The organism is Acaryochloris marina MBIC11017 (assembly GCF_000018105.1).
GTDB classification, from domain to species: domain Bacteria; phylum Cyanobacteriota; class Cyanobacteriia; order Thermosynechococcales; family Thermosynechococcaceae; genus Acaryochloris; species Acaryochloris marina.
On the sequence record NC_009927.1, the window covers coordinates 110865 to 168535 of the forward strand.

Genomic DNA, 57671 nt, shown 5'->3' on the forward strand with positions numbered 1-57671 from the left:
CCTGCCTCAATGTCGCGTTCGGTAGTGTGTAAGCTGTTGGTATCTACATCACCGCGCCAATAAGCTTCCAGAGCTTTCTTCACTTCCCGATGCATACCCATGCGGGTATAGGCCAGGGTCATGGTCTTTATGGTCATGCTTGTGTTGTCCTAAGAATTCATTTATTTATGAAGCGAAGGGTTTTAGTAACTTTGGGACCTATAACCCTATGGAGTTGCTTATAAAACTCAATCGACAAGGCTTCTAAGAAATCCAACGATCCAGAGTTTACGCATGAGCGGATTTGGGGAATGTCAAGTGAGGAGCACGCTCTGCTGACGTGCATTTACCTCTACCGAATCCACCCAGGCTTTCTACCAAGAATGGTCGTTCTTGGTAGAAAGCCACTTAATTTCTGGTCCCTTATCATCACCAAAGCTATGTAGTGATGCTCCAATGACAATGCAACCGTGACTTAATTAAAGCTAAATCATTCATCATCTATACCTCGCAGATGTTGTGAAAGTGAGTAATCACTCGGCGGGCGTTCTGACTCTGAGGACAAAGCCTCATCACAGCTGCGGGACAGCGCCGGATTTACACCGGACTTTCCCCGTTTCCTCTAACGACTGTTCCCCGTTAGAACCGAATTTATAAAATTGTTTCTGAATCCTACCACAAGAATCAAGTTCTAAGGTTGGATAATTATTGAGTCAAAAATACCATTTCTAAGTCTGCTTTAAAGGGTAGGTCATCCTCAAGATTTAGCCCTGTCAAAGTCTTTCAAGTTTGACAAACTGTCTTTTGACGCCCTTTCAAGATTTCATCAGAATGATCGCTTAAGCCTCTAGTAAAGAATAAAAATCTGCTTTGAAAGTCCATCAATGCTCTTTTACCTTTCAAACATCTCTTTGTTGGATCAGCATGGGTCTGACTATGTTGATAGGGACTAATCCTTACCACGCTGAGAGTGGCAATACTCGCAACACATACTTAGGTAAGCCAGAAGTTACTCACATGCCTGCACCCTTACCCACTGCCTTTGTATAGCTTCATAATGAAACAGATTGACCTGAAACAGTTATAACCAAATCCAAGTACAGTTCTTGATCGGTCTGTCGCAGCCATTTAATTGATTTGATTTGGCCATTGTAAGGGGACCGCACAATCCCCTTTGTATTCAGTTTGTTTTCTATTGTGTGGATCTCGGCTATCAACTTAGCTTTCTGCGTTGATTGATTGTGCCGAACTCTATTTTGTTGCTTAGCTTTTGTGAGCTTAGCAATCGCAAGGGTCAGCTTTCCTTTTGCTTCTTGATACTTCCCTTCCAATTTCCCAAGCTCAGTCTTCTCTGATAGCGGCAACACCCGGCGGGCGTAGTCAGTCCAGGGAGAGTCTGCATAGAAATTTGAGATCGCATCTCTTGCCTGCTCCACTCTTAATCGAGCTAGTTTCACTTCGACCTGCTCTACTGCAAAATCGGGGACAACTGTGAAAGTTTGGGTTTGCAAGTGCTGCAGCTGCTGCCGCAGACTCTCACGTTCTTGCACAAGACTGGTCCTGATTAGGGAACGCTCACTCACTATCTGCCCCTTTGTCACTACCTCATTCACCTTCACCTTAAGGTCATTTGGATGATCTAAGGTTAGCTGTAGTTTCAATCGCCAAGGCATCTGTCGTTGTTGAGGCGAGGGGCGGGGCGTAGTCGTCTTTGCCACCTCCGTTCTAGGCTCGATGTTCTCAACCTTGACCGGAGTCTGAGCACACCCGACCAGCAGCAACGCTATCGTAACCCCCGCTCTCGCTTCCATTTGGCAATCAACTTTCTGACCTTTACTAAAAATACAATTGCGGTGAGATAAAGAATGGATGCTATTCAACGGGTTATTGATCGCGCAGAGCGGCGCTGTAAAGAAAATAGCTCGCGTTTAACTAAAAAAAGAAAACTAGCGCTATCACTGTTACTTAAATCGGGCAAAGCACTCTCTGCTTATGAATTAGTGGAGACTTATAAAACTGCATTGGGTGACACCATGCCTGCCATGTCTATGTATCGAATTTTAGAGTTTTTAATGGCAGAGAACTTAGTGCATCGCCTTGATCTGATCAATAAGTATGTTGCTTGCGAACATATTAAGTGCGAGCACGCGCATGCTCAGACGCAATTTTTAATCTGCGGTCAGTGCCAAAAAGTTAAGGAAGTCACGATAAGCGCATCAATTATGGATGTGCTAAAGAAAAACACTAGCGATGCAGGCTTCCCCTTGCGAGCCCACAATTAGAAATGAACTGTATATGCGAGGATTGTATGTCAACAGGATAGAAAGCTTACAGTGTGTTGTCAGTGTCCCAGTTTGTCGTTGTGCATGTCGAGTTTGTTGCTGATTTAGTGCCGATGCCAACGGGTAGCTCCATCTGGTTGATCAACCACTGTAATCCCCGCTGCCGATAGTTGAGCGCGAATATCATCTGCAGTTATAAAGTCTCGCTGTTTTCGGGCTGTTTGTCGCTGCTGAATTAGATCAGTTATTACAGCCTCATCTAATTTGCCAGTTGCTTCATCCGTATCACTGTTGACTTTAGCTTCTAAACCCAATACCTGGGCCAGATACAATAATGTTTGCCACTGCTGCCAGAGCAGCTCCGGACTGGACTGGGACTTGCCTTCATGTACCAGACGGTTCCCCTCTCTCTGCAGCGCTTTGGCAAGTTCAAACAGCACTGCCAGAGCCCCCGATGTGTTCAGATCATCATCCATTGCGGATTGAAACCGTTTGGTCCATGGGTCTTCTGAACTGGGTTCCTGAGGTGAAGACTGGATGCTAGCAAATGGCGACGACAATGCTACTCGGTGACGGTTGCCAAAGAGAATTCCGGCTTTTAACGTCTGCCAACTATTGATCGAAGCCACGATCGCATCTTTTGTAAAATCAAGCGGTTTCCTATAGTGCCCCTGCAACACAAACAGTCGCACCGCCATTGGATCTACCGGCTCCGGATAGTCTGCCCAACCTCCATCTAGCAGGTCACGAATCGTGGTGAAATTGCCTAGGGATTTCGACATTTTTTCCCCATTCACCGTTACCATCCCATTGTGCAGCCAGTAGCGAGCGAGCGGCTGTCCGGTCAGCACTTCTGATTGAGCAATCTCGTTTTCATGGTGAGGAAACACTAGATCACCACCACCTCCATGAATGTCAATGGTTTCGCCCAATCGCGCCCGGATCATGGCCGAGCATTCGATGTGCCAACCGGGTCTTCCTAGTCCCCAGGGCGATTCCCAGGCAGGTTCACCAGGTTTTGCAGATTTCCACAAGGCAAAATCAAACGGATCGCGCTTCTTCTGGTCTTGAGTATCATCGGCAACTCGTCCTCCTGCACCTACCTTCAGTTGCTCAAGCTTACGACCAGAGAGCTTTCCATACTCCGAAAATTGCCGCACGCTATAGTAAACATCGCCATCGATCGCATAAGCGTAGCCTTGCTGTTCTAGTGCCTGGATCAATTGATGAATTGCAGGAATGTGCTCTGTCACACGGGGATAGTCATCAGCATCTAGAATATTGAGTCGGCGAATATCACGAAAATAGGCATTAATATAGCGATCGCTCACCTCCTGCATCGTTATGCCCTCTACTATGGCGCGATGGAGAATCTTGTCGTCAATATCTGTAAAATTCTGCACATAGCGCACTGTGTATCCACACCACTTTAAATAGCGCCGCAGCACATCCCAAGCCATGTACGAACGAGCATGCCCTAAATGACAATTGTCATATACCGTCACGCCACAGCAATACATCACCACTCGTTCTGGGTGAACGGAGATAAATGGCTCTTTTTGATTGGTGAGAGTGTTGTGAAGAGTAAGGTTCATGCAAAATACTTTTAACTAAAAACACTGATAGGGGCGCAATAGGGAATCTGGTCAGACCCAGTGCTATGAGAATGATTATCATCCATACTAACGGACCTATCTTCATTTCTTTAGTCATCACAACTGTATAGAACCTATTTGAAATCTTTTATGAAGTAACCAACTCTCTGAAGCCTTGCTGGGAAGGTGCGGAAAAATTTGGCTATGGCCTAAATTTAAGGCTCGTTGAAATTCTCGTTAAAGTGGCTGCAATCGCAGAAATCGAAATCATACAGGAGGAACATTTCAGGGGAGTGACATTAAGCCCTTAGATTACCTTGATCGCTCCTGACACTGATATCTGGTTTTGATCCAAGCCAAGAATTGCTATATTGAGAACATATTGGAACAAAGCTTTTCTCATAGTGAAAACAGCACTCGTCCTTACTAGCACTACCACAACAACTACCCACATAGGAGGGTTGTAAGGCGCTGCGCTGAAATTGGTCTTACTACTTTAGTTGCCCTCCAGACGAACTCTGGGGGGCAATGTTTTTTCACCACCTGTATTCAGAAGGTCAAAAGGAATGCCCATTTTGCTGACAATGTCTCTTGCAATGAACACTGCTACCGCCACCACTACTATCACGCCTGGAGGGACGTGACGATTGATTGCACATGCAACTCATCTGTCCCTCCAAGCATAGTTTGGAGGGTTTTTTATTACCTCATTACTCAGACAACAGGAGAGACTAAAATGGCGGACCACCGTGAACTTGCAAGGGATATGGACTTGTTTCACTTTGAAGAGCATAGTCCAGGAATGGTGTTTTGGCACCCACAGGGACTGCGGCTTTTTCGCAGCATTGAAGACTTCATGCGGCAAGTTTATCAAGGGCATGGATTTGAAGAAGTGCGATCGCCCATAGCACTTAATAGATCGCTATGGGAGCGCTCAAGGCATTGGGAAAAATTTCGTCAGGGAATGTTTGTTGTTGGCAGCGTAGAGGCAGATATAGACGATGAATCAGCCCTATCCGTCATCAGCCCTGACTATGCGTTGAAGCCCATGTCATGCCCTGCCCATATTGCTATTTATCAGTCCCGCAAGCGCAGCTATCGGGAAAATCCCATGCGATTGATGGAGTTTGGCATCTGTCATCGCAACGAACTGTCTGGCACATTATCGGGGTGTATGCGGCTGCGGCAATTTGTCCAGGATGATGCTCATATCTTCTGCCGAGCATCTGATGTGCAGCGTGAAATTAGCAATTTCCTCAATATGGTGCAGCAGGTTTATGTTGCTTTTGGCTATGACCAATTTTCCCTACAAATATCACTTAGACCAGAGCAACGGCTTGGCTCAGATCATCTCTGGGATCAGGCTGAGTCTGTGTTAGTTAAAGCGGTTCAATCTTTGGGGCATAGTTATAAATTAGCTCCAAATGAAGGGGCATTCTATGGCCCCAAGCTCGAAATTAGTTTGCAAGATCAGTTGGGGAGATCGTGGCAGTGTGGCACAATTCAAGTCGATTTCAATCTGCCTCAAGTGTTTGAGCTAGCTTTTGTAAATGAATTGGGAGAATTGGAGCGTCCCGTCATGCTGCACCAGGCGATTTTGGGGTCGCTAGAGCGCTGGATTGGCATTTTGTTAGAGCATCACAGCGGTGCCCTCCCCATTTGGGCTGCTCCTACACAAGTCGCAGTCGCCTCTATTTCTAATAAAGCATCTGCCTGGGCAGAAACAATTTTCTTTCGACTCAGGCAACTGGGGGCTAGGGTAGAACTTCACAACCAAAACCGCACAATCAGCAAGAAAATTCGTGGACTCTCTAAACGCAAAATTCCATTGATTGCCATTGTGGGTGAGCAGGAAGCCATGAGTCAAAGGTTAAATCTTCGGTGTTTAGGGGCTCTAAAACAACAAGAAATGAGCCTAGCTGAACTTGAGCAAAAGTTAGCTGATCTTTCTATGCCGTAGCGAGTTTTTTCCCAGAAGTTGAAGATGTACGCTCGCAGGCTAAATCTACGGCGGAGCAGACGGATGGGAGAACTTGGTGGGGGGCCAAGATGATCTGCTGCTGCTTACCTTCACCATTATCGGTGTTTTCATCACGTCGTTCAACACCTTCAAATAAGAAGCAATGAGTTGATGCCGCATCGACACCAAGCCAAGAATTGGCTGAAACAGCCAATTCTTGGTCACGAGAAGTATGACTTGCCCAATTGCCCAGCGTTTAAGTGGACAGACTCCCTACTAAACACTTTTCCCTTCAAAAAGAAAGTTCACTTGAATTTAATTTTGGGAAGGCTAAAGGTAGGACAGCAGTTCTGTACCTTTTTCCGAATGAAATCCTAGTCAAATTAAATAGCTTTTTCTATTAATCTCACAGCTTAAATCAGGTTCTTCCCTTTTCAATAAAACTGGAAGATTAAAAGGTTCCCACGATTCCCAATCAGGAGCTGCATGTGCCTCAGCCCAAGGACCAACTCCCCAAAATTCGGATTGGTGAGCTTCTTCTCCAGAAGGGATATCTTAATCCGACACAACTGAGACAAGCCTTAAACCTCCAACGTGGGAGTAAGCAGAAACTGGGAGAAGTTTTAATTCAGCAAGGTCTGATTAGTCAGGATCAACTCCAGCAAGGCCTAATCGAGCAACGATGGCGAAACTTGGTCACGTCAGTATTATTCTCGGTTAGTACGTTTGCGCCCAATCTACCGCAACTAACCTCTAGCGTAGAGACGCAAACAACCCTGGTGCAGAGCATGCGTAAACCTACCATAGAACTCATTGTTGATGACGACATTAAAAGGGTTCACGCCAAGAAAGGGTATGGAGGAATTTCTACCCAGTCAGGACCTTCTAATACCAGAACGTTGTTTGCTTCTGCCACTCCTCTCCCTCAAAAGCCGACTGTAGATGATCCCTTGAGAGGTTTTTGTCATCCATTGAATGGTGAGGGGTGGTTAAGCCAGGGAATTCGGGGCAGAACCCACCAAGGTCGGATGGAGTATGCCTATGATCTAGCAATAAAGATTGGCACTCCCATCTATGCCATGAGGGCTGGTAAAGTGCTCGCACTAAGGGATAAATACCCTGATACGGGCGGTGGGAAAGAAAATGCAACTCGCTCTAATTTCATTTGGCTTGAGCATGAAGATGGATATCGGTCTATCTATGTCCACCTGCAGCAAGGCTTTAAGTCAAAAGTGAATCTCAAAGCCGGAGATTTTGTCGAAAAAGGTCAACTCATTGGTTACAGTGGGAACTCCGGTTGGAGTACCGGCCCTCACTTACATATTGAAGTGCAGAAACCGAGTCCTAGAAAACGGTTTACGAACTCAGTCCCTTTCGCTATTTCAGGTACCTGTAAAGATACCCCAATCGCTGACCAATAGCTTAAATTACCTCTGTCTCTGCCGGAGGCTTATTATGGTTCACCCCTCAAGGGGGCAGGGGAATAACCCCCAAGGGGCAACTCTCTAACATCAACATAAAGGCAGGTTCAGCTGCTCCAAGCGAGCATTTTCTAGCTCCTGATTGCGAATATATCCTTGAACCACCGCTTCATCCAAACCCACTACCGAAACATAGTAACCTCGCGCCCAAAAGCTCTCTCCTGAATAAGTTCGTCACTGAAACTCTAATTCGTCGATTCGTTGGAGAAGAATATAAACTTCTTTACCCGGATGTAAAACGATGGCTTGCTGTCCTTGGAACCAAAGATCTTGAACAATAAAGTATCTGCCACGTCGTCCCAGAATCTGATAAACCTTATATCTTTCCGGTTCAGCAATGACAATCTGCTCACCAACTTGAATCATTGGAAATTCTTTTGGGGGAACAGCGCCCATCGGTAAATTCATTACCCAGTTGTGCCAACACCTCCAGCTTTCTCGAACTCCAAAAGGCACAGTTATATAGTCTTCATGCTCCCCTGTATCCTTGGCTAGTCGCCTTATAAATTCGTTGAACTCAGGAAGCGCATGCAACTCTAAAGGCATGAAGTGTTTATCTGTGGGGATACGGAACACATACCAATCCCCTGACTTCCGGTGGTCATTGATCTCTTGCCAATAGAGGTCTGTGAATACAGGAGCATCGCTTCCAGGATTCCGGTATTCAGTGCAGAATTGTTCTGCAAGTTCTTGGGTAATGAAGCTGTTCTTCTTATCTCTCATGAGAGAGTGTTGAGCAACTTCCCTGGCGTCCATGTCAATGAGTCTTATTAGTTGAGCCTCATGCGTTTCGGCTATCTGACTATAGTTGATTTGCTCATGAACACCCGGCTCTAAAAGCGGAACCTCATACGGTTCATTCAACGATGGATCATAGCAAGGATCGTTGTTATCAAACTGGGGCTCAATCTCTTCCTGGCTTAATCGACAATTGATTCGGTGTTGATGAAGCACCATCTCCCATACCGTTAAACGACCAGATGGAATGGCTGAATCATAAGCCGATGAATACATAGCATTGTGTTGATTTTGCATATGCTCGATCACTGTCTCAATATCCCCTTGGGTCAGGGTTCCCTCAGCTTCAGTGGGTTCATCAATGTGGTGTAGCGCCGGATAATAACCAATCAATTGACCGTTATCGATCACGTTGAAGTTGATACCCATCCGGCTTGCTTCATTGATCCGATGAACCAACTCATTTATGTGATGGAGAATGCGATCTTCTGCATTCTCCATGGCTTGGCGTAACCCCTCATCCATTGGCATCCGATAGAGCTGGTTCTGGTGGGCCATGGCCATCACATGGGCGAAGCCGCTGCAGTTGTTTGGAGGAAGTAGGTGCTGGCAAAGTCGAAGAAGCAATAGACATAAAGGTTTGAAGGGGTAGATAAAAGGTTGCCAATGATAATGATTATCATTATCATTGTCTTTGACCTAGTTTGCTTTTGGATTGAAGCCGACTGGATCTCGAAGTGCCCCTTATTCCGTTCCGCGTTAGGAGTTTCTATGACTGTGCCTTCCATCCCGACCTTTGTCCCTGCGCTTACCACTGAAGCTCAGCCCATCGTCTCGGAGGCCGAAATGCAGGCCGCCGTTCGTACGTTGTTGCTGGGCTTGGGTGAAGATCCCGATCGCGAAGGCCTCCGAGATACTCCTAAGCGAATGGTTAAAGCCTTAAAATTTCTGACTTCGGGTTATCAGCAATCCCTCGATGAATTGCTGAATGGGGCCATCTTCCCCGAAGACCTAGATGAAATGGTCTTGGTGCGTGATATTGATCTCTTTAGTTCCTGCGAACATCATATTTGGCCCATTATTGGCAAAGTCCATGTGGCCTATATCCCTAATGGCAAAGTGATTGGCCTGTCAAAAATCGCCCGCATCTGTGAGATGTATGCTCGGCGACTGCAGGTACAAGAACGGTTAACAGCTCAAATTGCTGATGCCTTGCAGGGCCTCCTAAACCCCCAAGGGGTGGCTGTAGTTGTAGAAGCAAGCCATATGTGTATGGTGATGCGAGGGGTGCAAAAACCCGGATCTTGGACTTCGACCAGTGCGATGCGAGGCGTGTTTTCCAGTGATTCTCGCACTCGCCAAGAATTTTTTAACCTGATCTCCCATTCACCAGCAAGTCGCTAGTTACGGCTTCAGCCGGTCAGCACCGGGCTTTTGGGGGAGTGGTAAAAATACTCTGCTGAACCATCTCTCGTTCTTTAGGATTTTGTGGAGTGAATTGCTCAAATCCTTTTCAAAACTTTGTTCTGTAGTATATAGAGTCCATAATGCCCTCACTCAATTCCTTCGTTCCCTTTACAAAGATTTGTCGAGCGATTGCCCCGGTCGCTGCTCTATGCTCAGTATTTGGGACGGTATTGGGCCAAGCAGCCCCCAGTCACGCTGTCACGCCGAGGTCACTCTTGACACCGTCGTTAATTCAGTCAATACCAATCACCACCTCTGTTGCAGAAGCCGTAAACCGGGTGCGTGGGGTTGAGCCCAAATTCTGTTGCCATATGCTGGCGTTAGCTATTGACGAGATCCTTGAGGATCCCCGTTTTGAAACAGCCCAGTGGGGCATTGTTGTTGAATCCATTACTGGGCCAACGGTTCTCTACCAACACAATTGAGATCGCGCCCTGATTCCGGCTTCGAATACCAAGCTGCTGACAACAATTGCTGCCATTAATGTCGTCAGCAATCGGGTTCCTGAAATGCCACTTTTCCAATTGCACTCAACGTCTGAACGGTTTTGTTAAACCTTATTCGCCAAAAACTGATACTCCGGTGTTTACAGCTTTACTCTGGCTCCAGAAAGAGAAACTCCCCGTTTCGGCGGAGGCTGGTGGGCCTAATTTGTACTATCAGCCTGGCTACATTGCTTTTTACCCTTGGTGGGTTGCATACTTTAGCTCAAAATTCATCAGACTTGAACGACTTACAAGAGCGCCGGATACAAGTTGATGAACAGCGATCCAATGTTAGAAAGCAACGACAGCAGATTGAGAATCTGGAAGGTGCAGCCAAAAGACGTTTAGGGGGATTAGAGCGGAATATTCAGTTTACGGAAGGTCAAATTATGGAAAATGAAGTCAAACTCAAACAAGCCAACCAAACACTGCAGAAAATAGAAGCGGATTTGACCGTAGCTGAAACCGCCTACAAAGAGAAACAGAGTAATACCGTTGCTCGCCTTCGGGTTCTGCAACGACAACGAGAATCCAGTACTTGGATTGTATTATTACAGAGCCAATCGATAGAGGAACTGTTAGAGCGTCGATATCGGCTTCAACAGGTCTATAAAGCTGATCGCAAGTCGCTACTAGCACTCAAGACTGAAAAAGAAGAGATTAGTGACAAGAAACTCTTAGCAGAAATTCAGAAAAACCAGATTGCCCTTTTATCAGAACAACTCCAGTATCAAAAAGCGAATTACACAGCTCAAGCGTCTGTTCAAGCTGAATTGGTGACACGGCTAAAAACAGATCGACGCGCTTTAGAAGCTGCTGAGCAGCAATTATCTCAAGAAGCTAATAATCTTTCTAGCATCATTGCCCAACGCCTAGGCGAACAACAAGTGGCCTTCCGCTCTGGCACTCCCGGATATCAGCGTATATTGGGGACAGGACAACTGGTTAGACCCGTAGTTGGACCCGTTACCAGTAATTTTGGCTATCGAATTCATCCCGTATTAGGAGGAAGACGGTTTCATGCTGGTACTGATTTTGGTGCTCCTACAGGTGCCCCGATTTTTGCGGCAGATAGCGGCACCGTAATTGTGGCTGAATGGTACGGTGGCTATGGCAATACGGTCATCGTTGACCATGGTAACGGCTTAACCACTCTTTATGGTCACTGTAGTGAACTCTACGTAACCGTAGGTCAAGGTGTACAGCGAGGCCAAACCATTGCTGCGATAGGTTCAACGGGGTTGTCTACTGGCCCTCACTTACACTTTGAAGTCAGACAGCAGGGTGAGCCAGTCGATCCGTTGGCCTATTTATAGACGCTATTTTGTAGAATTCAAGCGCCGTAGCCAAAGCTCTTGCAATTTTCCAATCGAATTCTCCACCTATTCATCAACCTGGCTAGCGGGTTTCTCTGAGGTTTCTTCGTGTTTCACCTCTGAGTCTTGGCCTGGATGTAACTCGTTCTTTAGGATTTTGTGGAGTGAATTGCTCAAATCCTTTTCAAAACTTTGTTCTGTAGTATATAGAGTCCATAATGCCCTCACTCAATTCCTTCATTCCCTTTACAAAGATTTGTCGAGCGATTGCCCCGGTCGCTGCTCTATGCTCAGTATTTGGGACGGTATTGAGCCAAGCAGCCCCCAGTCATGCCGTCACGCAAAGGTCGCTCTTGACACCGTCGTTAATTCAGTCAATACCAATCACCACCGCTGTTGCAAAAGCCGTAAACCGAGTGCGTGGGGTTAAGCCTAAATTCTGTTCCCATATGCTGGCGTTAGCTATTGACGAGATCCTTGAGGATCCCCGTTTTGAAACAGCCCAGTGGGGCATTGTCGTTGAACCCGTTGCTGAGCCAACGGTTCTCTATCAGCACAATCGAGATCGCGCCCTGATTCCGGCTTCGAATACCAAGCTGCTGACAACAGCTGCTGCCATCAATCTCATCAGCAATCGGGTTCCTGAAATTCCAGTACCCTTGAACCAGCAGCTGATTGAAGTCAATCGCTACAGCAATAACAGCGAGGCAGATGCTCTCCTACGCCAGGTTGGCGGACAACGCAGGGTGAACCAGGAACTTATGCGCTTGGGCCTCCGCCCTGAGAGCTATATCCAGGTAGATGGTTCAGGGCTATCCCGTAGTAATCGCATGCCGCCCTCAACGCTGATTACGCTATTAAAAGCAATGAAGCGTCATCGCGAAGGAGTGGTGTTCTACAATTCGCTGCCGATCGCTGGGGTCAACGGCACCTTACGAAATCGCTTCCAAAACACCCGACTGCACGGAAAACTTCACGGTAAAACCGGCACCTTAAGGGGAGTGCGGGCACTATCGGGATATCTAGACAACGCAGACTATGGCACGATTGCTTTCAGTATTTTGGTCAACCAGCCTGGGCAATCGGGACAGGTTTTGACCCAAGCTATTGACCAAATTGTGTTGCAGATGGCTCAAGTCAATCGATGTAACTTAGATAGCTAACAAAGATAACCATAGTCCGGACAGAAAGGTGAGAGTAATGATGTGATTCAAATGTGGTCACAATCAGGTAACAGTCTGACTCAGAGGCAGATCAGTCAGACGGTGGTCTGGCCGAAATTTAAAACTTTGATGATTGCTCGAAACTATAACCTGCTGTTGAACCGTGCTCATACATGCAATAAAAAGGGTGATGCATGACTAAGAAAATTTTGATTAAGAATGCCCAGCTAGTCAATGAAGGTAGGGTGTTTTTATCAGACGTACGTATTAGTAATGAACGAATAGAACAAATATCTAGATCAATAACACCCTCTGGCAGTGACGAGGTAGTTGATGCAGCTGGTTTTTACCTGCTGCCTGGAATGATTGATGATCAAGTGCATTTTCGTGAGCCTGGGCTAACTCACAAAGGTACTATTGCGAGCGAGTCTCGTGCAGCTGCGGCTGGTGGTATTACGAGTTTTATGGAAATGCCTAATGTTAGTCCTTCCACTACAACTATTGAGGCTCTAGAGAATAAATATAAAATCGCTCAGAAACGTTCGGTTGCAAACTATGCGTTTTATTTGGGAGCTACGGAAAATAATCTGGAACAAATCAAACGCCTTGATCCGAGTAAATATTGTGGCGTTAAAGTTTTCATGGGTGCTTCAACGGGAAACTTGTTGGTTGAAAATATAACTGCACTTGAGGATATTTTTCGGGAGGCACCAACATTAATCGTCACTCACTGTGAAAGTGGCCCGGTTATCGCAAAAAATCTGGCTCGTGTCAAAGCTTTCAATCGCCCTACTGTTATTACCGATCATCCAACTATTAGAGATGCTGAGGCTTGTTTCGCTTCGTCTTCTTTGGCTGTGGGCTTAGCCAAGCGTTATGGCAGTCAATTACATGTTTTACACATTACTACTGCCAAGGAATTAAGTTTATTTGATCCAGGTCCGATTGCTAATAAGTCCATTACTGCTGAAGCATGCGTTCATCATTTATGGTTTAGCGATCAGGATTATGCGGGACTTGGGAACTTGATTAAGTGCAATCCAGCCATTAAGTCTGCCGAAGATCGTGCTGCATTAATTCAAGCTGTTCATGAAGGTCTTATTGATATTATTGCCACCGATCATGCACCACACACTTGGGAAGAAAAGCAGATGGATTATCCACAGGCTCCTGCAGGTTTACCTTTAGTACAGCATGCTTTACTGACTCTTTTTGATCATGTAACTCATAAACGCATGTCTCTTGCTCAGCTAGTTGAAAAAACCGCTCATAATCCCGCTATTCGATATGGTGTAATTGATCGAGGCTACATTCGTGAAGGGTATTTTGCCGATTTAGTATTAGTCGATATGGACACACCATTTACCGTCACACCCGAGAATACTTTTTACCATTGTGGTTGGTCTCCTTTTATGGGGTATAGATTTAGTTCCAGTATTTTGAGGACTTGGATTAATGGTCAATTGGTGTTTGATGGCCAACAAATAATTGAGTGTCCGGGAGCCTCAAAAAATTTGGAATTTAGAGGTGTGAGATAAATATTTAATAGCCCTATATTTTGCATGGTGAAAAGCAAAAAGCTACATGCTGAAGGAAACACTTCAATTTATGTTGAGGTCTATATGAAGCTCTATCTTCTCTGACCAAGCTAATAAGGGCACGGTGTTTGAGATTGATGCTAGTTCATCACAAATGTATTACGCTTCCGTTGGAAGTTTTTTATCTTGCCAAGTAGGTACTCCTGGCTGGAATTCATCCCAAGTCTTACATACTTGCTCGTAGCATTGGGGTGGTGTAATGGGTAGGTTTTTCAAGTAAAAGAATGTGGCCTGATCGAAAGACTCCAGCAACAAGACAACTTCTGTGGTTGGAGAATAATTATCGACCACTTCCAAGATGTGATTAATCATATGGCAATGGGGCAAAACTGCCCTATCAGGAGCCTCTAACCAGGCCTTCAAGAAAGGCATAAGGCGCGAACGTCCGACAAAGTGGGTTTTGAATGATTCTCCACTAATCCCCATTATTGGAGAATTTGTGCTGCAAACAATTGCTCCACGTTTTTGGCTGAGATGACCTGCCCAAGCGTTGTAGCCAATGACCAGTAAGTTACTTGCAACAAATTCTTGAGCCCAATTCGATCTATCAGTTGCTTCTCTCATTGGGTACCTCCTAAGCACTAAAGTATTTAGCAGCAGGATGGTAGATGACAAAAGCAGTGGTTGATTGCTCTGGATGAAGCTGTTCGCTCTCATCGATCGATAACCCAATGAGATCGCACCTTAATAGTTGCAGCTGTGGCACTTGATCGATGACCACCGGACAAGCTGGATAGCCAAAACTATACCGGGAACCCTGATACCTCTGCGCTAAAATATCGCGAATGTTATCTGGCTCTAAATCCCCATAGCCCAATTCCCGTCGAATACTGGCATGACTCCATTCCGCCAAGGCTTCTGCCAACTGCACCGCCATCCCGTGGAAATAGAGATAATCGGTATAGCTGCTGTCTTGATAAAGTTCCTGTGCTTTCTGGGTGGCAATTTCTCCCATCGTGACGGCCTGCATCGGCAAGACATCAAATTGATTGTGTTCGATCGGGCGGATGAAATCAGCAATGCATAGCCGACGCATGGATTTCTGACGAGGGAATGTCCAAGTGACAAACGGGCTTGCTGTTGCGGGTGTTAAGCCCTGCTCGATGACACTTGGTTCGTAAACATGAACGGAATTGCCAATCGCCGCACAGGGGAAATAGCCATAAACTAGCGTGGGTTCCAACCAGTGTTCCGTGCGGATTTTTTGCTTCCATTCTTCCAAGATTGGATAAACCTTTGATGCCAGAAACCAATCATATTCCTCACGAGATTGGTCTTTCGGTTTACGGAATTGCCATTGGCCAGCGATCAGTGCCTGCAAATCCATGTACCAGAATAGTTCCTCTAAATCTAGATCGTTACTCTGAAGAATTTTCGTCCCCCAGAAGGGTGGCGCAGGACGTTCGATATCAATCGATACCGCTGTCGAGCGTTCGGTATCGATGACAGTGGGTTGATCAGATTTCTGCTGGTCACCATTGAGTTCTCGATCTAAATCTTCAATCGCCTTGCGTCCCTTTTGATTAAACTGAGCAAATTCTCCTGAAAAGCCTTCGGTATCGACCCAGCACTGCTGTTCTTTGGCAGGCATCAGTCGATCCATAAAGGTCAAATCAGCAAATGCATCTTTGCCGTAAATGACCTGCCCTTGGTAGGTCTCTTGACAATCCCCATAAACAAATTTTGGGGTGAGGGCCGCACCGCCCAAAATCACTGGGACTGTAATCCCTTTAGCATTAAATGCGGCGAGATTTTCTTTCATAAATGCGGTAGATTTCACCAGCAAGCCACTCATGGCAATACAATCTGGCTGATGCTCTTCATAGGCTTCGACGATGGCCTCAATGGCTTGTTTAATACCCAGATTGATCACCTTGTAGCCATTATTGGTCAAGATAATATCCACCAGATTCTTCCCAATGTCATGGACATCCCCTTTGACGGTGGCAATCAGGAATTTCCCTTTACCGCGATCTTCGTCCTCTCCTTCGATTTTTTCCATGTAGGGTTCGAGGAACGCCACCGCAGACTTCATGGTTTCGGCGGATTGCAACACGAAAGGCAATTGCATTTGACCCGAGCCAAACAGTTCGCCCACCACCTTCATCCCATCCAACAAGAAGGTATTAACAATTGCCAGTGCTTTATGACCCTCATCTAACGCAACCTTTAACGCATCCTCCAATCCAATCCGTTCGCCATCAATAATATGTTGCTTCAAGCGTTGATCGATGGGCAAATCAGCTAAGGACGCACTCGCCCTAGCGTCTTTCGTACTCACCCCCGCAAAAAGTTCCGTCAGCTTCGTCAACGGATCGTAGGTGCAAATATCCCCTTCAAATCTGCGGTTGTCATAAATCAAATCGAGACAAACCTGTTGATGGTCATCATCAATCTTCGATAACGGCAAAATCTTGGCTGCCGAAACAATCGCCCCATCCATCCCAGCCTTCATCGCTTCATTGAGGAAGATCGAATTTAAGGTAATGCGCGAGGCTGGACTCAATCCAAACGAAACATTAGAGACCCCCAGCATAAAATGCACACCGGGCAGATTTTCCCGAATCAGTCCAATGGCTTCGATTGTTGCTTTGGCGTTTTCTCAATCCTCTTCAATCCCAGTTGAAATCGGTAGGGCTAACGTGTCAAAGAAAAGTTCATGGGGTGGAAGTCCAAACTTGAGCGCATCCTGATACGCCCGTTGGGCAATCTCGAATTTTTTCTGGGCGGTTCGAGCCATTCCCTCTTCATCAATACAGCCAATGACAACCCCTGCGCCATATTCTTTTGCCAATTGCAGCACTTTAAAGAATCGCTCTTCTCCATCTTCATAGTTGGTGGAATTGAGCAAACATTTGCCCCCGGCAACCTTGAGACCCGCTTCCATTTTGGTCCACTCGGTGGAGTCGAGCATAAGGGGGAGCATCGTATGCTTCACTAGGCGTGATACGAGTTCTCGCATATCCCGTTCGCCATCACGCCCGACATAATCCACGTTTACGTCCAGCATATGTGCGCCTTCCTTGACTTGGGATTTGGCGATCGCCAACAACCCATCCCAATCATCTTCGTTCAACAGGGTGCGGACTTTCTTAGACCCACTGGCGTTTAATCGTTCACCAACGATTAAGAAGGAATTATCCTGCTGATAGGTTTGGGCGGAATAAATAGACGCTGCCGCTGGCGTATAGGCAAGAGGCTCTCGAATCTCCCCCACAGTATTTTGTCGGACTTCACGCTCTTTTAGTGGAGTGTGTTCCACCGCATCGGCTAACGCTTTAATATGTGCTGGGCGCGTACCACAGCACCCTCCGACAATCTGAACGCCATGTTCCGCAATGAATTGAGTCATGGCAGTTGTATATTCTTCGGGGGTCATTTTGTAATGCGCCTGACCGCCAATATTTTCGGGGAGCCCCGCATTGGGGATACAGGAAATGGGGAATGGCGAATTTTCTGATAGGTACTTAATGTGGGACGTCATCAAATCGGGACCCGTCGCACAATTTAGCCCCAAAACACTGATGGGAAACGGCTCCAAAATTGCCAGTACCCCAGAGATATCGGTCCCCACTAGCATGGTCCCCTGGATTTCCATGGTCACGGACACCATTAAGGGGAGACGTGCCCCTTTTTTGGCAAATACCGCCTCAAAGGCACTAAGTGCCGCCTTAATTTGCAGTACATCTTGACAGGTTTCCACGATGAACAGATCGGCTCCTCCGTCATAGAGACCTTCTGCTTGCACCATGAAGCTTGCTTTCAGTTCGTCATAGGTAATATGACCAAGGGTCGGTAGCTTGGTACCGGGACCGATGGAACCCGCGACAAATCTTGGTTTCTCAGGAGTCGTAAACTCATCCGCACAACTACGCGCCAACTCTGCCGCCTTTCGACTTAGCTCGTAGGCGCGATCTGCCAGATCGTACTCTGCTAGGACTAATGGGCTAGCTCCAAAGCTATCAGTCTCGACAACATCTGCCCCCGCTGCCAGAAAATCACGATGAACTTTCGCTACTGCTTCTGGCTTGGTGATGACCAAGTATTCATTACAACCTTCATATTCCGCACCACCAAAATCCTCGGCGGTTAAGTTTTGGGATTGCAGGTTTGTTCCCATCGCACCGTCAAAGATTACCACTGGACGATCCGGATTTTGGAGCCGTCGGAGAAATGCAGTATTTAACTGAGGTTTCGTCGTTTCAGTACTTAGCATAGGCGTAATGATGTTTGTAGTACTCCGGCTTCCACTGAAATCTTTTTTCATCCCAAAGTTAGTCAGCATGGAAGAATGAAAATGATTATCATTCTAACGCAAGTCGATAGTTAATCCAGGCTTTGTCAAAGGAGAAAGCCGATTGTGCGTCAATAAAGATATTTTTTGGGCTGGCGGTGGCGAAGTTACTGCAACTTAATCGGCGAAGTCATGATTATGCAGTAATCAACCTTAGGATGATTTTTTGAAAGAATAATTGTCTTCAAGACAGGCTGTTCAGGCACCCGTTTCAATCCAGACATTCTGGTCGTAAAATCCACCCCGTTGCTCAAACTGAAATCCACCCAATAACATCCCCAGCCAGATGGACACCAGCGATAACTGTAGCTCCTGCATTAGCTCGACCATGGGTACCTTTCCAGGCACTTGCTGTAAATACGTTGAAATGGCAGCCACCCAAGCTGACACATCCTCCTCGTGACTGACCTTCATAGCAACCGACTCACCGCTTTCCAGTTCCTCCACGAACTTCAGTACTGATTCCTTGCTAACATCACCTACAACCGACTCCACAGGCTTCCCCATGAACCCCTGGCGTCGTTTCCGTGACTTCGGCTGACGGCACAGGTCCGAGACATCCAAAAACATGGTCTGCTGAACCATCCCAGCTAAGAAATCCTCATCAAGCACCGGACCTTCAGAGTTGTATCGTTCCTCCCAACCCTGGATCATTAACTCTGCCCGTTGAAGACAAACCTCAGCCATATCCTTGATCGCATCCCCAGCTACCCGAAGCTGTTCATGAGGAGAACGACCCTGTAAATGTTGATCCAACGATGCACACATCAGAGAAATATCAGCCTGCTCCGGTTCATCTAAAGCAGAAGCCAAAGCACTTGCAAAATCTAGCTCAAGCTGTTTGAACATGGCGCTTATCCTTCAGGGGACAGTCTGCAATTTCGCACTCAGAAGGCTCCATGCGAATCGGCGGCTCAAACTCCGTGATGCCGTACCGCTCACGGATCACTTTAAGTACCTGGTTTAGGTAGTGACGGACTTGAGTATTGGTCATACCCATACAGTGGATAGGCTCAATATCGGCTAACTTCTTGCTCCCTTGCCAGACACTAACGGCCAGAGCATGGAGATGGGCATCCTTGGGCTTCTCCTTGTAGAGATAGAGCAAAGCCACAAGAGGGGCTTGGACGGGAATCGAGAAGGTTTCAGTGGCTTCTATGGGCGTGGTTATGACCTTCCGCTGTGCATAGTTTCCTTTGCGCTTGGCATTGCTTTCCTTGCGGTGGCGGTAATGATTGCGCTTATTGTCGCAGGTATTGTCCTTCCAGCAGTCATCGCCTTGGGGTCCGTGAATACGCTTGGCTTCAGACCGGGAATAATCGATGCACGCTAAGCACTTGGGATTGATGGGTCGTGCCATTTCGGGGGCCACTCCATTGAGCGTCGGTGGTGAAAGCCCATAGGAGAAAGGCTTAAACCATCGCCAGGATACCATACGTTTTTTAGTCTAAAATTTAGTCTAATACAGATAAGGGGAGTTATTTGGAGTAGGAATAATCACAAAAATACCCCTGCTGTCAGTGGAAAGGGTTTGAATCGCAGGTTTGAGATTTTTGGGGAGCAACAGGGGTGCTGAATTCCTGGTTATTCGTGTTGTCTTGCTTCATTCACTCAGCAGGTTTGGGTAGGAACATGCGCTGCTTGATGGAATCCCATTGCTGAGCAGAGATTCCACTCGCTTGTTTACTGCAATCGATCATGAGCTGGCAGGTTGAGAAGTAGTTGGTGATGGCTTGCACATCATCTGTAGACAGATCCAATAATTCTGGAGAGATATCCAGTGATGAGCTGATTCCTTCGATTGAAACTGTTGATGAGTCAAATGATTTTTCTAGATATGAGATGAGGGTTTGAATATCAACATCTGTTATTAGTTTATTATCCAGGGCAAATTTAGCGATGGCGATGGCGATGGCGCGGGCGCGGGCGCGGGCGCGGGCGATGGCGCTGGCGCGGGCGCTGGCGCGGGCGCTGGCGCGGTCGATGGCGCGGTCGAGGTCGAGGTCGAGGGCGCTGGCGCGGTCGAGGGCGCTGGCGATGGCGAGGGCGCGGGCGCTGGCGCGGTCGAGGGCGCGGGCGAGGTCGAGGGCGCGGGCGCTGGCGCGGTCGAGGTCGAGGGCGCGGTCGAGGGCGCGGTCGATGGCGCTGGCGATGGCGAGGACGAGGATTAGTATTAGAGTAAATACTCGTTTAACTTCACCAGAATAGTCACTGGATGCATGAGTTGTCTTAGCCCCTGCCCAAGCTAGCAATCTCTTTAACTTGGGATGTTCAGATAGCTCTTGAGTTTGTACTTCCAGTTTTTCCAAGAGTCCGATCGCAGCTTCACCCATCAACCCCGTAACTAGAAAAAAGACTTCTCTCCAGCGTTCACTTGAACGGTGCAATTCAACTAGATCATCTAGTAGGTTCCATTTAACAATGTACTTTGCAGTTAAAAACTCCTGAAGCGTTAAGTGAGAGAAAGAATAAACATTAGTTGCTCTCTCAACGAAAATTCCTTGCTGAACTTCAATTGCTTCCAAGACTGCTGATGCATCAAGGTTCTTTGGAGCACCCAGCGAATCACCCAAAAAATCAGCTATTGATTTCATCAACTGCTCTTCAGTGAAAAATAGTTGATTGTCCTCAAATCCCTGATAGGCAATTTTTGCCAACAATTGTTTCTCAAGGTCTGTGTGGAATCCCTCATAAATTTGACCTCGCCCAACCCGTTTTTCTGATGCCCACTCTTTTAGCAAAATGTTCAAGGCATCTTCATACAAAGTATGTCGGCTACTGGGAACCGTTAGGGATTTGTTATAGACCATGCACAGAAACGTCAAGAGCAAAGGAGATTGAGCTAACTCCTTTGCTCCTTTATTCTCTGGTTTCTGCAACAGTTCCCAACAGTGCTGAGCTGTCTGGCTCTGTTGGTCGAGTTCAGATGAGAACCAGTTTGTAATAAATTTCTCTATCTGCTCATCGTCAAATTCTGCGATCGCAACTGTAGTTACCCGCTTGAAATAGGTATGATAGGCGGCAATTCGACAAGAGGCTATAAACCGATTCTTGGAATATCGATCTACAAAGGCTTGAATCTTCTGAATAACATTATCAAGATTTTCAGCAAGAACCTCATCCAGGCCGTCAAAGAGGATAAGGAGTCGCCCTTTTGCCAAAGCTTTTTTAGTAAAGCCATCTGGGTGTGGAAAGCCACAGTTTTCAAATTCAGCAGCGATACAGGTTTCCAGATCTAGATCGGGTGAGGTTAATAACTTTAATTCGAGGAAGACTGGAATTTGTTGATGCTTGTAGCTTCCTTGCTCTCCCTTAAGCGCTTCTAGTCCTACTTTCCTTAGAAAGGTAGACTTGCCAATTCCTGGATCTCCGAGAACAATCAGCCGCTCACATTCGTTAGCAATATCAATACCGTTTCGCTTGGGACAGTTATGGTGTCTGAATCGACGGTCGCCCCGATTTCGATAGGCTTCTTCCAGGGCTTCACGAGAGTCATAACTTTTCATTGACTCCGTATCCAACATTCGGGCACCAGAATATATGGCATCTAACGATACGGGTTTAGACATTCCCAAAACCTGGACTTGCCCATGTCGATCGCTGTAGTTTTGAAAGTATGCTTTTGTAGCATTAAAAAACAGTTGTCGAAATGAATCATCAATCTTGATCTCATCCCTCTCATCAAAGATTTTGATACCAAGGTCAAAGAGTGCCTTTATGAACGCTCCTGCAACTGCTGCCTCCAATGCCACTGTCCTTTAGTTCCCAAAGAATATTTGCTCCATTGTGATTATCCTATGGGTAAAACTTTGGCTCAGTTATTCATCAGTATTAATTCATAAAAGCTAAAAGCGAAGGATCTCTCAAGAACGATTTTTTGATAGCTTCCTAATTTCAGTCTTAGCTATAGCACTCCAGACTTCCAGCACCCACCCATTTATTTTGGAGTAGAATCCCCATAGCTAACCTCCCTACACATCACACCATCCCAACCTCAGCAATCTTCCCCAATGGCTATCCCTGAAGTAAATCTCATCGTACTGGCAGACCAGGCCGCCACCCCCATCGATGCTGCCCGGTCCCGGACCCAACCCGCAACAACCCCACTGGCCGATCTCCGGTGGATGCGAGTCGAAGAATTCCTAAGATCCCGCGAAATCCGACCCAACACCCACAAAGCCTATGAGCGAGACTTGAAGCAGCTCATGGACTGGACCCCAAAGGGATGGCATGAGATTACCTCCAGGGACTTGGATCGATACAAGACCTATCTCAAGACTGAACCCAACCACCGGGGCAAGCTCCGCAAGTGTGCGACCATTAACCGGAGCTTGGCCGCATTGCAGAGCTTCTTCAAATGGCTGACGGTTCGGGACTACATCACCAAAAACCCAGCTTTACTCTTAGAAAAGCTGAAGTCTGATCCATTGCTGCCCCAGGAATTCAGCCAGGACGAAGTGGATAATCTATATCAGGCCATTTGCGATCGCGGGTTTCATTCCTTCCGAGATCGGGCATTGCTGCACCTGATTGATCATGGGTTGAGAGCATCAGAGATTCAGGGGTTGAATGTTGGGGACTATGATGGTCAGCGTGTTCACATCAGAGAAGCCAAGGCTGATAGCGTTGGGTCTGTTCCACTTTTGAGCAAGGCCAGGAGAGCGTTTGACCAGTACAAGCAGTGGCGAGAACAACAGGGTGAAGTCCTTGAAGATGAGTCACCGTTGTTTGTATCCCACTCCAATAACAGCAAAGGACAACGGTTGCAATATTGGGGCATCTACAAGATATTCAAGGCGATTGCTGATATTGCCGAGGTGGAGAATGCCCATCCTCACCGAGGACGGCATACCCTAGCGACTCGACTAGTGATGAAAGACATGGACTCGATTCTGGCCCGGAAGGTTACCCGGCACAAATCAGAGCAGTCTTTTGTCCGTTATTCAGATCGGGGAATTGAGCTGAAGGCAGAGCAGCAATTCTATGAGGTGCATGGGGAAGCGCCAGGGGGCGAGGATGGGATCGTTGAAGACCAGTTGGAAGGTATTGAGCTGAAGGCGGTCGTTGAGGAGCCTGCGAACTGGCCCAAGATTAAGGCGGTGGGTCTGCCCTTGAATACGGTCCAGGTGAGGCTGACCCTTGAGGTTTCAGGGAAGAAGAAGGGCAAGGTCAGGAAGGAGATCGAGGAGCGGGTCTTTAGTCCTTTTCAGATGGTCAAACCTAAGCCGAGGGGGAATGAGTATGAGCTGATGGTTGTGGTTGAGGGAGGCGATACGTTGTCTGCAATTACCGATCAGATGAAATGGGATATGGAGCTACTGGGGGAACTGGATGATTGCGAGGTGAAAGTGGCGTGGTTGGATCAGCAAGAATCGACTGGAGAGGTGACTCTAGAATCTCAGGAAGACGAGTCAGCTTTTGCCGAGTCTTCCGCAGGGCAACGGCCTACTTCCACCTCCAGCGTCTATCAAATGAAGATCATGCTGCTGGGAGTACGGCCCCAAGTCTGGCGGCGCATTCAAGTCCCAGAGACGACGACGCTGGCCCAACTACATTCTGTATTGCAAGTCGTGATGGGGTGGGAAGGTTACCATCTGCACCAGTTCTCGGATAGCGAAGACGAAGCCATGACTTTAGCGGAGCTGATCGAAGATGATTTATTCTCATTCGGCTACCTATATGACTTCGGGGATATGTGGCGACATGAAATCAAGGTGGAGAAGAGGTTAGAGAGTAAACCTGGAAAAAACTATCCCATTTGTCTGGCTGGAAAGCGGGCCTGTCCACCGGAAGACTGTGGTGGTGATTGGGGGTATGCTCGTCTGCTGAGGGTACTGAATAACCCCAGACATCCTGAGCATGAGGAGCGGTTGGAATGGGTTGGGAGTGATTTTGACCCGAAGGCGTTTGACCTGGAGGAGGTGAATCAAGCCTTGAAGGAGCTTGAGGTTGAAACAATGAGCTATTTTGATTGAGAAGGATCTTTACCCACTTGCTGACAGTCGGCTAAATAATCATCAATGACGTTATGAAAAGATTGCTTTAACTCATCCGCCGTCTGACCATCAAATGCAATGACATCGCGAATCCCCAAGACGCGACCAAAGAAGATCTGATCATTAGCATCGAACTCAACCACAGATTCATAGCCCTTGTACTTCATCTAACCCCCAGATACCAATTTGCTACTAGCTAGGCGGTTGAGGCTAATCCCTTGTTCTGCTGCTTGGATAGCCAGTTGACGATGCTGCTCAGGTGGAATTCTCACCATAAATTTCCCACTGTATTGCTTTTTAGACAGAGGGGTAGGGATAGGCTCATCCTGTGCCACTAAATCCTCAATACAATCTTTGACCAATTCCACAATGCCAGCGAAAGCAGACTGTTGATCTTCATCCAGCCAGCTCAAACTTGGAAATTCGGCGCACAAGCCCACAAACTCCTCATCTTCTTGAGACCAGATGACCCGGTAGGTATAGTATTTGGCATCCATCACATTGACTCCAGCTTTTGGATCGCGGCTAACACTTGTTTGACTTGGTAGGGTTTGCCCATCCCTTTCTTGGATTGGATATTGACGAAAGGATCACCCTGCCAGGGAGTCTTGTAAACCCGATGGCTTCCAGAAGTCTGACGAGCTTCCCCGAAGTAGTGATCGCAAACCTTACACAAATCAGAGAACTTAATCCCAGCGGGATTATTCCCCATTTTGGCAACAATTTTGTCGATACTGGCCATGTGGTTAATAGTATCAATATCGATACTAGTATAGAATACTCTTCGATATAAGACCAAACTGTTCGTTAGAGTTTCACTAGAGTCATAATGACTTGCTAAAATCCACGAATTTGCGTATATGGATACGGAAATTGCCATTATCGCAACCAAATCGAGAAATGAAGAATGAACGAAATACCTTTGGTTTGAATTTGGCCTGAAATCTTTGTGGGATTGTTCTTGAAATCGTTCATCTAAAAACATAAAAACAGATGAAGGGTAGGGCAACAGTCTTTGGTCAACCCAAATGAATGATTAAGTACCCAGCAGTTATACAACAGCCTAAAAATATTGCGGAATAAGTAGAAATACTACTTTCCAAGGTTATCCATGCCATTATTTTATGCAAGGTGATTTTGGATTTAGCTTCAGCGCATTTAGAGGATTGGGGACTGTGATAAAAACTGTTGGAATGGATAGGTTTTATGGCACCAGATTTACGCCAATTCTTTCGCGCTTGCAATCCGGGTAAAACAATTCGCTTTGAAGACCCTGAAGAACGAAACTATTACATCGACTTTTCATCGGTCCGAGGGGGAGAAGTCATTGAAGAACTGGGCCAAACCATTGCACTCATGGATCCAGATCCGACCTGCCAGCTTTTCTCGGGGCATATTGGCTGTGGTAAGTCCACTGAACTTCTGCGACTAAAAAAAGAGCTACAAGAAAAAGGCTTCCATGTCGTCTATTTCGAGTCCAGTGCAGATCTGGATATGGGTGATGTGGATGTGAGTGATATCTTGCTAGCCATTGCCCATCAAGTCAGTGAAAGCCTAGAAGCTGCCAAAATTTCCACTCAATCGAGTTACTTTAATCGGCTGCTCAAGGAATGTGTGGATTTTTTAAATACCCCTGTGGAGTTGGGGATTGAAGCAGAACTGTCCTTGGGGATTGGCAAATTAACCGCAAAAACCAAAGAAAGCCCACAATTACGGAGCCAACTGCGCCAATATCTAGAACCTCGGACAGAAAGTTTGCTGAATGCTATTAACCGAGAACTGCTGCAACCTGCCCAGGAGGAGCTGAATAAGCAGGGGAAGCAGGGCTTAGTGGTGATTATCGACAATCTGGATCGGGTGGATAATCGACCGATAGCTTCGGGGCAAACCCAGGCGGAGTACTTATTTATCACTCGGGGAGAGCAGTTAGGGGGGTTACGATGCCATGTCGTCTATACCATTCCTCTGGTATTGATGTTCTCCAATGAGTTGCAAGCTCTGAAAAATCGGCTAGGCGGTGGGGCTAATCCGATGGTGTTGCCGATGGTTCCCATTCGATTGCGGGAGGGGAATGATTGTGAGGCGGGAATGGCTCTGTTGCGTCAAATGGTTTTAGCTCGGGCTTTTCCCCAGGCCACACCAGATGAACGTTTAGCTTCGGTGACAGAGGTGTTTGACTCACCGGAGACATTAAATCAACTCTGTGTGGCGAGTGGTGGACATGTTCGTAATTTGCTGAGTCTGCTATTTACCTGTTTAAGAAAACGCAAGAGCTTGCCCATTACCCAAGACAGTTTGCAGTTAGCGATTCAAGAAGCTAAGGATGATTTGACCGCTACTATCGATGCTGAAGAGTGGGAACTGCTCAAACAGGTCCATTCCTCGAAGAAAGTCACGGGAGAAGAGGAATGTCAGGCATTATTGCGGAGTCTATTTGTATTTGAATATCGCAACCATGCCGATGGTCGATGGTTTGATATTAATCCAGTATTGGCAGGTGCTCGTGAATTGTCATGACGGAGACTTCATTTACCGTAGGGACTGAGCATCTGGCTCAATTGGAAGAATTGGCCTGGACCATTGAGATGTCTGAGGGGCAGTTTACGCTGATTTTAGCGAACTGCAATTATGCTCAACTGCGAACGGCTTTAATCCAACGCTTGGCTGAGCTATGTTCTGTAGCGATCAAGCCTGTGCATTTGAATCCAGATGCAGTGACCTTGTACTCAGCTATCCAGCAGCAGCTTGGACAACAGGTTCCCCCGGCTTTGATGGTGACGGGGTTAGAATCGCTAGAAGCCTTAGAACAAGTTTTGACATCTGCGAATCAAGCCCGAGAGGAATTTCGCAAACGCCTACCCGTCCCGATGGTGCTGTGGCTGGATGATGATTTGCTGAAGCAGATGGTGCGTTTAGTTCCTGATCTAAAAAGTTGGGGGACTTCCTTTCGGTTTCAAGCTGAGCCTGTGGAATTGGTGCAGTTTCTACAAGACTGTAGCCAGCGCTTGTTTACAAAAATTCTCGATGTAGGGCAGTTTGTACCTAATTCTGAGGTATTGGGTAAACGGAATCGGCAAGAAATTAGCTATGCAATACAAGCCTTAGAAACACCCGGGACCACTCTTAACCCAAAATTGCAAGCTACTGTGATCTTTGCTCAGGGCCGGAATGCCTATGCCAAGGGTGATTTGAAAAAGGCGCTTGATTTCTATCAGCATAGTTTGCAGGAGTGGCCGGATTCAGAACAACCCTCTGGAGGAATGCCTGCTAGGACAAACGATGAGTCTGGAAGTACCTCTGAAATAGAAAACTCACGACATAAGGGAATTGTACTGATTCATCAGGGCTGGTGTTATCAGGCAATGGCTCAACAGGATTCATCCCAAACAGCAGCATTTCTGGAACAAGCTAAGCAGTCCTTTGAGCAAGGATTGGATTGTTTAGGGGCATCGTCGGAGCTGGGGATTCTGTATCTGGGGCAACTAGGAGAGGTTCTGCATCAGTTAGAGAATTGGGATGCGTTAGATCAACTGGCCTTAAACCTATATCAGAACACCACACCTGAAAAGCACCCTCTGCAATATATGGAAGCGTTGGTGTTGCGGGCACAGGTTTGCAACCATCGTCAAACCTGGGAGCCAGCTCTTGATTTGACCGAAGAAGCACTACAGATTTGGGAGGTGGGAAGTACTGAGATACAGGTGCTGGCCCAGCAGCAAATCTTGCGAATGCGTATGGGCCTACTCAGTGCCCAAGCTCAGCAAGCTCTGGGAAAGTCTCAAGCAGCTATTGACGATTTAGAGCAGACTATAGCTGCCACTGATGCAAGTGCAGATCCACATTTGTTTGTGGAGATTTTGGAGCAGCTAAGGCAGCTTTATTTTGATCAGAAAGACTATCAGAAAGCTTTTGAGACTAAGCAACTGAAAACGACGGTCAAACTCAAATTTCGATTACAGGCGTTTATTGGGGCGGGACAGTTGCAACCCCAGCTTGGGGACGAGGAAGGGATTGATGAATCCTTGGTGTTGTCGGGACGACAGCAAGATATTGAAGTGATTGTGAATGAACGGCTGAGCCAGGATCAATACAAGCTGGTGATATTGTATGGTCCTTCTGGCGTGGGCAAGAGTTCATTAGTCAAAGCAGGGCTGGTTCCAGTTTTGCAGCAGCGCGTGATTAGAGATCGGAAAACTTTGCCTGTGGTGGTGAATGTTTATAGCAATTGGGTTGCGGAGCTACAAGCAAAGCTAGAACAGGCTGCTTCTGTGCCACACACTATGAAAACTGAGATTTCAGGTGTGGAGACCTCTGAAGATGTGAGCCAAGCATCCGATGTTGTCAAAGGTGAAACGGGCACTAGTGACAGCTTAGAGCAGATTAAGCAGCAACTTAAACACAATGTAGAGGCTCAACGATTAACTGTACTTGTTTTTGACCAGTTTGAGGAGTTCTTTTTTAACTGCCAAGAGCCTGGTTTAAGACGCCGATTCTATGAGTTTTTACAGGCTTGTTTGGACGGCAGAGCCATTCCCTTTGTGAAAGTGGTTTTATCGTTGCGGGAAGATTACTTTCACTATTTACTTGAGTTTGGGCGGTTCACGACTAGACATGGGCTAGAGCAGGATGTACTCCGGCAAGATAATCGCTATTATTTGGGGAATTTTGATTTAGATTCAGCGCGGTTGGTCACAGAACGGCTGGCGAAACGAGCGCAATTTCATGTGCAATCGCAGGTGATTGAGCGGCTGATTGGTGATTTAGCGACGGAATTGGATCAGGTGCGTCCGATTGAATTGCAGGTGTCCGGCGCGCAACTTCAGACAGAAAATATTACAACCTTGCAGCAGTATGAACATCTTGGTGAGCAGCCCAAAAAGGTATTAGCTAGTCGCTGGCTGGAACAGGTAGTAGAAGACTGTGGACCAGAGAACAACGAGACTGCTTGGAAGATGTTGGTTTCTTTGACTGATAGCAAGGGAACACGACCGCTTCGAACTGAGCAAGAACTGTGGAATGCTGTCAGTACTTTTGCCTTGTTGGATACTGAAGATTCTAATCTTCAAGATTTACCTCAATCTAACCCTGAAGATCTGACGCATTTTTCCTTGATTTTGAGAATATTGCAGGGATCTGGGTTAATTGTTCATTGGCCCCAAGAGCAAGATGATCGCTTTCAACTGGTTCATGATTATTTGGTTGAACCGATTCGACAACACTTTGACACTGACTTAGAGCAAAAACTTCGTAGTGAACGACAAGCTCGACAAAAAGCAGAAGCAGGGCGTGCAAAGCTCTTGAAGATCTCATTAGGCGGAGCTTTTATTGCCATTGCGGGTTTAATCGGTCTTTTATGGAGAGCAGAAAATTTGCGGTATAGAGCTGAGCGTCGAGAAGCTAACGCTGAAGTTTTAGCTCTAAGTCTTTCAAGTAAAAATTTGTTCGACTCCAACTATCAACTGAAATCCCTAACAAAAGCATTAATGGCTGGTCAAAATTTACGTGACTATGAAGAAAAACAAGAGAATCGACTAGAGAATCATATGTATGGTGTCGCAACACTTCGTGATTCCGTCTATAACATTCGACAGCAAAATAACCTCGAAGGCCATACCGATGCGGTCCTAGCCTTGGCCTATAGCCCGGATGGGAGCACCCTGGCCACGGCGAGTTCTGACAAGACAGTGAAATTGTGGTCGAAGGAGGGGAGCCTGATCACTACCCTCGAAGGCCATACCGATTTGGTCCTAGCCTTGGCCTATAGCCCGGATGGGAGCACCCTGGCCACGGCGAGTTATGACAAGACAGTGAAATTGTGGTCGAAGGAGGGGAGCCTGATCACTACCCTCGAAGGCCATACCGATGCGGTCCTAGCCTTGGCCTATAGCCCGGATGGGAGCACCCTGGCCACGGCGAGTTCTGACAATACGGTGAAATTGTGGTCGAAGGAGGGGAGCCTGATCACTACCCTCGAAGGCCATACCGATGCGGTCCTAGCCTTGGCCTATAGCCCGGATGGGAGCACCCTGGCCACGGCGAGTTCTGACAATACGGTGAAATTGTGGTCGAAGGAGGGGAGCCTGATCACTACCCTCGAAGGCCATACCGATTTGGTCCTAGCCTTGGCCTATAGCCCGGATGGGAGCACCCTGGCCACGGCGAGTTCTGACAATACGGTGAAATTGTGGTCGAAGGAGGGGAGCCTGATCACCACCCTCGAAGGCCATACCGCTGCGGTCGGGGACTTGGCCTATAGCCCGGATGGGAGCACCCTGGCCACGGCGAGTGATGACAAGACAGTGAAATTGTGGTCGAAGGAGGGGAGCCTGATCACCACCCTCGAAGGCCATACCGCTGCGGTCGGGGACTTGGCCTATAGCCCGGATGGGAGCACCCTGGCCACGGCGAGTAGGGACAATACGGTGAAATTGTGGTCGAAGGAGGGGAGCCTGATCACCACCCTCGAAGGCCATACCGATTTGGTCCTAGCCTTGGCCTATAGCCCGGATGGGAGCACCCTGGCCACGGCGAGTTATGACAAGACGGTGAAATTGCGGTCGAAGGAGGGGAGCCTGATCACCACCCTCGAAGGCCATACCGCTGCGGTCCTAGCCTTGGCCTATAGCCCGGATGGGAGCACCCTGGCCACGGCGAGTTCTGACAATACGGTGAAATTGTGGTCGAAGGAGGGGAGCCTGATCACCACCCTCGAAGGCCATACCGATTTGGTCAACACCTTGGCCTATAGCCCGGATGGGAGCACCCTGGCCACGGCGAGTAGGGACAATACGGTGAAATTGTGGTCGAAGGAGGGGAGCCTGATCACCACCCTCGAAGGCCATACCGATGCGATCTGGGCCTTGGCCTATAGCCCGGATGGGAGCACCCTGGCCACGGCGAGTGATGACAATACGGTGAAATTGTGGTCGAAGGAGGGGAGCCTGATCACCACCCTCGAAGGCCATACCGATGCGGTCGGGGACTTGGCCTATAGCCCGGATGGGAGCACCCTGGCCACGGCGAGTTCTGACAATACGGTGAAATTGTGGTCGAAGGAGGGGAGCCTGATCACCACCCTCGAAGGCCATACCTATGCGATCTGGGACTTGGCCTATAGCCCGGATGGGAGCACCCTGGCCACGGCGAGTAGGGACAATACGGTGAAATTGTGGTCGAAGGAGGGGAGCCTAATCACCACCCTCGAAGGCCATACCGATGTGATCTGGGCCTTGGCCTATAGCCTGGATGGGAGCACCCTGGCCACGGCGAGTAGGGACAAGACGGTGAAATTGTGGAACTTTGAGCTTGAAGATCTACTAAAGCGAGGCTGTCAATGGTTATCCGGCTATTTTATTCGACACCCACAGGAATTAGAATTACTAACGGTTTGTCACAGTCCTGCGATTCTGAGTTTGGCTGCACTAGGCTTGGTCAGGCAAGGTCAAGTTCTTGCAGAAGCTGGAAATATGGAAAAAGCTCGACAGAAGCTCCAAACTGCACTTAAATGGAGTCCCAAATTGGATCTTGATCCAGAAACTGAAATGAAAGATCGGGATGCTAAAAAGTTAGTGATTAAATGGGCTGCCCCTGCCAAAGCTGAAAAGGCTAAACAATTAGCTAGGCAAGGAAAAGTGAGTGACTCCATCCTCATTTTTCGAGAATTGCAGAGTTGGCAAGATACTGATAAGGCAGTAGAAATCTCAGCATCGTCTTGGAATTCACTTTGTTGGTTTGGGAGTTTGCATAGAAAAGCAAAATCGGTAATGTTTGCTTGTGAGAAAGCTGTCGCTTTTGACCCCAGTCATGGGGGGAGGCGCGATAGTAGAGGTTTAGCTAGAGCCTTAACCAATAACCCAAAAGGGGCAATAGAAGATTTTGAAGCGTATATCAAATTGTCTAATAGAGCTAGCGATCGTAAAAAGCAAAGGCAAAGTTGGATCGATGCCTTGAAAGCAGGGAAAGATCCTTTTACTGATGAAGTGCTGGATAGTCTCTTTGATGAATAATACCCTCACCACCCTTAGCAGACAAGAATCTATAGAACTAGTCTGACTGCTTTGTCTGAAAGGAATTCAGGGTGTGTATGATTGGTTCAGGAAACCGCCATTATCGTAACCAGTCGAAAGTAGGAGACAGTTCCCCCACTCTATTTCAACCTCAATATCAGTAGGACTATAGTAACCTTTATGTTACTATAGTCCTACTATGAAACTGCAAGAGTACATCAAAGAGGATGGCTCCAGTCCTTACCAAAAGTGGTTTAACCGATTAGATGCTATAGCAGCAGCAAAGGTTACGGTTGCCGTTTCTCGTCTGGAATTAGGCAACACCTCAAATGTGAAGTGGTTCGATGGAATTGGTGAATACCGGATCAATTGGGGGCCAGGATACCGTATCTATCTGATCCAAGATGGCAAGGAGTTGATTGTTTTATTGGGAGGAGGAACGAAAAAGGATCAACAGTCGGATATCACCAAGGCTAAGGAGCTTTCTCAAGAATATAAAAATCGGAAGAAGCAAGCGAATATAGATCCTCAAAAGAAGAAACAACGGCGAAAGAGAAAAAAGAAGTAAATATCATGGCATTGACGAGAGATTTCAAAGAGACTATCCACTCCCGAGTGCAGTCGGACCCTGAGTTTGCAACTGCCTTATTGGATGAAGCTGCATACCTCATGCTTAATGGAGAGCCAGAAACAGCTCGATTAATATTGCGGGATTTAGTCAATGCGACGGTTGGCTTTGAACAACTTGCTGTCGAAGCGAATAAGCCCAGTAAGAGTCTTCATCGGATGCTATCTGCTAAAGGAAACCCAACGATGGATAGTTTGAACGCAATCTTTACTGCACTGCGTAAGAGGCTGAATGTGGATATTCAAGTTCATGCAGTTTCTTCTTCTTGATGGATTCAGAACTGGAACTGAAGTGAGGGTTTCAGAAGACTGAAAATACAATATTAATTGGCTAAATCGCTTTACCTGAAAGGGCTTCAAGACTTGTAAGCTTAGGGAAGGAAACAGCCATTATCGTAACCAGAAACCGATATGGAACTCGACGCAATACCCACCCCTCCAGCTTCGGCCCTAAAAATTCTTGAAAACGATGTTCTGAGTGATTTGCTCAGGGATAAACGATCTCCCAGCACCCGACGAGCCTACCGCAAAGACCTGACTGATTTTTTCCGCAAGATGTTTGCTGAAGATCCCACCCCTGAAATGGTGGGTCTATTCCTGGGGATGGATCGGCATGAGGCGCTGCAGCTAGTCGCCAGGTACAAGGGCATTTTAATTGAGCTGGAGTTGGCCGAGGCCACGGTAAATCGGAGACTATCGGCCCTGAGAAGCTTGGTATCCTATGCCCGTCGAGCGGGTCAGTGCACCTGGGGCCTGGAGGATATTAAAGGTGAAAAAGTGATTGCCTATCGGGATACTTCAGGGGTGGATCTGGAGGATTTTCAGAAGATGTTGGCGATTCCAGATCGAGAAACGCAGCTAGGGAAGCGGGATTATGCGATTCTGGCCTTGCTCTGGGAAACAGCCTTGCGGCGAGGGGAGCTGAATCGTTGTAATGTCGGGGACTGGGAACCCGAGGAAAAAGCGCTGTGGATTCAGGGGAAGGGTCGAGGCACACAGAAAGAACGGGTGACGGTTGGTAACGTGAGTGCGATCGCACTGGAGGATTGGCTATCAACTCGGAAGCACTTGGAGGATGATGACCCGCTGATTGTGGCCCTGGATATCGTGCATTGGGGGCAGCGATTATCCACGACATCTATTTATAAGGTGGTCAGGAACATAGCCACGAAAGCGGGTATCAGCAAGGTGATGTCCCCACACCGGGTTAGGCATTCCTCGATCACTGCGGCACTAGATGCCACGGGTGGAAATGTCCGGGCCGTGCAGCAGCTCTCTCGCCATGCCAAGCCAGAAACAGTGATGCGCTATGACGATAATCGGAAGGATCTTCAGGGAGAGGTGACGGGGGTTTTATCTCGGTTATTGGGAGAGGCAGAGGATTGAGGTGAAGAGTAGTGATTAATTCCAGATCTTTAGTTGTTCTTCTTTAACGAATATTTCTGCATCATCGAGACTTGGGAAAATTTTTGGAAGGCGTTTGTGTAAGGCGGCAGCTACCTTGTCACAGTCCCTGTTGCGCTCAATCTTGATTTTATTGTGGAGTGGAGAGTTGCAAATCAATGGTGGTTCCTTGCTCTCTAGTTGAGATTGGATGAGATGAGTCTCCCGTAAGTCAGTATTCAATAGAATGGCGTTGTTGAGGTCGGCGCTGCTGAGGCTTGCATCGCTGAGGTTGGCACTGAGGAGGTTGGCACCCCTGAGGATAACATCGCTGAGGTTAGCTCTGCTGAGGTCGGCACCGATGAGGAAGGCACTGCTGAGGTTGGCTTTGTAGAGGTAGGCACCGCTGAAGTAGGCACCGCTGAGGTCGGCATCGTTGAGGTGGGCATGGCCGAGGTGGGCTTTGCTGATGTCGGCGAGGCTGAGGTTGGCTTTGCGGAAGTTGGCCCCGCTGAGGTGGGCATGGCGGAGGTTGGCTTTGCGGAGGTTGGAATAGCTGAGGTTGGCACCACCGAGATTGGCACCGATGAAGTTGGCGATGCTGAGGTAGGCATCGCTGAGGTTGGCATCGATGAGGTTGGCACCCCTGAGGTTGGCATCGATGAGGTTGGCACCCCTGAGGTTGGCACCGCTGAGGTTGGCATCGATGAGGTTGGCACCCCTGAGGATAGCAACGCTGAGGTCGGCATAGCTGAGGTCGGCACCGCTGAGGTCGTGACTTCTCAAGTCAAGCTGTTTACCTTGATCCTGCCCTGATTCGCGTCTACCAATAACTGTTAATGCAGCTTGAACATCGTTAGCAATTGGCTTTGGTGATTTTGATGATTTCTTCGTTACTTCAGTTGAAGGTGATTGTTTTGATATTGGATTTTGCTTTGATGCCTTATCCTTCTCATTCTTGGATACTTTATCCTCCTCATCCAATGGCGATCTTTCAAGAACATAAGCCGATAGTAATTCCATGATTGTCCAATGGTCTCTCGGAGAATCCTTAGCTATTCTTTCTAATGAATAAATAGCTGCAATACGGACAGCATTATCTTCATTTGATAGAAGAGTCGCAGCCTTTGAAAATCGATCAGTAATCAGCCTCTCTTGTGTTAATTTCCGATCCTCCGTTGCATCCCAGACAGTCCAAATCAAGCCAACAGCAGCAGATGCAGTTGCCAGAATACCGAACATGGAAATGATGACCTTGATCGCTTCGCGCCGATTATCATCAAGGAGAGATGACCAAAATCCACCGACATAAGTCATAGGATTAATCCACCGGAGATATCCTTTGCTACTTGTTTTCTGCTCAATTTTCTCAATCTCAGCAGTCTCAATCGCCACCTGTTTTTCTTGCCAAATCTCATAGGAATTAGGCCCTAAAGCATCCTCAGAGGGCTTTTCTCGACGAAAAAGCATAGGCAAAACAGCTTGAAACCTCGCAAAAAGTATAGGTTATCAAGTGACAGTTTGAATCGATCACCGGTTATTCGTGAAGCTTTTGCTAATTGGGGTTATCGCAGTAATTTGGACTTATCCGACCTCCAACCCATGCACAACGTAGGTGACAACTCCCCAAACATGGAAATCAGATCCATCCTGAATAACAATCGGTGGATAATCAGGGTTCTCTGCAGCCAGTAAAATCCGACCATTGGATTGTCGAAATCGCTTCACCGTAAACTCACCGTCGAGAACTGCGATTATTACCGATCCATCCACAGGATTCAGTGAGCGGTCCACAATAACCAAGTCTTCAGAGAAAATTCCACACCCCTTCATTGAATCACCATCAACCCGCATCAAAAACGTGGCCCCTGGATGAGGTATAAGAGCCTCATCCAGGTTAAGAGGATTCTGCAGATGGTCATCGGCTGGGGATGGGAACCCCGCTGATATGGCTTCCACTAATAGAGGCAGACACAGAGAATCTGCCCACTCGACAGGGTGAACTGATCGGACAAGCATTGTAGTGATATATATGTACTATTCATATTTATCACAGTTATCAAATTTTCTCTAGGATATTGGTTATTCCTTGATTGAGGCTTAAAGATGGTCTGGCAGGGACATTGGTTTGACTTCACCCAAAATCTTCTGCACAATCTCACCTACAGCCGTCTCACCCGATACCACCAGATCGGCCACCGAAGCACCAGGCATGACCAGCTCCTTATGAGTGGGCATGACATTGGATTGCCATTCTTGAATCACACTAGTCTTCGTTCTCAACTTCTCCTTGGAATCTCTGGCAATCCTGCGTTTCATCCTTAGATCATCTGGTGTCTCAACGTAAATCTTGAAATCCAAACACTCCAGAATTTCAGGTAGAGTCAAAACGAAAATTCCCTCTACGATGATGAATGGATGGGGATGCACCTGGATAGTCTCTGCTTTCCGGGAATTGGCGATCATATCGTAGATAGGCAAGTCAACCGAATAACCAGACCTCAGCCGTTCTAGATGAGCGATCATCATGTCCGTATCCAGTGATTCTGGGAGGTCATAGTTGCCACAGGGCATATAGCGGTAGTAGCTATCATGGCTAATCAGCAAGGCTTGACCAGACAGGCGATCCACTAAAGCTTGGGCCAAGGTGGTTTTGCCTGCGCCACTACCGCCAGCGATGCCAATGATTTTAGGGGTGGTCATTCGATTCAGATTCTCTCGGGATTATGAAGCAATCTTTTCCGTACAGCCTGAGCCGATGCACCGTATTGCTCTGCGATCGCTTTGTAGGTCATTCCACTCTCTCTTAGCTCACGCAGTTTCTCTGTACTGGGTAGCTTGGGGGCATATTTCGATGGCGGGCGATTTTTCTTCACTTTCTGCAAGTATTCCTTGTACCCTACCCGCAAAGGCTCGATGTTTTCTCGCCCCAACTCTGCGGCTCGTTCGCGGCGAAGACAGCCACAGCTTAAGGACTCACCTTTAACGTACCGCCACGCTAAAACCCTTTCAACGCCACTTCCACAAGTACAACGAACGCGAAATTTTCGCTCAGATTTGCGTTTTTGGGGTTCTGGCTCGATCTCTTCGAGGATTTCCCATCGGCTGTGACTGGGAATGATATTAGATATTTTAACGGCATCCAAGGGGTTGATTTTTTAAGTGGGTACGAGTACTATTATAGATGAACCTCTTAGATACCGTTAAACTTTGAAGCGGATTACTGTACGGAGGATTAAGAATCAAAAGGGGCTGGATCGATGTCAGTTATTCCCAAAATTTAAACATCCACAAAGGAGCTAAAAATGTCAGGCAGCATGGGTTACGTACAGCTTGAGCATACAGCTCAAGAATTGGAAGATATCGTTTTCGGTTTAAACGAAGCTGAAAACCTTGATAAATACTGGAAAAATCTGTCTCCTGATCAACAGGAAAACTTCAGAAGATTAACCGAATTCGCCAGTGAGTTTCTTGACCTAGCCGATCAAATTGACACGGATTGATAAGTTGGAGTTCCATGAACGAGCAGCCTATCCACAACAACCCACAAATCCTCGATAAACTGTGCCGTCGTATTGATTACCTAAATGATTTTCCCGCGTCAATAGAAGGCGATGATCTCGATAATGCCCAACTCTTAGGAACCTTGGAAACTGATGATTTCCTGGGGTTTGTGCTGGGTTATTCCACGGAAGAGGGCACTTTTTCAGCGGATCATTTCCAGATGCTATCTAGAGAAGAGAATATGAAGATCAAGCACTATCGCTTGCTGAAACCTGTTCTGCCCTGGCCTCAGCCAATTCTTGGTATTTCTGTACCTGGTGGTGAACCAGGAAAAGTGACAGGCATCCATCGCGTTCCCGTAGTGCTAAAGCCTTGTGGTGTTGCCCAAGTCTGGTGGGGTGGAGATGTGGCGGTTCTTTGGGAAGGACTATTAGATGGCGATGTCAAGGGACGCCAGGATTACGAGGCCCTGATGAATCAACTTTGGGGATGCTGTGAAGCGTTTCTGAAAGGCCAGGGAGTTCGCCAGGTTTTTACCTACAATCGAGATGATGAATATCCGTTGGAATGGTATCAGGGGTTCTTAAAGCGTCGGAGGTATGTTCCTGTTGAGGATCGGAAAATAACGGTGAAGAAGATGCTCGGATAGGCTTTTGCTGTTTCCAATGAAGATCAGTATGAGTTTGTATTTTCTGATCAATCAATATTAAAAATCAACAGACATTATTGATTTACCCTAGCCTTCGTCTTTTACTTGTTAGCTAAGTGCGGAAGCCCACAAATTTTGCCCCATGATAAACCGCAGAGCAATCCTCTCTATCCTCCTTCCCCCTCTGCTTTTAGGATGCAGCCCACCTCCCCAAGCCACTAACACCAACATCACTTCAGCAAAGACCACCCCCGCAAAAATTCTTAGCACGGGTGATGGGGATAGCCTTAAGGTGCGATCCCCAAATGGAGCCTCAACCACCACAAGAATTGGCTGCATCGATGCACCAGAGTACAACCAAGAATATGGTCCTGAAGCTGGTCAACGACTAAAGGCATTGCTACCCAGAGGAGCAGATATCGCGCTTCGGAAAATCACCACTGACCAGAGATTTACTCGGAGGGGAAATCAGTGGGTTTACAGCTGGTTAGGGAAGGATATGCGGTCGTGTATCACCGCTACCTTGATGGTTGTTCCGATACAGCAAATCAGTATGTTGACGCAGAGAATGATGCGAGATCACGAAAGCTCAATTTTTGGAGTCAGCCAAACCCAGTTATGCCGTGGGATTATCGCAGGAATCGGCGGTAATATTGGACCGAGGGTTAAGGTTTAATACATCTGATCTACCATGGACTTATGCGTTAACACACGCCCATGTCCTATTCCCTGTCAGCCACCAAGCTCAAAACCTACGGACAGTGCCCAAAATCCTATCAATTTAGGTATGAGCATAAATTACCTTCACCAACCATATTCGGCTCCACCAAGCTTGGCAATGCTCTCCATGCAGCGTTAGCCAATGTCTACAAGGATTGGAACTACGCTTACCCTCTTCCTTCCCTCGATTGGTTTGCCGTTTGTTGGCAGCAGCATACGAGTGAATTGACCCCAACTCAGGTCCATGAGGGGTGGGTAGCACTACAGCTTTATTATGAGCGGTATATTTCCTCACTCCCCCAAATCCGCAAACCGCTGGGGATTGAGACAAAGGTCAGGGCAAATCTCCAAGTCCGTAATATCGAATTTACCCTGTCTGGTCGGTATGATCGCTTGGATTATATCGATGATGGTCTGGAACTGATTGATTACAAGACAAGCAAATCCGTTAATCCTCCTCCATCAGTGGATATCCAATTGGGTTTTTACTATCTGATTCTGGAACAGATCTACAAGAAAGCGCTCAAACGCCTGAGTCTCATCTACTTGCGTTCTAACGAGAAACTGACCTATGAGGTCACACCTGACCATCACCAGCAAGCCCAATCTCTGATTGAAGATATGGCGATGAAGCTCAGATGCGATCAGGAATGGAAACCTGTGACGGGACAGCATTGCGATCGCTGCGGGTATCAGAAATATTGCCCCGCGATAACCACTAGGCCAGAACCCCTACCGCAAGATGCTAGAGAGGTTACGCAAGTGCAGTTGGCTTTGGGGTTTTGATTGAAACTATTCAAGGAGAATTAGGAGCCAGCATCAGAACCTGAAAAAGCGATTCAGGCAAGGGTGGCATCTCTATCGCCTTTCCTTGATAGTGGATCTGAGAGAACGCGGCGAGATTGAATACACCATGAGGAACATCCAGTTTCTTGTCTCTAATCCACATTCCTAGCCGATAATCTACGCACCATCCCTCCAGACCTTCCATTAAGTCGATCCAAAAGTGCAAGGGAATCAACTGAGTATCCACCCGGCAAGACCCTCGATAAACTTGGTGGGGAATGTTGTGCCGAAAGAGTTGAGTATGACATAGACGGGTCATACCATCACACTCAGTAGGAGAGGCATCTAATGGGTTTAATAGTTGGCGTAGTTCGTCAATTGTCATATCAAGAAAGCTAAGGTTAGTCAGTTGGAGCTTACGATCTCAGAAATTCCTGATTCGCTAACCACAAAGCTTCATCTGTCGGCTGATCGATCATCCCTAGTGCCGCAAAGACGCGCAGTTGGATATCCCGTCCGCCTCGACAAGCTAGTTCCGGGTTGGTGTGGCAGATATGCTGTTTTCCGCTACACAGATACTCAGTGATTTCTGTCGTTCGATCATCGCCAAGGACTAAGCCTCCATCCTCTGGAGATCGGAAGATGCAGCTTTTGCACTGAGCGGGGTTGGGTTCAAGGAAATGGCTTCTCATGATTTTTCGGATAGTTCATTTAATGCTTTTATAAAATCATCAAGATTGTATTTATTCTGCTGTTAGAAAAAGAAAATATTGCTGATAGGGAAAAATGCTCTATCTTCATTGTTACAGCACAACATAAACCCATAATTAAGTTCATCAATTCCATAAGATAGAGTAAAGCTATTCCCATTATCCTTAAAAGATACACTGGCAAAATCAAAGGGATTAAACCTTAAACTAAAGAATGTTGCGTCGATAATCTCGAAAAGGCTTACACCGAAAGTATCAATAAATCTTATGCATAGTCTTTCTTGAGATGGTGTCAGCGGTTTATGACTAACTTTAATCTTTCCAGGTTTATTCATTTACATAATGGTGATAGTGGGCCAAACCAATATTCAGGTGTCCCTGGCTGCATAGACCTTGGGCTAGTAAACAGTAATGGGCAGTTACTATCATCGGCTTGAGAGTGTTTAGATTTTTGTGTAAGCAGCAGTGTATTCAATAGTTGAATCGTGTTGGGAACAGAATAGCAAAATGGGACAGCGCCGCCTTCCAATTCAGAATTGGTCTGGTCCATCGCTTCGAAATATTCCTCATCGCTAGAAACATCAATTTGTAGACAGACTCTTCATTAGGGAAAACCGCTTTGGTCTTAATCACCTTTCTCAGTGAGCGGTTGAGCGACTCAATGGCATTGGTGGTGTAGATAACCTTACGGATGGCCATTGGGTATTGAAACAACGGGGCAACATTATCCCAATGTCGTATCCAGATTTGGCTAATGCCAGGATACGTCTCGTCCCATTTATGGGCAAATGCATCCAACGCAGCCTCAGACTCTTCCAAAGTGGCCGCTTGGTAAATGGGCTTGAGGTCTGCAGCTACGGCTCGACTTTCCTTCCACGGCACATGGCGAAGGCTATTACGAATAAGATGGACAATACAAACCTGCACCTGGGTCTGAGGGTAGACCGACTCAATCGCTTGAGGAAAACCTTTGAGTCCATCACAGCAAGCAATCAAGATATCCTGAGTTCCTCGATTTTTAAGGTCTGTGAGCACCGAAAGCCAGAATTTTGCTCCCTCTCGTTCAGCGGCTCCTATCCATAATCCCAACAGTTCCTTGTTGCCCTCCACAGTCACTGCCAAAGCGACATAGACAGCTCGCTTGCTGACTTGACCATTGACTTTGATGTTCACATACAGCGCATCAAGATAGACAATCGGATACACCTCATCCAGCGGCCTTGAACGCCAGTCTTTGACCTCTTCCATGACGCTATTGGTGACGTCACTAATCAGAGCTTCAGAGATATTGGCCCCATACAGCTCCACCAATTGGGCTCGAATATCACGGGTGGTCATGCCCCGAGCATATAAGGCGATGATTTTCTCATCGAGCCCTGCGATGCGTCGCTGGCCTTTAGGCACCAGGACAGGCTCAAACTCGCCGCAACGGTCACGAGGAATCGATAGGTCCATCTCTCCTTGTTCAGACTGGACGGTCTTTTTCGAGTAACCATTGCGACTATTTCTGGGGCCATTAGAATTCTCATCACCTGACTGATCGTTGGAGGATTGCTGCAGGTGATGAGTCAATTCACCTGCAAGGGCTCGTTCCACTAGGCGTTTGCTGAGTCGTTTAAGCAGTCCTGATTCGCCCAGAATATCTTCCGGTTGAGGGTTCTCTCCGATGAGTTCATCTAACAGTTCATCGACTCGATTGGGAGCTTTTTTCTTTCTAGACATCGTACGGTCTCCTGATGTGTTTGGATCCTAGACCGCTTACACAAAACTCTGAACAGTCCCTCGGCTTTTGAACTACTTGAACTTGATAGGACCAAAGCAGTTCCTCCAAAGGTAATTAGACCCACGAAAATCATACAAATATTGCCAAATATATTCCTTATGTGGATTCCGTTTACTCTGACTAACTGCTCTAAAGTCATTCCGGAAAGTCTGACCCCTAAATTTATTGATCGCTTAACCTGCCATCAGCTGTCAATTTTCTGATTTGTCATCACCTCCTTTAGGGACCGTAGCCCGTTCAGAAATGGCCGGCAGATCCAAATCAATTTTTCGACCTTTCAATCGATAGGAAGCGCCAGTTAGCTTCATGTACTCACCATGGTGAAGCGTCCGGTCAATAATGGCCCGAGCCAACTCTTCATCATGCAAAACTCTTCCCCAATGCTTGAGGGGTTTATTGGTGGTAAACAAAATGGGCTTACCTTTGAGATAGCGCTGGTCCACCACTTGAAACAGAACATCCGCTGCGCCCGGTCCATAGCCGAGATAGCCCATCTCATCAATCACCAGTACATTCGGTTGAAGATAAGGTTTGAGGGCAAGGTTGAGATCATGAGCAACTCTCAAGTCATTAATCAGGGCAGTCGCCGTTGTAAAACGGGCTGTAAAGCCGTTCTGGATTGCCTTATAAGCAATTGAAACACATAGGTGTGTCTTCCCCGTCCCGGGTGGACCTTCGAGGATCAATGAGCGGTGCTCACTGACTAATTCAGGGCCCAGAAATCGCCCAAGCATTTGTCGTTTGAGATCACTCTTGAAGGTGAAATCAAAGGTTTCAATCGTGGCCTGAAACGGAAACTTGGCTTTGGCCACCTGATTGGCAATTCTATTTTCTGCTCGTTGGGCAATCTCCTCAGAGACCAGGCGTTCGAGGAACTGAGTATAAGACCAAGCCTCTTTCTCAGCGATAGGCGTCAGTTCCGGTAATACTCGTTGGACTGTACTCAACCCCAATCGCTTCAGCATGATGTCTAACGTCATGGAGCAGTACCTCCTTCGGAGGTGTTCTGGAGAAGATGAGAGTCGGCACAAGCGTGGGGATGTTCAACAAACTCCAAGAGATATTCACTGCCAATACAACGGGCTTCTACTGCCAGTTCAATGGCTGCCAACAACTCTGTGCGCCCCACTTTCTCATACAGCTGATAAGTCAGATCTACATCCTCTGCCCAAGCTTGGGGACGGCGATGCACCAACTCCGTCAGATAAGGCTCCACTGACGGATCTAAATCCAACAAGATCTGACGCTGGGCATAGGGCTTTTTGTGGGGAGAGGCAAAAAACTCTTGAGCATGTTCACTCAGGACACTGGACTTGCCGTTTTCCGGAAATCTCGGATGGACGCCCAAACAGCGTTTCCCTTGATAGATGCTCACTTGCTCTTGCTGCAAATGTAGAGTCACGGTTTGACCCACTGTATGGCCAGGGACGGAGTATTCTATCCCTCGATAGTGAACCCGCGCCGTGAGCCGGACGACGACACTCACTTTAAAGGCATAGGTTTGAGCATTGTGATTCAACGGTTGTAGAGGTTCACGCTTGAGTCGCACAGCAGGAATCTCACCAGTGGCATCACAAGGTCGCTGCTCATTAACGTGATTCATCCATGCTTGCAGCTGTTGATGAACATCCTCCATGTCCTGAAAGGTCCGACCACAAAAGAAGTTACCTTTGACGAACCCCACCAGATTCTCAACAGACCCTTTCTCTTGTGGACGATAGGGCCAGCAAGCGAGGGGAATCAAGCCGCAATCAACTACGAACTGGCCGAAGCGTTCTGTCCAATGGACTTTGACGCTGCCATCTTCTTGAATCTCTCTTGATTTGACTGCACTACTCATATTGTCAAACACCCCCATCATCGGCACTCCACCAAAATGCTCAAAGGCTTTGAGGAGGCTACGAACGACCGTCTCTTGTTGTTCGTTATCGACGATCTGGATATCGACAAATCGAGAGTATTTCAGTCGGGACGCAAAGAAGCGAACCAGTTTACGAGTGCCATCTGCAAAGGTAACCCAACGCTGGCCAAAGTCATGCTGGGAAAACTCTCCAGGTAATCCCTCAAAACGAAGGATAGGCTTTGGGGGGGCCTTGGGTCTGAGGCGTCTAACTAATTCATAGACAGCTGTTTTGCCACCGGTGTAACCCGCTTGTCTGAGTCGAGCCAGAATCTCTTGGCCTTTGATGAGGCCATCTTCAGGGGCACGAGGCTCTTGAAACCATTCCAAGATCTGCTCTTCATATTGGCTAACTGAACTGGGTCTGCCCATGTTTCTAGATTTCCGGAAACCCTCTTCATCAATTTCGGTGATCTCGGGTTCTTTCTCAATCCGTTGAATACTTTTTTCACTAATGCCCGTGAGGTCTCGAACTTCTTTTTGGGAGACCGTCTTCTTTCTAAGTTTTTGCACCACGTAACGCTCCAATTGCTTGTACATCTGCACTTGCCACTGATTGAGATGACTATTTTCATCCTGCTCAGAGAGTGGCAATTTTGGAGACAGACTTAACGGAATGAGTGCAGTCGGAGTTTCAGGAATTCACACCTTACCCTATGATTCGTTTGAGCCTCTTTGACTGCTAGGTTTAATTCTCGGATTTTCTTAGTCATGATTAGTCATTTTTAAGATGATTAACAGATTCCTGGTAGAAACTGAAGTTAGTTTTCCTGTCGCTGAAGCTCTGCCACATTATCCATGGCCTTTCGTGCGATCAGCCTCCAATCCGTCCGCTCATCCCACCGCTGAAAAATTCTCTGATTCCCCAACCAGACCGCACAAAAAAGAACTTTATCATCATCGGCAGGAATGGCCTCAATGGTGATCCGCTGTTTGAGTTGTTCGGGTGTCAGATTTGAGATCGCAATCAAAAAACCCTTCGCAAAAGTCGAGTCATAGCCCGCCTCCAAAGTACAGGGACGATGAGCGTTCATCTTGAACCGTAGTTTGTGAGAAGGTTTACCTTTATACTTCGTGGGAACGAATTCGATACTGATCAGGTAACCTGTCAACGCAGGTTTCAGTAGCTCAACAGGTTCAGAGTCTTTATCAAGGGTGTACCAAGTATTCGTATTGGCACGATTACAGAATATAGCCAAAGCAGATGGACTATCGCCAAATCCCAGTGCCCTTTCGTGGCTAAAATCTTGGGGTTGGAATTGATGGGCCTGTGATACGGTTTGTAATTCAGCTTTGGGCTGCGTTGCGGGGGTTACTGTGTTTGTGGTTGAGTTCATTTTTCGGTTTCCATCGAGATTTTAATAGTTTTGTGCATTTGTTCAACGAGACCCCAGCAGTGATCGCAAATTTCAGGGTAGTCATCGGCAGCTCCTTTACACCAAGGCTGAAGATAGCCACAGGCTTGGCACTCGTAGTACTGTCCAGGTTCACAGCCAGAGCAAAAGGACGGGCTGTGATTACTCAGACACCCCAATGGCTTTAGTTGCAAGACACCTCGGCCTCTTTGCATGAAGTTCCACATTTGTTTATTCATGACAAATCCTCCAACTTCACCTGTCCAAACCATTCCTGCTTTGTGTACGCATTGGCTTTTCGGAATGGCGCATCAAATCTCAAGTGGCACGGGGCACAGAGGGCCTTGAGATTGTCTGGATGATTATTCTGAGGATCTTGGTCAAGGTGAGCCACCGTGAGGGTAAATCGCTGGGGCTTTTCTTCCTCGCCCTCTGAAGTCATTGGGAACCATTCAGGGTGCGTAATCATCAACCAGAAAGCAAAGTGCAACCACTCGACGCCTGGCTTGCGACAGGGTTTGCCACACTGGGTACAACGCCAGTTGGCCGCATCCTTGACCCGTGTTGCAATCTCATCCCAGTTATCGGGGTAACGTGCCCGGATCATCGGCATCACAGAACCTCCAATGTTTGCTGCTGGGGGGCTGGGCACTTCCAATCAAGGAAAGCCTTGATCACATCACAGTGACAGGGTTTGGGATGACACCAGCCCAGCAACGTTACTTCAGACTTCTGGCCCAGCGCCTCCAGCGCTGCCATCATTGCACCTCGACCGAATGGTTTATAACTACCGCTGGGCATAATCTTGTGCTGCTCAGCAATCCTGCGAATCAAGTCTTGGCTAGGTTCATTTCCCAGAATGGCAACCTCATACAAGAAGACTCGGAAAGCCGCAATGCAGCGATCTCGCTCTGATTCAGCGAACATATGGAAAGGATTGCCTAAAGGAGTCCCCCGATCACATCGAACACCGGGTTGAAGCTGCCGGGACTTTCTCAGATTGGCAATGTGGATAGTGGGCATGATGAATACTCCAAATCTCTAGCTGTTGGGGATTAGCAAGCAATGACGGTCATGTTCTCGGCCATCTCATGAGCAAGAGCGACCCTCAGCCGTTGCTCATCCGTGAGTCCTGCATTGAACGCTTCTAAGACAGCCTCAGCGGCTTCCATCCTGCGAGAATAAGGGCCGAAGGACTGATGTCTGAGCGTGGTGCCGACGTAATTGGATTGACCCTGGATAAAGTTGATGTAGACATACCCGATCAACCGACTGCCGAAAAAGACATTGAGCTTGCGGTCGTTCTCACCAGTCGGTCTGGCATGGAGTTCGTAGGAAGGCAGAGCAATGCTGTCGATAACTAGTCGGGGAAGAGTTGTATGATTCATTTTGAATAACCTCGTTGAATGGTTCGTTCAATAAAAGGCATCGTTTGACTTGTCCTGAGCTTGGCGATGCCTTTTACTGTTCTGAAATGGATGGCACATCGACATAGCCGCCATGGATCAGTGCCTCTAGCATCAGTGCCGTCTCCATATGTTTGAGGGCATCGACATGCCGCCGTTCCGATCTCAGCGTCGTCGCCTCGGCCATCAGATAGGCGACACAATCACGGAAGCACTGGGCTTTTTGTCGGTCAAAGGGAATGCGCTCAATCTCTGGTTCTAGCTGGGGCCAGACCGCTGGATTAAACAGTTTCTGGGCACCACTGAGCAATAACTCCTGGGATTGCATCAGGTTTTTTGCCGTTGCTACCGTCATGACTGCCACCGGAGAATAGGCGAGGTTAACCGTAGGCGGGTTGAGTAGAAATTCTGGCAAATTAAGGTGATGGGCTTGCATGGTTTTCTCCAAAAGTGATGAGGAAAGGCCAGCCCCGATTGCTGGGGGGGATCGCCACAGGGCTGACCCAGGTACAGACAGGGGGAGAGGGTTAAGCTGCTTTGCTAACCTGCTCAAGCAAATGGTTGTGTGCCCAGTCCCACCAAGAGCGACGTTCCCAGTTAATCGCTTTGATGTCTTGGCCTTTTGCTTCGTTGTAGAGGGGCACAATCACAGCGTCGAGGTCTTCAACCGCCCCAGGAGAAACCCCCGAGAGTTCATACACGGTATCGGCCAGAGATTCCAGTTCAGTTCGCTTAATGGCAAGTTGCTTAAAGAAGGTCTCCCAGCTATTGATGCGAGTGACCGTGAGTTGATCCATCAGTTCGTTTAGGGCAACGATCATCAAAATGTCTTGGCCTGCTACCTGCTTAAGCACTTTGAATACAGCCTCTTTTAGGGGAGAGCATTTGGCCTTATTAGTTTTTCGCTGTTCTAGACCCGTCGCTTCCAGGGTTAGCAATCCGAAGAGTTCAAGGACATGATCACGGTTTCGCAGATTGCGATTACCGTGATGCAGCTCCCAGGCAAACTTGGCGAGTTTGTCTTGTCCTGTGGGGTCATCAGGTTTGTACTGTTTAACGATGTATTTTTTGATGTTGACCTTCTGAGACTTGCTTGGATCGATGTTTTCTTTAGTGGCGATATGCTCCTTGATGGCTTTAGTTAGAGCGTTGCGAGTGGCGTTATTGTCTAGAGCGGCAGTCATGGTTTATCTCCAAAATTGAATAGATATTTGAACGGTTAAATGAAACGTAGGCAGATTGCCCTCTCAGCAGCAAATGAAGTCCTGACCATCAGCCTCAATCTCTGAACGCACGGAATTCAGTAGCTCCACTGGGTAAGAGGGCTTGGGATTATCTGGTAGAGCAGCGAGGGCTGCATATCTCAAAGAAGAAAAGATATCTCTGGGGGTGGAATGTTGGAAGGTGTGGATATAGGGGTTAAGTGACAGCCACAGATCAAGAGCTTCGTCATCGGTCAAATCTTTGCTACTCAGCACCAGGCGGTTGAGAATTGCTGTCTGCTGGTCATGGAGTTCAATCGTGGTAATGAATCGGACTCGTGGAATGAGTTTGTATCTTGTTGTGGGTTTCATGGTTTGCCCTCTGAAGCGAATGGGATGAAGAAATAGAGAAAGAGTGAAAAGTAGATGAATTGCCAAAACAAGAACCAGATGAGGGTGTAACCGTTCATCGTTGCCCCCTAAGTTTTCAAAATCTCTATGGAATCTGAACTGCTTGGATGATTAGTGGCTCACCCAGGCCAGGGAGATTAATGCTCAGACGGCAGCAGCACAACGCCGTATTCCACATACAGCTTGATTTCTGGCAGGACGAAATCAGTGAAAGGAATATCTTGGGTAATGACAGGGCTGCAAGTACTGGGGCTGTCTTCGTAGCAGGCTAAGACAGCGCTATGGTCGTCGTTTACGGTCAGCAACCAAAGCTGGAATTCTTGGAGGTTGGGATTGTACTTGATGAGTCGCACTCGTTGATAACTTGCGATCGCGTCGAGGAGCCAAAAGGATTCCCCTTTCTCTGCGAGTGTTTTGACGCCTTCTGTGTATCGGATGCCCAGCCAATGCTGATAGTGAGATTCACTGCAATGACAATGGGCAAGTTCAGCTTGCAGTTCTGAAGCGGTGATCATGATATTCAGTCCCCTATGTAGCGAGTGGGTGTAAGTGAAGCGGGAGGGGCAGAGGTGCCCCAGAATATTCCTAGAATTCTTCGTTTTCGGCTTTAATCTGGCGAGTGGTGGGGATGGTGCGCCAATCAGCTAGCCAGTGGTCATCACCATAGAAAGTTTTGACCCAACTCTCTAGGCGAGGCTGGATCAGACCTGGCTTAGATTTGACGGGTGCATAGACTTCAAATAAATCGCCACCCTCACGTACACCGGGGTATTTTTCAATCTGCATCTCGACTGCAATCACTTCAGGATGAAGGGGATCAGTGACTTGAGAGTCAACAAGCTGAAGCAGTTCAGTGACGGTGGTGGGTGCTTCGGTTAAAGTTGTCATAGTTATTGCCTTTGATTGGGTTTTAACTAGGGCATCCGAGAACTTACCAGGCGACCGGATGCCTTTGTTTGTATGTAATAACTATATCACACTGAGTGTGTAAAATTACACACTAAATAAAACTATAGACTTATTGCGTGTGTATAAAAAGTACACTATGATGCAAGTTGTCTAGCACTAATGCATCATAGATGTGTGGTGTTGGAATAGTTGCTATGACGAATAAATCACGAATGACGCGAATTAACATCACTGTCCCGGAAGATTTACTTGAAGAGTTCAAAGAATACTGTGACTCGCAAGTAAGATCTGTTTCTTCTCAAATTCAGTTTTTTATGAAACAGGCAGTTGAGTCTAATCAGAAACAGAAAGGGAATGAAAGTTCTTGATGCTGCTGAATAATCAATAAAAGCAACTATTACCAAGTGGTGAGATAAATGACCAACAGCAACCCCCAACGATGGACCGATGATCGGCTTGATGCCCTTGCAGCTTCTACTCAAAGCTTACTTGCTGCAACCCAGGCTAATACTAAAGCTATCGGGGAAAATTCTGAACTCATGCAGAAAGTGATTGAAGGTCAGCTAGCAATGCAGACTTTACATGGTCAATTGGCAGAGCAGACTTTGCAGCTCAAGCGGGCTGTTGACTACTTGCTGAGCAAAGATGGAGGGCAATCATGATCAATGGAATCTGAAGAGATTATCATCCGCTACTATCGCAATCCTATTCCTGTAATGGTCGATCCTGGTCAGAATCATCCACGACATGAGCATGATTTATTACTGGGTTGGATTTGTCAGGGTAAGGATAGAAGCCCCGTACTCAAGAACTTCCCTAATGCTGAAATAGTTGCTAAGGCTAAGTCTGAGGCTAAGCCTTATCTAACCCTAGTGAAGCAATAGTCTTCTTTATCCTGTCTTTTCCCGGTGCCCACTTATCCCCGGCAGTAATCCTCACCACTTCCCCCCAAGCTTTAAGCTGATTTGCCCTCGATAGTTTCACCAATGGCCGAGCAGCACTCTCAGACTGAGGCAGCACACTAAAATGCTCCTGCAAGAACAATACGAGTTCAGCCGCTTGAATACAGCGAAAAGCATGGATGTAGGTAACCCCAAGATTTTCTTCCACATACACCTTGAATCCCTTAGAGTCTGGTAAATACAGTTTCTTATCTTGAATCGTTTTCAAGGCCAACCCAGAAGACAACAGAGCATCAGATCCAGTATCAGGGGGTTCCAAAAATATTTCTTCCAGATCAGCCAAACTCTTATCCTGAAAATCTCGTAAATCCATCGCACCCAGAGTTTTAAGGTTTCAAAGCCAGATGAATTATAGCAAGCCCTCCATTGTCTGAAATCTTTACTAGGCAATATACAATCCATAGAGAAAGTGAGTTTTTCTCATGACTAAACTAATCAGTAAATTAGTCTCAGCCAAGACCTCAGACCCACAAGGCGACTTGTCAGCTAACTCCCAGATTGATACCGCTCCGCAACTCTCAGTTGAAGATATCTGGGATACCCTGGCAGACCGTGACCTGTATCGACTCTCAATCGAAATTGATTCAGGCTTAAGACTCTCAGCCCGTCTAGATGCCGAAGACTTGGGCTTAGATCCTCATGTTGTCGATGAGCTAGCGGGAGGCTACCGCAAAGCCTTCTCAGAGGCATTCACTAAGGCTCGAAATCAACTCTCTGGCCTACAGAAAAAGTTCAACAAGAAATTCACCATCTACGTGAAGCCCTTCCGGTTTATTGATGGAAGCATCATCAATGACGCCGTTGACTTTGCCCAGGAAATCAAGAAAGAAGCGGCATCCTTACGTCAAGGCTTAGTCGATACCTACACGGATCAGCTCAAAACCTTCTTAGTGGAGCTAGAGCAGAAACTCAATGAAACCATACCCGGAAAAAAGAAGCAGATTGAAAAAGCCCTGATTTACTATGCTGGAGAATTCCCCAGTATTGACGATTTCTCAGGTAGCCTCCAGGTGATTATCGATGGCCCGGTCCAGCTCACCTCCCTGAAAAATAAGCTCAAGGCCGATGCTGATTTGCAAGCTGAGTTAGCCAAAAAGAAACGGCTGACAGCTAAGCAAAAGAAAGAAGCTCAGGAGATTCAAGAGCGGATCAAAACCAGTCAGCTTATGCTCAATGGCATTGCTCAAGCAGTGCAACAGTCTCGTGTGGCTTGCCTGGATGAGGGCTGGGAACTGCTAGCTGACCTGATCGACCGCTTCGGTGCTAGCCCTGATGGGAAGCTCACAACCAAGGACCAGTCTGCGATTAACTCTACCTTTTCCCGACTGGAGCTACTAGAGAAGCACAACCCAGAGATATCAAAGCACTTGGCCGAGGCCCGGAAGCTGCATGAAGTGATGCAGGGCACTCCCACCCCAGAGCAGGCCCAGGATGCCTATGATAAATTCTCTGGATTCCTCGCCCAGCAATCCAAGTCAGCGAGTGGAGAAGGGGCTGAGAAACTTCAGAAATCCCTTCAGTTTACCAATGATTACAAAGCGTTGGTGACCAAGTTAGAGAAGCTGATCGAAACACCCGATGCCGAGACATTGGCCGAACTAGAGGCAGGGCAACTCGCCAATATTGAAACCACGCTCACCCGCCGAGTGACGAACCTCAAACGCCTCACCAAGAAAGCTCAAGAGTCAGCCAAATACGCCAACGAACAGGCAGTAGCCCATGGGGGAGTGGACCCCGTAGTAGGGTTTTAAAAGTTACTTCGCTTAAAGCATACCAATCTCTTCAAGCCTTGTGCGTATATAAGTCTTATCCGTAACCTTACAAAAATCATTTACCTTACAAAGGGTTTACTCCTGAGAGACTGTTTTAAGAATCTTTCGATAGTTTTATTATCGCTGGCTAAATTAGATTTTAATAATTTTGTTTAAAACTCATATCAGGAAAAATTATTTTTCTATATTCGATTTTTTTAAAAATATTTTGCATAGGAGCATTCCAATAGTAACAGAAAAATTTGCCCAGCAGGCAACAAATAATATCGTAAAAGCTAGTTGAAATAAACATTTCAAGACTTCTGTATTTTTTATGTCCTTACTCTTTGAATGGTAGCTTCTGAATAAGCTGTACTGTGCGATCTTTACCTGTAATTGAGATATTACAAGCCTGTAATTCCTTTCTCTTAAGGGTTCCAAGGTAGAAGCTCATAATTATCCTAATATTCTAAATGGGACAGTCCGACCTCTACTGGGTAAATTTTTCTGATGCTATTGGAAGGCCATAAGAATAGATAAATATTTAAATCAATCTCATACCTATGTTTATGATCCCCAATTGTTCAACTATTGCTTTACTCTCTGAATGGCCCATTATCCAATAAGATTTTGGCATTGGGGATCAAATCTAAAAAATCATTAAAAAATTCGCTTACCCTAAAAATGGTGGTGCTAAAGTATTCACAATTAAATAAACAAGTTCAGTTCCGGGACTAGAACTCACTATTGATATTGGAGGTGAGTTTAATGCTGAAAAAAAATTACTTCTGGGTGATATTAAAGGCAATTGTAAATATAATTCTTTATACAATAGAGAATTATATAAATGAACGTTGACTAGTATTTATCGTATTAAGGCTAGCTCTACAGAAGTTAGAGCTAATCAATCTCTTTGGTATATCTGGCAAGGGATTTAGTGATAAGGAGTAAAACGACATAAAAATTATCCCAAGCGAATTGAAGACATCTGAAGGTTCTGAAAATCAATCTCTTCAGATGTCTTCTGATAGCAAGAAGCAATTGTAAAAACTACTGATATATGGAAATATAAGACCCATTCTTACTTACCAAATCATTTAGTATAAGAGTATATTTTATATAAACAACTTTTGGTAATCAAAAATATCAATCGATAGATTTATCTTGTTGAAAAACCATAATATCAACTCTATAGATAGGATTTTCATGAGATTGATTTTATATTGAAGCTTGTTTTTTTAAGAGCTTACTAATATTGCCTAGGCTATACAAATTCTGTAGAGAAAACAAAAATCTAAGCTCATGACTGTACTTCAACTCAAGCTTCAGACGCTACGAAAAGAACTCAATGCCGCTCACCTAGAGCGCAAGTCTGTGATTGATGGCTTGCTGGCTACATTGTTGGCGAACCAAAACGCCTTGCTGTATGGGCCACCGGGAACGGGTAAAAGTTTGATACTTAGAGAGATTTGCTCTGCGATCGCAGATGCGAATTTCTTCCAGCGCTTGCTTCACAAAGCCATGTCTCCTGATGAAGTCTTAGGCCAAATCAGCCTTAAAGCATTGAAACAAGACATCATGAAGCGCAACACCAGCGGCAGACTTCAAGAGGCTCACTTGGCTTTTCTAGATGAAGTCTTTAGAGGCAATGGGGTATTGCTCAATAGCTTGCTGGAGCTGATGAACGAGCGCACCTACGACAACCCAGACAAACAGAAAAGCCCCCTTCGCTCGATAGTCGGTGCAACGAACTCGATTGACTCAGGGAGCGACCTAGAAGCGTTTGCCGACCGCTTTATTTACAGACCCTGGATTTTCGATCTAAAAAACCCCCAGCTCTACTAAGAAGCTGTTGGGTTGGACTATCAAAGGCAATCGGCCCCAGGTGAGTCAAGGTCTGATTTCATTAGCCGAACTCGATCAGATGTGCGCTGAGATTCAACAGGTGAAATTCACCGATGCCATGGTGGATGCTTTTACTGAGATTATCCATGCTCTGATCCGGGATGGCTTTGTGATTAGTGCCCGCCGCAGAGTAAAGTTGCTGCAGCTTGTTCAGTGTTACGCCTACATCCAAGGGGACGAGCAAGTATATCTAGAGCATTTGCATGAGTTATTACCTCAGTGCTGCTGGAAATCAAAGATTGAGGAAATTAGAGAAATCAAGAAGCTGATTGAAACCTCAGCACCCATCGCGAAAAAGAAATTAGCGGATATCGCTAAAGCTGCTCAGGGTGAAGTCTCAAGGCTGGAAGAGCAACTGAATAATCAAATGTTAGACCATACCCATCATGTCAATGCCGCTGATTTTGCCCGGACGCAACTTACCAACTTATCCAGCAGCTTAGACAAGGTTCAGGCCGACCTATGCCGCAATGGAGCCAGCCAGAAAGCCAAAGCTGAGACCGAACTAAAAGCCCAATCAGACCGAATCAATGAGCTAGTTGAAGGCTTGTATTAATCATGTACACCGAACTCAAGGCACAGGACCTAAACCCCATCACCACCGAAGTCAGCGAAACCTCTAAGCTGTTTTGGCAAGACTATCTCAACTCAAATCCTGCAATGGTGGAGGTGACCTCAGAGACCAATATCAAAACCCTCAATAGCTTTGCTCTAGAAGTCTTTCACCGTCTCTATTACTCCCCCGATCCTGAATGGTTACCGGAAAAGCCAGAACATCAATGGGCGCGAGTGTTGCACAACCAGCTTAGTGAGTCTGAAGAATTCCAAAATCTAACCCTGACATGTGCGGGTGATCCATTGGGGGCAGCAATCGCCGCGCAATCCATGATCACCAATCTGTACCGACAGCTTGAAGAGGCCAGCGACGAACAGGAAATTGATGAACTGGATACCCTGAGAGCGCAGGCCCGACAAGCGAAGCGGGATGGTAGGGAGGATTTGTTTCAGCAGCTTCAAGCCCAAGGGCAGGCCATGTCCCAAGCAGCCCAAGCCTTTGCCCAAAAGCTGGAAGAGAAGGAAGGCGAAGGCATCGGCGAGAGTGTTGAGGATGCCGAGGGAGAAGTACAGGAGAAAAAAGACGAGCTAGAAGCATTGGGAATGAGCTGGGGGAATGAGTCGGGTGACCGCAATCCCACTCCCACCGGAGAGAAACTAAAGCTTGCGGCTTTGATTGAACAGCGGCCACAACTCAAAAAGATACTAGCCCTCGCTGGAAATGCCTTGGAGACAGCCAACCGCAAACGCCGACAACACCAGACTGAGACGGGATATGGTGAACTAGTGGGGATTACCACGGGGAATGATGTCTCACAGATTTTGCCTCAAGAGTTGGCAAGGCTTTCAGATTCCAGACAGAAACTGAGTTTTTATCGAGACTTTCTAGAAGGTCAGTTGTTTCAGAATGACTTACAGGCCCCAGAGGAGAAGGGCAAAGGTCCGATGGTGATTTGCCTGGATTGCTCTGGATCGATGGTTAAGGGCAACCGCTTTCTCTGGTCGAAAGCCCTGATCGTTGCGTTGGTGAAGTTGGCCAACGAGCAAGAACGGGTGGTTTCGCTGGTATTGTTTGAGTCTATTTGTTACGACCCTATCTATTTCCATCCCAGAGAAGATATTGACCAGCTGATCCGATTGCTGGTCACGAGTCCCACGGATGGGGGAACCGAGTTTCAAAGACCACTGGAACAGGCCAGAGACATCATTGAGCAAGACGAGGACTACAGCGAAGCCGATATTGTCTTTATCACGGATGGGATTGCGCCATTGAGTTCTGTGTTCTTGCAAGAGTATTCAGATTCCCTAGAAAAATTGAAAACAGATCTCTTTTTATTAGAGATTGAGCCAAAGCAGGGATGGTCAAACGAACTCAGGACGTTGGCGAGTCAGTCATGGGTAATTGATGCGAATGGCAATTTTGAGGAGTTAGGGGCTGTATTTACGGCTTGTTAGTTGGTAAAAAACACGGAGACAAAATCAATAATGCACACTAGCAAAAACTTATCAATTTCGTCGTCAATGATTAGTAATTGCTAGTATCCGACCCTTGTAATCGAATATCAAGGAATTTATACTGATTCTATAAGCAAGGTTCCCAATTACCCGAAATTGGCGAGAAGGCATCTCGATAAACGCCCGACCCCGTGATCGTTAGATCGGGCCGGAATGCGGATCCACCGCAACACTACACCAATGGAGCATTTAGACAATGAAACTATCCGAAATCAAGGAAGCTGTTATCGTTGCCTTTGCAAAACAGCACCAAATTTCTGTAACCACCACCGCAGAACTCAAGCAGGCTGCCAAACAGCTTTGGCCTGAGCAGACCTACAACTTCCGAAAAGCTCAAACCTGGCTTAACTTCGCTGAACCGTTGGGAGTGGACATCGGGGATTATTCCGCACCTACCCCGAGGCATGATCGAAAACTCAGCGATATTAAAGCCGAGGTTTGCAAGCACTACGAGGTTAAAGATACCCCGGCACTTAAGGCCAAGTTGAAAAGCTGGGGAATCGCTTATGACAAACTCAGCACCCGAAAGGCTTGGGAGGAGCTGCTTGCGGGTTGCAAAGCTAGTCAGAAAGGCCAGTTGATTGAGCTAATCGATCCTTTGGGTGTGGCAGCGTAAAACTCGACTTATCTATTCCCCTGACTGTAACGGTTAGGGGGTGGATTTAGCACGTAGCAACGGGTTGGCCAGAATTATACGCTATAAGCTCTGAGGCATTTGCACTTAAAAAAATGTTCCCCTTCTTATCACGAATCCATCCTTGTGCTTCGACGATAGTAGGTGGGGACGCTGAGTTGGAAGATAGATTATTGTTCTCTACCCCCGAGGATCCGGGTTTCACAGGTAACTTAGAAGAAGGCGATTTTTGCTTCAATAATTGAGGTTGTCGTAAGTCTTGCCAAACAGAGGGTGGTGTTTGTAAGTGGTGAGGGCCTAATGGAATACCACCGCGTCCAATATCCACAAAAGTGCTGTTCCCTAAAGTTTGACCTGGACGACACTTTGTAGTGATGGTTTTAGGAACAACGATTGTTTCGGGGAGTTTTTTCAAGCCATCAGGGAATAAAATTGCTACAAAACCGTTGATTTGAGGTTCATTCTGAGAAAAAGAAACAATATCGCTGAAATTAGTTAACTGGCCACTTGCTCGAAAACCAAACAGTTCCTTGGCGGTAATGATAATCTGACCACCTTTGCCCACTGAAGAGCTAGCAAAGATATCACTATTTTCAGAGGGAATCGCCACAATTTTACTAGCAGTAATCTTGATGTTTCCTCCA

The 57671-nt window shown here is 47.0% G+C and carries 59 protein-coding genes, 3 pseudogenes and 1 riboswitch (2 of these 63 cut by a window edge); of the genes and pseudogenes, 26 read left to right on the forward strand and 36 right to left on the reverse strand.

Annotated elements, in window-relative coordinates; translation table 11 throughout:
• Both AM1_RS44105 and AM1_RS31020 read right to left on the reverse strand, forming a co-directional pair.
• A protein-coding gene (locus AM1_RS44105) for a methionine synthase II (cobalamin-independent) (RefSeq protein WP_041661225.1) crosses the window boundary here: on the reverse strand, positions 1–137 show its beginning. Its footprint begins 148 nt before the window's first position; the window shows 137 of its 285 coding nt (coding positions 1–137); its start codon is at positions 135–137; its stop codon lies beyond the left edge, outside the window.
• A 364-nt stretch (positions 138–501) separates the two neighbouring features.
• Positions 502–644, reverse strand: a riboswitch (cobalamin riboswitch).
• A gap of 387 nt (positions 645–1031) precedes the next feature.
• A complete protein-coding gene (locus AM1_RS31020) occupies positions 1032–1790 on the reverse strand; it encodes an HlyD family secretion protein (protein ID WP_012167038.1) in 759 nt (252 codons plus the stop codon).
• Positions 1791–1844: 54 nt separating this feature from the next.
• Here AM1_RS31020 and AM1_RS31025 point away from each other — a divergent pair.
• Positions 1845–2302: pseudogene (locus AM1_RS31025) on the forward strand (Fur family transcriptional regulator).
• A gap of 63 nt (positions 2303–2365) precedes the next feature.
• On the opposite strand, the gene cysS reads toward AM1_RS31025, so the two are convergent.
• A complete protein-coding gene (gene cysS / locus AM1_RS31030; RefSeq protein ID WP_012167039.1) occupies positions 2366–3856 on the reverse strand; it encodes a cysteine--tRNA ligase in 1491 nt (496 codons plus the stop codon).
• Between the two features lie 736 nt (positions 3857–4592).
• On the opposite strand from cysS, the gene thrS reads away from it, so the two are divergent.
• The gene (gene thrS / locus AM1_RS31035; protein WP_049783876.1) at positions 4593–5816 is read left to right on the forward strand and encodes a threonine--tRNA ligase; all 1224 of its coding nucleotides are present in this window, start codon (positions 4593–4595) and stop codon (positions 5814–5816) included.
• Here the strand turns inward: thrS and AM1_RS42550 are convergent.
• A complete protein-coding gene (locus AM1_RS42550) occupies positions 5806–6030 on the reverse strand; it encodes a hypothetical protein (protein ID WP_012167042.1) in 225 nt (74 codons plus the stop codon). The genes thrS and AM1_RS42550 overlap by 11 nt on opposite strands.
• A gap of 274 nt (positions 6031–6304) precedes the next feature.
• Between AM1_RS42550 and AM1_RS31045 the strand changes: the two genes are divergently transcribed.
• Positions 6305–7237 (forward strand): M23 family metallopeptidase, encoded by a 933-nt coding sequence (locus AM1_RS31045; RefSeq protein WP_238549350.1) that lies wholly within the window; start codon positions 6305–6307, stop codon positions 7235–7237.
• A 90-nt stretch (positions 7238–7327) separates the two neighbouring features.
• On the opposite strand, the pseudogene AM1_RS43535 reads toward AM1_RS31045, so the two are convergent.
• Positions 7328–7459, reverse strand: a pseudogene (locus AM1_RS43535) (IS200/IS605 family transposase); the annotation flags it as partial.
• A 12-nt stretch (positions 7460–7471) separates the two neighbouring features.
• Positions 7472–8536, reverse strand: coding sequence for a hypothetical protein (locus AM1_RS31050; protein WP_148216021.1), 1065 nt, complete (start codon positions 8534–8536; stop codon positions 7472–7474).
• A 270-nt stretch (positions 8537–8806) separates the two neighbouring features.
• On the opposite strand from AM1_RS31050, the gene folE reads away from it, so the two are divergent.
• From folE to AM1_RS31075, 5 genes are all read left to right on the forward strand, one after another.
• A complete protein-coding gene (gene folE / locus AM1_RS31055; RefSeq protein WP_012167046.1) occupies positions 8807–9439 on the forward strand; it encodes a GTP cyclohydrolase I FolE in 633 nt (210 codons plus the stop codon).
• A gap of 143 nt (positions 9440–9582) precedes the next feature.
• Positions 9583–9927 (forward strand): hypothetical protein, encoded by a 345-nt coding sequence (locus AM1_RS31060; protein ID WP_012167047.1) that lies wholly within the window; start codon positions 9583–9585, stop codon positions 9925–9927.
• A gap of 299 nt (positions 9928–10226) precedes the next feature.
• The gene (locus tag AM1_RS31065; protein ID WP_238549351.1) at positions 10227–11303 is read left to right on the forward strand and encodes a murein hydrolase activator EnvC family protein; all 1077 of its coding nucleotides are present in this window, start codon (positions 10227–10229) and stop codon (positions 11301–11303) included.
• A gap of 218 nt (positions 11304–11521) precedes the next feature.
• A complete protein-coding gene (dacB, locus tag AM1_RS31070; protein ID WP_194290190.1) occupies positions 11522–12466 on the forward strand; it encodes a D-alanyl-D-alanine carboxypeptidase/D-alanyl-D-alanine endopeptidase in 945 nt (314 codons plus the stop codon).
• A 194-nt stretch (positions 12467–12660) separates the two neighbouring features.
• Entirely contained in the window at positions 12661–14004 is a 1344-nt protein-coding gene (locus AM1_RS31075) for a dihydroorotase (protein ID WP_012167052.1), read from the forward strand.
• Between the two features lie 159 nt (positions 14005–14163).
• On the opposite strand, the gene AM1_RS31080 is transcribed toward AM1_RS31075, so the two are convergent.
• The 5 genes and pseudogenes from AM1_RS31080 to AM1_RS42555 form a co-directional block, all read right to left on the reverse strand.
• The gene (locus AM1_RS31080) at positions 14164–14628 is read right to left on the reverse strand and encodes a hypothetical protein (RefSeq protein WP_012167053.1); all 465 of its coding nucleotides are present in this window, start codon (positions 14626–14628) and stop codon (positions 14164–14166) included.
• Between the two features lie 10 nt (positions 14629–14638).
• Positions 14639–18280 (reverse strand): annotated as a pseudogene (metH, locus tag AM1_RS31085) (methionine synthase).
• A 276-nt stretch (positions 18281–18556) separates the two neighbouring features.
• On the reverse strand, positions 18557–19207 hold the full coding sequence (locus AM1_RS31090; protein WP_012167054.1) for a hypothetical protein: 651 nt from the start codon (positions 19205–19207) through the stop codon (positions 18557–18559).
• Positions 19191–19718 (reverse strand): hypothetical protein, encoded by a 528-nt coding sequence (locus AM1_RS31095; RefSeq protein WP_012167055.1) that lies wholly within the window; start codon positions 19716–19718, stop codon positions 19191–19193. The genes AM1_RS31090 and AM1_RS31095 overlap by 17 nt, the downstream gene beginning before the upstream one ends.
• Before the next feature lie 247 nt (positions 19719–19965).
• Entirely contained in the window at positions 19966–21927 is a 1962-nt protein-coding gene (locus tag AM1_RS42555) for an NACHT domain-containing protein (RefSeq protein ID WP_187152984.1), read from the reverse strand.
• 441 nt (positions 21928–22368) lie between these two features.
• Between AM1_RS42555 and AM1_RS43540 the strand changes: the two genes are divergently transcribed.
• Entirely contained in the window at positions 22369–24333 is a 1965-nt protein-coding gene (locus AM1_RS43540) for an IS1096 element passenger TnpR family protein (RefSeq protein ID WP_012167057.1), read from the forward strand.
• Here AM1_RS43540 and AM1_RS31110 read toward each other — a convergent pair.
• Genes AM1_RS31110 through AM1_RS31120 form a run of 3 tightly spaced genes read right to left on the reverse strand, consistent with a single transcriptional unit; the run spans position 24321 to position 25096 of the window.
• The gene (locus AM1_RS31110; protein WP_012167058.1) at positions 24321–24521 is read right to left on the reverse strand and encodes a type II toxin-antitoxin system HicB family antitoxin; all 201 of its coding nucleotides are present in this window, start codon (positions 24519–24521) and stop codon (positions 24321–24323) included. The two genes, AM1_RS43540 and AM1_RS31110, sit on opposite strands and share 13 nt — an antisense overlap.
• Positions 24522–24851 (reverse strand): type II toxin-antitoxin system HicB family antitoxin, encoded by a 330-nt coding sequence (locus AM1_RS31115; RefSeq protein WP_012167059.1) that lies wholly within the window; start codon positions 24849–24851, stop codon positions 24522–24524. It lies immediately after the preceding gene.
• Entirely contained in the window at positions 24851–25096 is a 246-nt protein-coding gene (locus AM1_RS31120; RefSeq protein WP_041661227.1) for a toxin HicA, read from the reverse strand. The genes AM1_RS31115 and AM1_RS31120 overlap by 1 nt, the downstream gene beginning before the upstream one ends.
• Positions 25097–25560: 464 nt before the next feature.
• On the opposite strand from AM1_RS31120, the gene AM1_RS31125 reads away from it, so the two are divergent.
• The 5 genes from AM1_RS31125 to AM1_RS31145 all read left to right on the forward strand — a co-directional run bounded on the left by AM1_RS31125 (position 25561) and on the right by AM1_RS31145 (position 34373).
• Positions 25561–26871, forward strand: coding sequence for a P-loop NTPase fold protein (locus AM1_RS31125; protein WP_012167061.1), 1311 nt, complete (start codon positions 25561–25563; stop codon positions 26869–26871).
• Entirely contained in the window at positions 26868–32360 is a 5493-nt protein-coding gene (locus tag AM1_RS31130) for a WD40 domain-containing protein (protein ID WP_012167062.1), read from the forward strand. The genes AM1_RS31125 and AM1_RS31130 overlap by 4 nt, the downstream gene beginning before the upstream one ends.
• Before the next feature lie 199 nt (positions 32361–32559).
• Positions 32560–32928, forward strand: coding sequence for a type II toxin-antitoxin system RelE/ParE family toxin (locus AM1_RS31135; protein WP_012167063.1), 369 nt, complete (start codon positions 32560–32562; stop codon positions 32926–32928).
• Between the two features lie 5 nt (positions 32929–32933).
• A complete protein-coding gene (locus tag AM1_RS31140; protein ID WP_012167064.1) occupies positions 32934–33257 on the forward strand; it encodes a helix-turn-helix domain-containing transcriptional regulator in 324 nt (107 codons plus the stop codon).
• A gap of 141 nt (positions 33258–33398) precedes the next feature.
• Positions 33399–34373 (forward strand): tyrosine-type recombinase/integrase, encoded by a 975-nt coding sequence (locus AM1_RS31145; protein ID WP_012167065.1) that lies wholly within the window; start codon positions 33399–33401, stop codon positions 34371–34373.
• A 15-nt stretch (positions 34374–34388) separates the two neighbouring features.
• Here the strand turns inward: AM1_RS31145 and AM1_RS31150 are convergent, their stop codons facing one another.
• The 4 genes from AM1_RS31150 to AM1_RS41560 form a co-directional block, all read right to left on the reverse strand.
• Positions 34389–35840 carry a pentapeptide repeat-containing protein gene (locus AM1_RS31150; RefSeq protein WP_012167066.1) on the reverse strand — a complete coding sequence of 484 codons (1452 nt, stop codon included), beginning with the start codon at positions 35838–35840 and terminating at the stop codon, positions 34389–34391.
• A gap of 114 nt (positions 35841–35954) precedes the next feature.
• Entirely contained in the window at positions 35955–36389 is a 435-nt protein-coding gene (locus tag AM1_RS31155) for a LexA family protein (protein ID WP_012167067.1), read from the reverse strand.
• 81 nt (positions 36390–36470) lie between these two features.
• Entirely contained in the window at positions 36471–37073 is a 603-nt protein-coding gene (locus tag AM1_RS31160; RefSeq protein ID WP_012167068.1) for a uridine kinase family protein, read from the reverse strand.
• 5 nt (positions 37074–37078) lie between these two features.
• Complete coding sequence (locus AM1_RS41560) at positions 37079–37516, reverse strand: hypothetical protein (protein WP_041661228.1); 438 nt, start codon at positions 37514–37516, stop codon at positions 37079–37081.
• A 159-nt stretch (positions 37517–37675) separates the two neighbouring features.
• Between AM1_RS41560 and AM1_RS31170 the strand changes: the two genes are divergently transcribed.
• The 4 genes from AM1_RS31170 (at position 37676) to AM1_RS31185 (ending at position 40029) form a co-directional block, all read left to right on the forward strand.
• A complete protein-coding gene (locus AM1_RS31170) occupies positions 37676–37873 on the forward strand; it encodes a hypothetical protein (RefSeq protein ID WP_012167071.1) in 198 nt (65 codons plus the stop codon).
• A 14-nt stretch (positions 37874–37887) separates the two neighbouring features.
• Positions 37888–38523, forward strand: a complete 636-nt coding sequence (locus AM1_RS31175; protein WP_012167072.1) for a hypothetical protein — start codon at positions 37888–37890, stop codon at positions 38521–38523.
• A 142-nt stretch (positions 38524–38665) separates the two neighbouring features.
• Positions 38666–39199 carry a thermonuclease family protein gene (locus tag AM1_RS44685; protein WP_012167073.1) on the forward strand — a complete coding sequence of 178 codons (534 nt, stop codon included), beginning with the start codon at positions 38666–38668 and terminating at the stop codon, positions 39197–39199.
• 41 nt (positions 39200–39240) lie between these two features.
• Positions 39241–40029 (forward strand): RecB family exonuclease, encoded by a 789-nt coding sequence (locus AM1_RS31185; RefSeq protein ID WP_012167074.1) that lies wholly within the window; start codon positions 39241–39243, stop codon positions 40027–40029.
• Positions 40030–40039: 10 nt separating this feature from the next.
• On the opposite strand, the gene AM1_RS31190 is transcribed toward AM1_RS31185, so the two are convergent.
• The 16 genes from AM1_RS31190 to AM1_RS31265 all read right to left on the reverse strand — a co-directional run bounded on the left by AM1_RS31190 (position 40040) and on the right by AM1_RS31265 (position 49684).
• Positions 40040–40414, reverse strand: a complete 375-nt coding sequence (locus AM1_RS31190) for a hypothetical protein (protein ID WP_012167075.1) — start codon at positions 40412–40414, stop codon at positions 40040–40042.
• Positions 40415–40445: 31 nt separating this feature from the next.
• On the reverse strand, positions 40446–40721 hold the full coding sequence (locus AM1_RS31195; RefSeq protein WP_012167076.1) for a hypothetical protein: 276 nt from the start codon (positions 40719–40721) through the stop codon (positions 40446–40448).
• A 62-nt stretch (positions 40722–40783) separates the two neighbouring features.
• Positions 40784–41074: a hypothetical protein gene (locus tag AM1_RS31200; protein ID WP_041661229.1), complete on the reverse strand. Its 291-nt coding sequence runs from the start codon at positions 41072–41074 to the stop codon at positions 40784–40786.
• A 136-nt stretch (positions 41075–41210) separates the two neighbouring features.
• A complete protein-coding gene (locus AM1_RS31205) occupies positions 41211–42461 on the reverse strand; it encodes an IS256-like element ISAcma7 family transposase (protein ID WP_012160773.1) in 1251 nt (416 codons plus the stop codon).
• A gap of 252 nt (positions 42462–42713) precedes the next feature.
• Complete coding sequence (gene istB, locus AM1_RS31210) at positions 42714–43502, reverse strand: IS21-like element helper ATPase IstB (RefSeq protein ID WP_012167077.1); 789 nt, start codon at positions 43500–43502, stop codon at positions 42714–42716.
• On the reverse strand, positions 43499–45016 hold the full coding sequence (gene istA / locus AM1_RS31215; RefSeq protein ID WP_238549353.1) for an IS21 family transposase: 1518 nt from the start codon (positions 45014–45016) through the stop codon (positions 43499–43501). The genes istB and istA overlap by 4 nt, the downstream gene beginning before the upstream one ends.
• Before the next feature lie 167 nt (positions 45017–45183).
• Positions 45184–45759: a hypothetical protein gene (locus AM1_RS31220; RefSeq protein ID WP_012167079.1), complete on the reverse strand. Its 576-nt coding sequence runs from the start codon at positions 45757–45759 to the stop codon at positions 45184–45186.
• On the reverse strand, positions 45756–46016 hold the full coding sequence (locus AM1_RS31225) for a hypothetical protein (RefSeq protein WP_012167080.1): 261 nt from the start codon (positions 46014–46016) through the stop codon (positions 45756–45758). Before AM1_RS31225 ends, AM1_RS31220 begins: the two co-directional genes overlap by 4 nt.
• The gene (locus AM1_RS31230; protein WP_012167081.1) at positions 46013–46390 is read right to left on the reverse strand and encodes a hypothetical protein; all 378 of its coding nucleotides are present in this window, start codon (positions 46388–46390) and stop codon (positions 46013–46015) included. The genes AM1_RS31225 and AM1_RS31230 overlap by 4 nt, the downstream gene beginning before the upstream one ends.
• Complete coding sequence (locus AM1_RS31235; RefSeq protein WP_012167082.1) at positions 46390–46800, reverse strand: DUF4326 domain-containing protein; 411 nt, start codon at positions 46798–46800, stop codon at positions 46390–46392. Before AM1_RS31235 ends, AM1_RS31230 begins: the two co-directional genes overlap by 1 nt.
• Positions 46801–46832: 32 nt before the next feature.
• On the reverse strand, positions 46833–47165 hold the full coding sequence (locus AM1_RS31240; RefSeq protein WP_012167083.1) for a hypothetical protein: 333 nt from the start codon (positions 47163–47165) through the stop codon (positions 46833–46835).
• Between the two features lie 73 nt (positions 47166–47238).
• Positions 47239–47619 carry a hypothetical protein gene (locus AM1_RS31245; protein ID WP_012166305.1) on the reverse strand — a complete coding sequence of 127 codons (381 nt, stop codon included), beginning with the start codon at positions 47617–47619 and terminating at the stop codon, positions 47239–47241.
• A 91-nt stretch (positions 47620–47710) separates the two neighbouring features.
• Positions 47711–48367: a hypothetical protein gene (locus AM1_RS43555; RefSeq protein WP_012167084.1), complete on the reverse strand. Its 657-nt coding sequence runs from the start codon at positions 48365–48367 to the stop codon at positions 47711–47713.
• Positions 48368–48430: 63 nt separating this feature from the next.
• The gene (locus tag AM1_RS31255; protein WP_012167085.1) at positions 48431–48757 is read right to left on the reverse strand and encodes a hypothetical protein; all 327 of its coding nucleotides are present in this window, start codon (positions 48755–48757) and stop codon (positions 48431–48433) included.
• Between the two features lie 176 nt (positions 48758–48933).
• Positions 48934–49311 (reverse strand): DUF6876 family protein, encoded by a 378-nt coding sequence (locus AM1_RS31260; protein WP_012167086.1) that lies wholly within the window; start codon positions 49309–49311, stop codon positions 48934–48936.
• 70 nt (positions 49312–49381) lie between these two features.
• Positions 49382–49684 (reverse strand): hypothetical protein, encoded by a 303-nt coding sequence (locus AM1_RS31265; RefSeq protein WP_012167087.1) that lies wholly within the window; start codon positions 49682–49684, stop codon positions 49382–49384.
• A gap of 233 nt (positions 49685–49917) precedes the next feature.
• On the opposite strand from AM1_RS31265, the gene AM1_RS31270 reads away from it, so the two are divergent.
• From AM1_RS31270 to AM1_RS39140, 3 genes are read left to right on the forward strand one after another with little or no spacing between them, the layout of a single operon-like run.
• The gene (locus AM1_RS31270; protein ID WP_012167936.1) at positions 49918–50073 is read left to right on the forward strand and encodes a ribbon-helix-helix domain-containing protein; all 156 of its coding nucleotides are present in this window, start codon (positions 49918–49920) and stop codon (positions 50071–50073) included.
• Between the two features lie 48 nt (positions 50074–50121).
• Entirely contained in the window at positions 50122–50367 is a 246-nt protein-coding gene (locus AM1_RS31275) for a hypothetical protein (protein WP_012167090.1), read from the forward strand.
• Positions 50368–50370: 3 nt separating this feature from the next.
• Positions 50371–50589 carry a hypothetical protein gene (locus AM1_RS39140; protein ID WP_012167091.1) on the forward strand — a complete coding sequence of 73 codons (219 nt, stop codon included), beginning with the start codon at positions 50371–50373 and terminating at the stop codon, positions 50587–50589.
• Here the strand turns inward: AM1_RS39140 and AM1_RS31280 are convergent.
• Positions 50558–50980 carry a hypothetical protein gene (locus tag AM1_RS31280; protein ID WP_012167092.1) on the reverse strand — a complete coding sequence of 141 codons (423 nt, stop codon included), beginning with the start codon at positions 50978–50980 and terminating at the stop codon, positions 50558–50560. The two genes, AM1_RS39140 and AM1_RS31280, sit on opposite strands and share 32 nt — an antisense overlap.
• A 109-nt stretch (positions 50981–51089) precedes the next feature.
• Here AM1_RS31280 and AM1_RS31285 point away from each other — a divergent pair, with 109 nt between their 5' ends.
• The 5 genes from AM1_RS31285 (at position 51090) to AM1_RS31305 (ending at position 57009) form a co-directional block, all read left to right on the forward strand.
• Positions 51090–52418, forward strand: coding sequence for a hypothetical protein (locus AM1_RS31285; RefSeq protein WP_012167093.1), 1329 nt, complete (start codon positions 51090–51092; stop codon positions 52416–52418).
• Positions 52419–53720: 1302 nt separating this feature from the next.
• Complete coding sequence (locus AM1_RS31290; protein WP_049783878.1) at positions 53721–54263, forward strand: AAA family ATPase; 543 nt, start codon at positions 53721–53723, stop codon at positions 54261–54263.
• Positions 54264–54270: 7 nt separating this feature from the next.
• Positions 54271–54879, forward strand: coding sequence for a hypothetical protein (locus tag AM1_RS31295; RefSeq protein ID WP_012167097.1), 609 nt, complete (start codon positions 54271–54273; stop codon positions 54877–54879).
• A gap of 2 nt (positions 54880–54881) precedes the next feature.
• On the forward strand, positions 54882–56333 hold the full coding sequence (locus AM1_RS31300; protein WP_012167098.1) for a vWA domain-containing protein: 1452 nt from the start codon (positions 54882–54884) through the stop codon (positions 56331–56333).
• A gap of 256 nt (positions 56334–56589) precedes the next feature.
• The gene (locus AM1_RS31305) at positions 56590–57009 is read left to right on the forward strand and encodes a hypothetical protein (protein WP_012167099.1); all 420 of its coding nucleotides are present in this window, start codon (positions 56590–56592) and stop codon (positions 57007–57009) included.
• A gap of 46 nt (positions 57010–57055) precedes the next feature.
• Here AM1_RS31305 and AM1_RS31310 read toward each other — a convergent pair whose 3' ends face one another.
• Positions 57056–57671 carry the end of a two-partner secretion domain-containing protein gene (locus tag AM1_RS31310; protein WP_012167100.1) on the reverse strand. It continues 1886 nt past the right edge of the window, so only the last 616 of its 2502 coding nucleotides appear in the window; its start codon lies off the right edge, out of view; it ends in the stop codon at positions 57056–57058.

Coding starts and splice junctions, on each gene's coding strand:
- AM1_RS31020 (WP_012167038.1), bottom strand. CDS start 1,790: ATGGAAGCGAGAGCGGGGGTTACGATAGCGTTGCTGCTGGTCGGGTGT.
- cysS (WP_012167039.1), bottom strand. CDS start 3,856: ATGAACCTTACTCTTCACAACACTCTCACCAATCAAAAAGAGCCATTT.
- thrS (WP_049783876.1), top strand. CDS start 4,593: ATGGCGGACCACCGTGAACTTGCAAGGGATATGGACTTGTTTCACTTT.
- AM1_RS31050 (WP_148216021.1), bottom strand. CDS start 8,536: ATGGAGAATGCAGAAGATCGCATTCTCCATCACATAAATGAGTTGGTT.
- folE (WP_012167046.1), top strand. CDS start 8,807: ATGACTGTGCCTTCCATCCCGACCTTTGTCCCTGCGCTTACCACTGAA.
- AM1_RS31060 (WP_012167047.1), top strand. CDS start 9,583: ATGCCCTCACTCAATTCCTTCGTTCCCTTTACAAAGATTTGTCGAGCG.
- dacB (WP_194290190.1), top strand. CDS start 11,522: ATGCCCTCACTCAATTCCTTCATTCCCTTTACAAAGATTTGTCGAGCG.
- AM1_RS31075 (WP_012167052.1), top strand. CDS start 12,661: ATGACTAAGAAAATTTTGATTAAGAATGCCCAGCTAGTCAATGAAGGT.
- AM1_RS31080 (WP_012167053.1), bottom strand. CDS start 14,628: ATGAGAGAAGCAACTGATAGATCGAATTGGGCTCAAGAATTTGTTGCA.
- AM1_RS31090 (WP_012167054.1), bottom strand. CDS start 19,207: ATGTTCAAACAGCTTGAGCTAGATTTTGCAAGTGCTTTGGCTTCTGCT.
- AM1_RS31095 (WP_012167055.1), bottom strand. CDS start 19,718: ATGGCACGACCCATCAATCCCAAGTGCTTAGCGTGCATCGATTATTCC.
- AM1_RS42555 (WP_187152984.1), bottom strand. CDS start 21,927: ATGTCTAAACCCGTATCGTTAGATGCCATATATTCTGGTGCCCGAATG.
- AM1_RS43540 (WP_012167057.1), top strand. CDS start 22,369: ATGGCTATCCCTGAAGTAAATCTCATCGTACTGGCAGACCAGGCCGCC.
- AM1_RS31110 (WP_012167058.1), bottom strand. CDS start 24,521: ATGAAGTACAAGGGCTATGAATCTGTGGTTGAGTTCGATGCTAATGAT.
- AM1_RS31115 (WP_012167059.1), bottom strand. CDS start 24,851: ATGGATGCCAAATACTATACCTACCGGGTCATCTGGTCTCAAGAAGAT.
- AM1_RS31120 (WP_041661227.1), bottom strand. CDS start 25,096: ATGGCCAGTATCGACAAAATTGTTGCCAAAATGGGGAATAATCCCGCT.
- AM1_RS31125 (WP_012167061.1), top strand. CDS start 25,561: ATGGCACCAGATTTACGCCAATTCTTTCGCGCTTGCAATCCGGGTAAA.
- AM1_RS31130 (WP_012167062.1), top strand. CDS start 26,868: ATGACGGAGACTTCATTTACCGTAGGGACTGAGCATCTGGCTCAATTG.
- AM1_RS31135 (WP_012167063.1), top strand. CDS start 32,560: ATGAAACTGCAAGAGTACATCAAAGAGGATGGCTCCAGTCCTTACCAA.
- AM1_RS31140 (WP_012167064.1), top strand. CDS start 32,934: ATGGCATTGACGAGAGATTTCAAAGAGACTATCCACTCCCGAGTGCAG.
- AM1_RS31145 (WP_012167065.1), top strand. CDS start 33,399: ATGGAACTCGACGCAATACCCACCCCTCCAGCTTCGGCCCTAAAAATT.
- AM1_RS31150 (WP_012167066.1), bottom strand. CDS start 35,840: ATGCTTTTTCGTCGAGAAAAGCCCTCTGAGGATGCTTTAGGGCCTAAT.
- AM1_RS31155 (WP_012167067.1), bottom strand. CDS start 36,389: ATGCTTGTCCGATCAGTTCACCCTGTCGAGTGGGCAGATTCTCTGTGT.
- AM1_RS31160 (WP_012167068.1), bottom strand. CDS start 37,073: ATGACCACCCCTAAAATCATTGGCATCGCTGGCGGTAGTGGCGCAGGC.
- AM1_RS31170 (WP_012167071.1), top strand. CDS start 37,676: ATGTCAGGCAGCATGGGTTACGTACAGCTTGAGCATACAGCTCAAGAA.
- AM1_RS31175 (WP_012167072.1), top strand. CDS start 37,888: ATGAACGAGCAGCCTATCCACAACAACCCACAAATCCTCGATAAACTG.
- AM1_RS44685 (WP_012167073.1), top strand. CDS start 38,666: ATGATAAACCGCAGAGCAATCCTCTCTATCCTCCTTCCCCCTCTGCTT.
- AM1_RS31185 (WP_012167074.1), top strand. CDS start 39,241: ATGTCCTATTCCCTGTCAGCCACCAAGCTCAAAACCTACGGACAGTGC.
- AM1_RS31190 (WP_012167075.1), bottom strand. CDS start 40,414: ATGACAATTGACGAACTACGCCAACTATTAAACCCATTAGATGCCTCT.
- AM1_RS31195 (WP_012167076.1), bottom strand. CDS start 40,721: ATGAGAAGCCATTTCCTTGAACCCAACCCCGCTCAGTGCAAAAGCTGC.
- AM1_RS31200 (WP_041661229.1), bottom strand. CDS start 41,074: ATGAATAAACCTGGAAAGATTAAAGTTAGTCATAAACCGCTGACACCA.
- AM1_RS31205 (WP_012160773.1), bottom strand. CDS start 42,461: ATGTCTAGAAAGAAAAAAGCTCCCAATCGAGTCGATGAACTGTTAGAT.
- istB (WP_012167077.1), bottom strand. CDS start 43,502: ATGACGTTAGACATCATGCTGAAGCGATTGGGGTTGAGTACAGTCCAA.
- AM1_RS31220 (WP_012167079.1), bottom strand. CDS start 45,759: ATGAACTCAACCACAAACACAGTAACCCCCGCAACGCAGCCCAAAGCT.
- AM1_RS31225 (WP_012167080.1), bottom strand. CDS start 46,016: ATGAATAAACAAATGTGGAACTTCATGCAAAGAGGCCGAGGTGTCTTG.
- AM1_RS31230 (WP_012167081.1), bottom strand. CDS start 46,390: ATGCCGATGATCCGGGCACGTTACCCCGATAACTGGGATGAGATTGCA.
- AM1_RS31235 (WP_012167082.1), bottom strand. CDS start 46,800: ATGCCCACTATCCACATTGCCAATCTGAGAAAGTCCCGGCAGCTTCAA.
- AM1_RS31240 (WP_012167083.1), bottom strand. CDS start 47,165: ATGAATCATACAACTCTTCCCCGACTAGTTATCGACAGCATTGCTCTG.
- AM1_RS31245 (WP_012166305.1), bottom strand. CDS start 47,619: ATGCAAGCCCATCACCTTAATTTGCCAGAATTTCTACTCAACCCGCCT.
- AM1_RS43555 (WP_012167084.1), bottom strand. CDS start 48,367: ATGACTGCCGCTCTAGACAATAACGCCACTCGCAACGCTCTAACTAAA.
- AM1_RS31255 (WP_012167085.1), bottom strand. CDS start 48,757: ATGAAACCCACAACAAGATACAAACTCATTCCACGAGTCCGATTCATT.
- AM1_RS31260 (WP_012167086.1), bottom strand. CDS start 49,311: ATGATCACCGCTTCAGAACTGCAAGCTGAACTTGCCCATTGTCATTGC.
- AM1_RS31265 (WP_012167087.1), bottom strand. CDS start 49,684: ATGACAACTTTAACCGAAGCACCCACCACCGTCACTGAACTGCTTCAG.
- AM1_RS31270 (WP_012167936.1), top strand. CDS start 49,918: ATGACGCGAATTAACATCACTGTCCCGGAAGATTTACTTGAAGAGTTC.
- AM1_RS31275 (WP_012167090.1), top strand. CDS start 50,122: ATGACCAACAGCAACCCCCAACGATGGACCGATGATCGGCTTGATGCC.
- AM1_RS39140 (WP_012167091.1), top strand. CDS start 50,371: ATGGAATCTGAAGAGATTATCATCCGCTACTATCGCAATCCTATTCCT.
- AM1_RS31280 (WP_012167092.1), bottom strand. CDS start 50,980: ATGGATTTACGAGATTTTCAGGATAAGAGTTTGGCTGATCTGGAAGAA.
- AM1_RS31285 (WP_012167093.1), top strand. CDS start 51,090: ATGACTAAACTAATCAGTAAATTAGTCTCAGCCAAGACCTCAGACCCA.
- AM1_RS31290 (WP_049783878.1), top strand. CDS start 53,721: ATGACTGTACTTCAACTCAAGCTTCAGACGCTACGAAAAGAACTCAAT.
- AM1_RS31300 (WP_012167098.1), top strand. CDS start 54,882: ATGTACACCGAACTCAAGGCACAGGACCTAAACCCCATCACCACCGAA.
- AM1_RS31305 (WP_012167099.1), top strand. CDS start 56,590: ATGAAACTATCCGAAATCAAGGAAGCTGTTATCGTTGCCTTTGCAAAA.